44 protein-coding genes and 3 tRNA genes (1 of these 47 cut by a window edge) are annotated in these 51,555 nt (G+C 60.9%); 25 read left to right on the top strand and 22 right to left on the bottom strand.

Annotation, left to right across the window (positions count from 1 at the left end; genetic code table 11):
- Window positions 1-5,570 (top strand): non-ribosomal peptide synthetase (locus D3P04_RS06585; RefSeq protein WP_119747091.1); only part of this gene is annotated, 5,570 nt, incomplete at its 5' end.
- A 100-nt stretch (window positions 5,571-5,670) separates the two neighbouring features.
- A complete protein-coding gene (locus D3P04_RS06580; RefSeq protein ID WP_119747089.1) occupies window positions 5,671-5,889 on the top strand; it encodes an MbtH family protein in 219 nt (72 codons plus the stop codon).
- A 35-nt stretch (window positions 5,890-5,924) separates the two neighbouring features.
- Here D3P04_RS06580 and D3P04_RS06575 read toward each other — a convergent pair whose 3' ends face one another.
- A complete protein-coding gene (locus D3P04_RS06575) occupies window positions 5,925-6,680 on the bottom strand; it encodes a 4'-phosphopantetheinyl transferase family protein (protein WP_119747148.1) in 756 nt (251 codons plus the stop codon).
- Between D3P04_RS06575 and D3P04_RS23290 the strand changes: the two genes are divergently transcribed.
- On the top strand, window positions 6,679-7,458 hold the full coding sequence (locus D3P04_RS23290; protein WP_182912753.1) for a thioesterase II family protein: 780 nt from the start codon (window positions 6,679-6,681) through the stop codon (window positions 7,456-7,458). The genes D3P04_RS06575 and D3P04_RS23290 overlap by 2 nt on opposite strands.
- A 312-nt stretch (window positions 7,459-7,770) precedes the next feature.
- Here D3P04_RS23290 and D3P04_RS06565 read toward each other — a convergent pair.
- Window positions 7,771-7,846, bottom strand: a tRNA-Thr gene (locus tag D3P04_RS06565).
- Between the two features lie 18 nt (window positions 7,847-7,864).
- Entirely contained in the window at window positions 7,865-9,577 is a 1,713-nt protein-coding gene (locus tag D3P04_RS06560) for an ABC transporter permease (RefSeq protein ID WP_119747085.1), read from the bottom strand.
- A 118-nt stretch (window positions 9,578-9,695) separates the two neighbouring features.
- On the opposite strand from D3P04_RS06560, the gene D3P04_RS06555 reads away from it, so the two are divergent.
- Both D3P04_RS06555 and D3P04_RS06550 read left to right on the top strand, forming a co-directional pair.
- Window positions 9,696-10,571, top strand: coding sequence for a hypothetical protein (locus D3P04_RS06555; RefSeq protein ID WP_119747083.1), 876 nt, complete (start codon window positions 9,696-9,698; stop codon window positions 10,569-10,571).
- A gap of 387 nt (window positions 10,572-10,958) precedes the next feature.
- Window positions 10,959-11,345 (top strand): hypothetical protein, encoded by a 387-nt coding sequence (locus D3P04_RS06550; protein ID WP_182912752.1) that lies wholly within the window; start codon window positions 10,959-10,961, stop codon window positions 11,343-11,345.
- Between the two features lie 135 nt (window positions 11,346-11,480).
- Here D3P04_RS06550 and D3P04_RS06545 read toward each other — a convergent pair.
- Together D3P04_RS06545 and D3P04_RS06540 are read right to left on the bottom strand one after the other, a co-directional pair.
- Window positions 11,481-11,556: transfer RNA gene (locus D3P04_RS06545), tRNA-Ala, on the bottom strand.
- Between the two features lie 283 nt (window positions 11,557-11,839).
- Window positions 11,840-13,252, bottom strand: a complete 1,413-nt coding sequence (locus tag D3P04_RS06540) for a class II 3-deoxy-7-phosphoheptulonate synthase (RefSeq protein ID WP_119747081.1) — start codon at window positions 13,250-13,252, stop codon at window positions 11,840-11,842.
- A gap of 171 nt (window positions 13,253-13,423) precedes the next feature.
- On the opposite strand from D3P04_RS06540, the gene D3P04_RS06535 reads away from it, so the two are divergent.
- From D3P04_RS06535 to D3P04_RS06505, 6 genes are all read left to right on the top strand, one after another.
- Window positions 13,424-14,464, top strand: a complete 1,041-nt coding sequence (locus D3P04_RS06535) for a GlxA family transcriptional regulator (protein ID WP_119747079.1) — start codon at window positions 13,424-13,426, stop codon at window positions 14,462-14,464.
- Window positions 14,465-14,582: 118 nt separating this feature from the next.
- A complete protein-coding gene (gene lipA / locus D3P04_RS06530; RefSeq protein ID WP_119747077.1) occupies window positions 14,583-15,536 on the top strand; it encodes a lipoyl synthase in 954 nt (317 codons plus the stop codon).
- A 151-nt stretch (window positions 15,537-15,687) separates the two neighbouring features.
- A tRNA-Leu gene (locus D3P04_RS06525) sits at window positions 15,688-15,772 on the top strand.
- 260 nt (window positions 15,773-16,032) lie between these two features.
- A complete protein-coding gene (locus tag D3P04_RS06515; RefSeq protein WP_232844908.1) occupies window positions 16,033-17,796 on the top strand; it encodes an L-lactate permease in 1,764 nt (587 codons plus the stop codon).
- 148 nt (window positions 17,797-17,944) lie between these two features.
- Window positions 17,945-18,946, top strand: a complete 1,002-nt coding sequence (locus D3P04_RS06510; protein WP_119747073.1) for a TAXI family TRAP transporter solute-binding subunit — start codon at window positions 17,945-17,947, stop codon at window positions 18,944-18,946.
- A gap of 81 nt (window positions 18,947-19,027) precedes the next feature.
- Window positions 19,028-21,091: a TRAP transporter permease gene (locus D3P04_RS06505; protein WP_119747071.1), complete on the top strand. Its 2,064-nt coding sequence runs from the start codon at window positions 19,028-19,030 to the stop codon at window positions 21,089-21,091.
- A gap of 153 nt (window positions 21,092-21,244) precedes the next feature.
- Here D3P04_RS06505 and D3P04_RS06500 read toward each other — a convergent pair whose 3' ends face one another.
- The 7 genes from D3P04_RS06500 to D3P04_RS06470 all read right to left on the bottom strand — a co-directional run bounded on the left by D3P04_RS06500 (window position 21,245) and on the right by D3P04_RS06470 (window position 25,796).
- Window positions 21,245-22,219 (bottom strand): glutathione S-transferase family protein, encoded by a 975-nt coding sequence (locus tag D3P04_RS06500; RefSeq protein ID WP_119747069.1) that lies wholly within the window; start codon window positions 22,217-22,219, stop codon window positions 21,245-21,247.
- 41 nt (window positions 22,220-22,260) lie between these two features.
- Window positions 22,261-22,851 (bottom strand): NADPH-dependent FMN reductase, encoded by a 591-nt coding sequence (locus tag D3P04_RS06495; protein WP_119747067.1) that lies wholly within the window; start codon window positions 22,849-22,851, stop codon window positions 22,261-22,263.
- A gap of 160 nt (window positions 22,852-23,011) precedes the next feature.
- Entirely contained in the window at window positions 23,012-23,620 is a 609-nt protein-coding gene (locus tag D3P04_RS06490) for a TetR/AcrR family transcriptional regulator (protein ID WP_119747065.1), read from the bottom strand.
- Between the two features lie 11 nt (window positions 23,621-23,631).
- Window positions 23,632-23,910 (bottom strand): HPr family phosphocarrier protein, encoded by a 279-nt coding sequence (locus D3P04_RS06485; protein ID WP_119747063.1) that lies wholly within the window; start codon window positions 23,908-23,910, stop codon window positions 23,632-23,634.
- Complete coding sequence (locus D3P04_RS06480) at window positions 23,907-24,329, bottom strand: PTS sugar transporter subunit IIA (protein ID WP_119747062.1); 423 nt, start codon at window positions 24,327-24,329, stop codon at window positions 23,907-23,909. The genes D3P04_RS06485 and D3P04_RS06480 overlap by 4 nt, the downstream gene beginning before the upstream one ends.
- 28 nt (window positions 24,330-24,357) lie before the next feature.
- Window positions 24,358-25,347, bottom strand: a complete 990-nt coding sequence (gene rapZ / locus D3P04_RS06475) for an RNase adapter RapZ (protein WP_408634357.1) — start codon at window positions 25,345-25,347, stop codon at window positions 24,358-24,360.
- 20 nt (window positions 25,348-25,367) lie between these two features.
- Complete coding sequence (locus D3P04_RS06470; RefSeq protein WP_119747060.1) at window positions 25,368-25,796, bottom strand: HPr kinase/phosphorylase; 429 nt, start codon at window positions 25,794-25,796, stop codon at window positions 25,368-25,370.
- A 196-nt stretch (window positions 25,797-25,992) separates the two neighbouring features.
- On the opposite strand from D3P04_RS06470, the gene D3P04_RS06465 reads away from it, so the two are divergent.
- The gene (locus tag D3P04_RS06465; RefSeq protein WP_119747058.1) at window positions 25,993-27,588 is read left to right on the top strand and encodes a phosphoenolpyruvate carboxykinase; all 1,596 of its coding nucleotides are present in this window, start codon (window positions 25,993-25,995) and stop codon (window positions 27,586-27,588) included.
- A 95-nt stretch (window positions 27,589-27,683) separates the two neighbouring features.
- Here D3P04_RS06465 and paaZ read toward each other — a convergent pair whose 3' ends face one another.
- From paaZ to D3P04_RS06420, 9 genes are all read right to left on the bottom strand, one after another.
- On the bottom strand, window positions 27,684-29,747 hold the full coding sequence (gene paaZ, locus D3P04_RS06460; RefSeq protein WP_119747056.1) for a phenylacetic acid degradation bifunctional protein PaaZ: 2,064 nt from the start codon (window positions 29,745-29,747) through the stop codon (window positions 27,684-27,686).
- Window positions 29,748-29,760: 13 nt separating this feature from the next.
- Window positions 29,761-30,519, bottom strand: coding sequence for a Phenylacetic acid catabolic protein (locus tag D3P04_RS06455; protein WP_119747054.1), 759 nt, complete (start codon window positions 30,517-30,519; stop codon window positions 29,761-29,763).
- Window positions 30,509-31,585, bottom strand: a complete 1,077-nt coding sequence (gene paaE / locus D3P04_RS06450) for a 1,2-phenylacetyl-CoA epoxidase subunit PaaE (protein ID WP_119747052.1) — start codon at window positions 31,583-31,585, stop codon at window positions 30,509-30,511. The genes D3P04_RS06455 and paaE overlap by 11 nt, the downstream gene beginning before the upstream one ends.
- A gap of 122 nt (window positions 31,586-31,707) precedes the next feature.
- The gene (paaD, locus tag D3P04_RS06445) at window positions 31,708-32,241 is read right to left on the bottom strand and encodes a 1,2-phenylacetyl-CoA epoxidase subunit PaaD (protein WP_119747050.1); all 534 of its coding nucleotides are present in this window, start codon (window positions 32,239-32,241) and stop codon (window positions 31,708-31,710) included.
- A complete protein-coding gene (gene paaC / locus D3P04_RS06440) occupies window positions 32,235-33,047 on the bottom strand; it encodes a 1,2-phenylacetyl-CoA epoxidase subunit PaaC (RefSeq protein WP_119747048.1) in 813 nt (270 codons plus the stop codon). The genes paaD and paaC overlap by 7 nt, the downstream gene beginning before the upstream one ends.
- Complete coding sequence (gene paaB, locus D3P04_RS06435) at window positions 33,047-33,334, bottom strand: 1,2-phenylacetyl-CoA epoxidase subunit PaaB (protein WP_119747046.1); 288 nt, start codon at window positions 33,332-33,334, stop codon at window positions 33,047-33,049. Before paaB ends, paaC begins: the two co-directional genes overlap by 1 nt.
- A 14-nt stretch (window positions 33,335-33,348) precedes the next feature.
- Window positions 33,349-34,347, bottom strand: coding sequence for a 1,2-phenylacetyl-CoA epoxidase subunit PaaA (gene paaA / locus D3P04_RS06430; RefSeq protein ID WP_119747044.1), 999 nt, complete (start codon window positions 34,345-34,347; stop codon window positions 33,349-33,351).
- Between the two features lie 16 nt (window positions 34,348-34,363).
- Window positions 34,364-34,645 carry a hypothetical protein gene (locus tag D3P04_RS06425; protein ID WP_119747042.1) on the bottom strand — a complete coding sequence of 94 codons (282 nt, stop codon included), beginning with the start codon at window positions 34,643-34,645 and terminating at the stop codon, window positions 34,364-34,366.
- An 11-nt stretch (window positions 34,646-34,656) separates the two neighbouring features.
- Window positions 34,657-35,514 (bottom strand): PaaX family transcriptional regulator, encoded by an 858-nt coding sequence (locus D3P04_RS06420; RefSeq protein ID WP_119747040.1) that lies wholly within the window; start codon window positions 35,512-35,514, stop codon window positions 34,657-34,659.
- A gap of 242 nt (window positions 35,515-35,756) precedes the next feature.
- Here D3P04_RS06420 and D3P04_RS06415 point away from each other — a divergent pair, with 242 nt between their 5' ends.
- The 13 genes from D3P04_RS06415 to D3P04_RS06355 all read left to right on the top strand — a co-directional run bounded on the left by D3P04_RS06415 (window position 35,757) and on the right by D3P04_RS06355 (window position 51,385).
- On the top strand, window positions 35,757-36,560 hold the full coding sequence (locus D3P04_RS06415; RefSeq protein WP_119747038.1) for a CoA transferase subunit A: 804 nt from the start codon (window positions 35,757-35,759) through the stop codon (window positions 36,558-36,560).
- Window positions 36,557-37,324 carry a CoA transferase gene (locus tag D3P04_RS06410; RefSeq protein ID WP_119747036.1) on the top strand — a complete coding sequence of 256 codons (768 nt, stop codon included), beginning with the start codon at window positions 36,557-36,559 and terminating at the stop codon, window positions 37,322-37,324. Before D3P04_RS06415 ends, D3P04_RS06410 begins: the two co-directional genes overlap by 4 nt.
- Window positions 37,321-38,517 (top strand): CaiB/BaiF CoA transferase family protein, encoded by a 1,197-nt coding sequence (locus D3P04_RS06405; protein ID WP_119747034.1) that lies wholly within the window; start codon window positions 37,321-37,323, stop codon window positions 38,515-38,517. Before D3P04_RS06410 ends, D3P04_RS06405 begins: the two co-directional genes overlap by 4 nt.
- Before the next feature lie 81 nt (window positions 38,518-38,598).
- Window positions 38,599-39,183 (top strand): peroxidase-related enzyme, encoded by a 585-nt coding sequence (locus D3P04_RS06400; protein WP_119747142.1) that lies wholly within the window; start codon window positions 38,599-38,601, stop codon window positions 39,181-39,183.
- A gap of 2 nt (window positions 39,184-39,185) precedes the next feature.
- On the top strand, window positions 39,186-39,581 hold the full coding sequence (locus D3P04_RS06395) for a rhodanese-like domain-containing protein (protein WP_119747032.1): 396 nt from the start codon (window positions 39,186-39,188) through the stop codon (window positions 39,579-39,581).
- Between the two features lie 33 nt (window positions 39,582-39,614).
- On the top strand, window positions 39,615-41,270 hold the full coding sequence (locus D3P04_RS06390) for an acyl-CoA synthetase (protein ID WP_119747030.1): 1,656 nt from the start codon (window positions 39,615-39,617) through the stop codon (window positions 41,268-41,270).
- A gap of 155 nt (window positions 41,271-41,425) precedes the next feature.
- Entirely contained in the window at window positions 41,426-42,079 is a 654-nt protein-coding gene (gene mobA, locus D3P04_RS06385; protein ID WP_119747028.1) for a molybdenum cofactor guanylyltransferase MobA, read from the top strand.
- Between the two features lie 38 nt (window positions 42,080-42,117).
- On the top strand, window positions 42,118-42,858 hold the full coding sequence (gene cobA / locus D3P04_RS06380; RefSeq protein ID WP_119747026.1) for a uroporphyrinogen-III C-methyltransferase: 741 nt from the start codon (window positions 42,118-42,120) through the stop codon (window positions 42,856-42,858).
- A 143-nt stretch (window positions 42,859-43,001) separates the two neighbouring features.
- Window positions 43,002-45,869 (top strand): calcium-binding protein, encoded by a 2,868-nt coding sequence (locus D3P04_RS06375; RefSeq protein WP_119747024.1) that lies wholly within the window; start codon window positions 43,002-43,004, stop codon window positions 45,867-45,869.
- A gap of 195 nt (window positions 45,870-46,064) precedes the next feature.
- Entirely contained in the window at window positions 46,065-48,422 is a 2,358-nt protein-coding gene (locus D3P04_RS06370; protein ID WP_119747023.1) for a cache domain-containing protein, read from the top strand.
- A gap of 67 nt (window positions 48,423-48,489) precedes the next feature.
- Window positions 48,490-49,101 carry a response regulator transcription factor gene (locus D3P04_RS06365; RefSeq protein ID WP_119747021.1) on the top strand — a complete coding sequence of 204 codons (612 nt, stop codon included), beginning with the start codon at window positions 48,490-48,492 and terminating at the stop codon, window positions 49,099-49,101.
- 410 nt (window positions 49,102-49,511) lie between these two features.
- Window positions 49,512-50,432 (top strand): sugar kinase, encoded by a 921-nt coding sequence (locus D3P04_RS06360; protein ID WP_119747019.1) that lies wholly within the window; start codon window positions 49,512-49,514, stop codon window positions 50,430-50,432.
- Window positions 50,429-51,385, top strand: coding sequence for an L-threonylcarbamoyladenylate synthase (locus tag D3P04_RS06355; protein WP_119747017.1), 957 nt, complete (start codon window positions 50,429-50,431; stop codon window positions 51,383-51,385). The genes D3P04_RS06360 and D3P04_RS06355 overlap by 4 nt, the downstream gene beginning before the upstream one ends.
- 132 nt (window positions 51,386-51,517) lie before the next feature.
- Here the strand turns inward: D3P04_RS06355 and ileS are convergent, their stop codons facing one another.
- Window positions 51,518-51,555, bottom strand: partial view of an isoleucine--tRNA ligase gene (gene ileS / locus D3P04_RS06350; RefSeq protein ID WP_119747015.1) — the 3' portion only. 2,884 nt of this gene lie beyond the right edge of the window; 38 of the gene's 2,922 nt are visible here — the last part of the coding sequence; the start codon falls outside the window, past its right edge; it ends in the stop codon at window positions 51,518-51,520.

The raw sequence follows: 51,555 nt of genomic DNA, 5'->3' as shown, positions 1-51,555 counted from the left end.
CCGAGGCCAAACTCGCCGCGCTGTTCGCCGAGGTGCTTGGCATCGACAGCCCCGGCATCGATGACAGCTTCTTCGCGCTTGGCGGGGATTCCATCTCGTCGATCCAGCTTGTCGCCCGCGCCAGAAAGGCCGGAATCACAGTAACCCCGAGGCAGATCTTCCAGAACCCCTCGGTCGCCGCGCTGGCCCCGCTGGCCACAATCCCCGAAACCGGCAGCCACAGCCCGGCGGACCCCGTCGGCGACTTCCCCGCCACACCGATCATGCGCTGGCTGCAGGAGCAGCCCGGCAATCACGACAGCTTCCATCAGGCCATGCTGCTGCGCGTGCCCGCCCATGACCCGCAGGTCTTCGAGGATGCCATCGCCGATATGCTGGAACTGCATCACGTCCTGCGCCTGCGCCGGAACGGCGGGACCATGACCATCGACCCGCCGGGCAGCATCGCCGCCAAAGACTGCCTGACGGTGCTGGCGCAGGGCCAGGACCCCACCGCCGCCGCCGAACGCGCGCTGGCCGAACTGTCGCCCGACCGGGGCAATATCCTGCGCGCCGTGCTCGCCCCCGATCCCGAGCGCGAGGAGGCCCGCCTGCTCTGGCTGGCCATTCACCACCTGGCCATCGATGGCGTCTCATGGCGCATCCTGCTGCCCGATCTCTCCAAGGCAGCCGAGGCCCGCGCCAGCGGCCGGGCGCCGCAGCCCGATCCGGTGCCGACCTCGTGGCGCGACTGGGCCACGGCCCTGCCGCAAGCCGCCGGGAAACGGCTGGGAGAGATGCCGTTCTGGCAGGACATGGCCCCCGCGGCCGCATGGCCCGCCGGACCGCTCGACCCCGGACACGACACCACCGGCACCCGCGGCAACCTGATCCGCGAATTGCCCGCAGACATCACCCGCTGCCTGCTGACCCGCGCCCCGCAGCGCATCGGCGCCCGCGTCAATGATGTCCTGCTGGCCGGATTCGCCATCGCCCTGGCCGGCTGGCAGGGCGCGCGCGGCCTTGATCCCGACACCGCCGCCTTCGAACTCGAGGGGCATGGCCGCGAGCCGCTGCTTGACGGCGCCGATCTCAGCCGCACCCTCGGCTGGTTCACCAGCCAGTTCCCGCTGCGCCTGACCCTGCCGGAAGCCGGAACGGACAGCACCGCCGGAACCGACAGCGATCAGGACGCGCTGGACCGGCTGCTGAAATCGGTCAAGGACCAGTTGGCCCGCCTGCCCGGCAATGGCGAGGGCTACGGCCTGCTGCGCCATCTGACCCCCGAAGGCGCGGCGCTGGCCGATCAGCCCGCCGCATGGGCAGGCTTCAACTATCTGGGCCGCTTCGACGCCGCCGCCGGAGCCGGCGAGGATGGCTTCTGGCGCCCCGCCGAAGGCGTCATCCCGGCCCCGCGCGCGCCCCGGCCCCGGCCACTCGCCCGGCTGGTCGATCTCAATGCCGTCACCGAGGACCGCCCCGAAGGGCCGGTGCTGATCGCCGACTGGTCATGGGCCGCCCGCCATCTGGGCACCGGCGACATCGCCGATCTCGCGGCGCGCTGGTTCGAGGCCCTCAGCCGTATCGCCGCCCTCACCGACGCCCGGCCCGAACGCGTGCTGACCTGTTCCGACGTGGCCCTGACCGGGCTGGACCAGCCCGCCATCGACCGCCTCGCCGAACGGATGCCGCTGGCCGATATCCTGCCGCTGTCGCCGCTGCAACAGGGCTTCCTGTTCCATGCCAGCTATGACGACGAGGCCGACGACGCCTATATCGTGCAGATGGTCTTCGCGCTGGACGGGCCGCTGGACACCGGGCGCCTGCACCGCGCCATGCGCGCCATGCTGGCCCGCCATCCCAATCTCGCCGCCCGATTCGAGATGGCCGGCGCGCGCATGGTGCAGCTGATCCCGCGCCAGCCCGACCTGCCATGGCTGCTCCACAGCCCGGACGGAACCCCGGCCGAACGCCAGGCCGAACGTGACGCCATCCTCCATGCCGACCGGCATGCGCGCTTCAACCTCGGAAACGAACCCCCGATCCGCGCAACCCTCATCCGCGAACACAAAAACAAGCACTGCTGCGCAATAACAACTCATCATATCGCAATCGATGGATGGTCCAGCCCGATCATGCTGCAAGAACTGATGGCGCTCTATGATGATCCACAGATCTTCGACGGACGGCCCGCACCGCGATATCGCGACTATCTGGCCGCGATCGCCGAAAATGACGAAGAGACCAGCATGGCCGCATGGCGCGATCATCTGGCGGGTCTGGAGGCCCCGACGCGGATTGCGCCGGAAACCAGCGGTCCACCACAACCCGAACTGTGCGAGCGGATATTCGCGCCGGATGACTGGCAAAGCCTGGCCGGGGCGGCGCTGGCCGCAGGGGTGACTCCGAACACGCTGGCGCAACAGGCATGGGCGATGGTACTGTCGCATCTGACCGGCCAGACCGATGTCAGCTTCGGCGCGATCGTTTCGGGCCGCCCGCCCGAGGTCGCCGGCATCGAGGAGATGGTCGGTCTGTTCATCAACACAGTCCCGATGCGGGTATGTCTGAAGCCTCGGGAAAGGCTGGTAGAGCTGGCGCAAAGATTGCAGGAGGAACAGACCGCGCTGGGCAGCCATCATCATATCGCCCTGCCGCGCCTGACGCAGGACATGCGGATGGGCGAACTGTTCGACACGCTCCTGGTTTATGAAAACTATCCGGTCCGGGTTTCCGGCACGCCGGATGAAGCGCCGCAGGACGCTTTGCGCATCAGCGCCGCAGGCAGTCACGGTGCGGCAGTGACGCATTATCCGCTGGGCATGATGATCGTACCGCCGTCCCGACCGGGCGAGGCCGCAAAGCTGACACTGAGCTATCGCGCCGATCTGTTCAGCGAGGATTATGCCGGGAGAGTTCAGGCATTGTTTGCCCGCGCATTGATATTGCTGACCGAGCGGCCCGAACTGTCCTGCGCGGATATCAGTCTGGAGACCGAGTTGCAGAATGCGCCGGGCCGGGGGCGCAGCGATCCGCGCATGATCACGGACCTGTTCGCGGAACAGGTGGCACGCAGCCCCGATGCAGTCGCGCTTGGCTGGGAAGACGGGCAGATGAGCTATTCCCGCCTTGACACCGAGAGCGACCGGCTGGCCCGGCATCTGACGCAGTCGGGAGTGCAGGCAGGCGATATCGTCGGCATCTCGCTGCCGCGCGGCCCCGAAATCGCCGTCGCGATACTGGCCGTGTGGAAGGCCGGCGCAGCCTATCTGCCGCTGGACCCCACCTATCCTTCCGCCCGGCTGAAACACATGCTGGCCGATGCCCGGCCCCGGCTGATCGTGACTGACCCCCGGACGCGCCAGATCCTGCCCGCGGGCGACTGGAACGCAATGATGTTACAAGAGTTGCATCTGGTCGGCACCGATAGCGACACGCCGATCCCCCGGCGCAAATTGTTCGCGGAAAGCCCGGCATTCATCCTTTACACCTCCGGCTCGACCGGCGCGCCCAAGGGCGTCGTCGGCACCCATGGCACCGTCGCCGAAAGGCTGACCTGCCCGCTGCCGGAAGCGGCCGATGACGCGGGCGCGCGGGTCTATATCCACAAGACCACACTGAACTTCATCGACGCGATCTACGAGTTGTTCATGCCGCTGCTGCATGGCGACCGTGTCGAGATCGTTCCGCATGACGATCAAGGGGATGTGGACAGCATTGCCTCAATAATCGAAACGCGCGGCGTTACCCGGATCGTGCTGGTGCCGTCGCTGCTGCGCGCACTGCTGAATCTGCCCGATGCCGCACAAAGGCTGGCAAGTCTTTGTCTCTGCGCCTCCAGCGGCGAAGCCTTGCCCGGGGAACTGGCGGTGACGTTCCGCAAGACGCTGCCGCGCGCAAAACTGCTGAACATCTATGGCACATCCGAGATGTGGGACGCGAGCGCGGGCGAAGCCCGCCGCGATCAGGAGGCCGCAAACGGCGTTCCGATCGGAAAAGTTCTGGAGGGTGTGGGCACGGCCATTCTGGACAGCTTCCTGCGTCCGGTCGCGACAGGTGTCGCAGGCGAGCTTTACGTTTCGGGCCATGGTGTCGCACAGGGCTATCTGAACCGGCCTGACCTGACCGCTGCCCGTTTCGTCGCCTGCCCCTCTGGCAGCGGCCAGCGGATGTATCGCACCGGCGATCTGGTACGACGGCAACCCGATGGCGAACTGGATTACCTGGGGCGTGCCGACCAGCAGATCAAGATCCGCGGCTTCCGCATAGAGGTCGATGAAATCGTGGCCCTGTTGATGAAACAGCCGGACATCCGGCAAGCCATCGCGGCGGCGGTCCCGTCCCCGCGGGGCGGCAGCGACCTGATCGCCTATGTGGTCGCAACCGAGGGAGCCAGACCCGACCCGCGCGGATTACGGCAGACACTGGCCCAGCATCTTCCCCGCAACATGGTGCCCTTGGCGGTGATGGTGATCGACAGCCTGCCGCTGCTGCCCAATGGCAAAGTGGATCGCTCGGCCCTGCCCCGCCCCGAAATCCAGCCCTCGCGACCTGCACAGACCGATCTGCAGGCACGACTTTGCGCTGCCATGGCCGAGGTCCTGTGCTTGCCGGAAACCGGCATCGACGACGATTTCTTCGAGCTGGGCGGTCATTCGTTACTGGCGGCGCGGCTGGCGGCGCGGCTGCGTATGGTCACCGGTCGCACGGTCAGCGTTCGTACCATCTTCGAGGCTCCGACCGTCCAGCAGCTGGAACAACGGCTGAGTGAAAGCGAAGATCGCTTCAGCGACGATCCGGTCTTGAACTTCCCGCCGGTGGGTCCCTATGCCGGCCCCGCGCCCGAACCGCTGTTCTGTCTGCATCCCGCTGGCGGGATCGGCTGGTGGTATCGCAATCTGCCAGCGCAACTGGGCCGTGGCCGCACGATCCATGCCTTGCAGGGGCCGGAATTCTGCAGCACCGGCAACCCCGCCACGATGGAGGAGGCCGCCGCCGAGTATCTTGACCGGATCGAGACCATTCTCCCGGTCGGGCAGTTGCATCTGCTGGGCTGGTCCTATGGCGGTGCGCTGGCATTCGAAATTGCGCTGCAGGCGCAGGCTCGCGGTCGCAAGGTGACCACGCTGGCGTTGATGGATGCCTTCCTTCTGGCCGGGTTGCCGGGCTTCGATCCTGCCGCGAACGACAAGAGTCCGGGACAGGTGCTGGCCGATCTGCTGGCTGTGACAGGCCGCCTGACAGCGGATTTCGACGGTCTATCGCCCGATTACGAAGCGGCGGCCGAGGCGCTGCACGGCACGATCCTTGGCGGTCTGGATGCCGCGATGCTGGAACGCTTCGTGCAGGCCAGCCGCGCCGATGTCGCCCGGCTGGGCCATTACCGCCCCGCGGGCCATTTCGACGGCAGGCTGATCTATTTCGATGCCGTCGGAGACAAACAGGAACCCGATGGCAGCGGATCGGAGCTGTTCGCCCGCCACGCGTCCGGGCTTGCCCGTCATCCGGTCGCCTGCCGTCACGACGAAATGGGACATCCGCAGCACCTGGCCGTGATCGGCCGACTGCTGTCCACGGAGTACGGGCTGTGAGCGGAAGCGCCACATCCCGCACCGCAATCCGGTTACCGGATCGCGCATTACGCGCCGACGCACGGGTCGGTGCATATCTCAATCGCATGAGGAGAACATCATGAGCAATCCCTTCGACGATCAGGACGGAATCTTCCTCGTGCTGGTGAACGACGAAAACCAGCACTCGCTCTGGCCCGAATTCGCCGCTGTGCCCGAAGGCTGGCGCACTGTCTTCGGCCCGGACAAGCGACCGGCCTGCATCAGTTATGTCGAGGCCAACTGGACCGACATGCGCCCCGCAAGCCTTGTCGCGGCAGAGACCGAGGAGGCCGCCTGAACCCGCTGTCGGGGCGCGGGGCCGCACATGACGGCTCAGCGCCAGAGGATCGTCGCCACATGTCCGGCGGCGGTCCTCTGGATCGCCTCGAACACGGTTCCGGCAACGCAGCCGGCGCCCCAGTCCTCGGTCAGCGTCAGCATGACCCGGACCGGGGCGCCCGGCGCGTCCTTTTGCCAACAGATATGTGCTGCGGAAAAATCCCGAAACTGGCGCGTCAGGGGATACAGCGCCTTGTAGAGGGCCTCCTTGGCGGAAAAGGCCCGCGTGACCTCGTGCTCCAGCGGCAAGCCGGATCGTCCGGTTGGCTGTTCAGGCATGATCTCGGAGGCAATCTGCATCGCGGTCTCGGCGGTCACGATGCGTTCGAGATCCAGCCCCAGCAGCCGTGCGCAGCCGTCGGGCGCAACAAGGGCGGCCGCCGCATCATCGCTGTGGCTGATACTGCCCAGCCAGCCCGGTGGCCAGTCCGGCAGCCCGTCGCCACCGATGCCCGGCACGGTGACATCCTGGCATCCGGCCTTGCGCAGCGCCTCCAACGCCGCCATCCGCCCCGCCGCGAAGGTCGCCTGCCTGCGCGGAGCGCAACGGCGGATCGTTTCGGGCAAATCGACCCCGGCGGCGTCGCCGACCGGCGCGAAAACCAGTGCACCGCCCGATGGCAACGGCAGTTCGCGCACTGCATGCGCCAGCAGATCCGTCTGTGTCCGGGGCAAACCCTCGCCTTTCTTCATCACTGCCGGAATGGCCGACACCATCCCCCGCACCATTGCAAATCGGAGATATGACATGCAACTGTTCCTGTTCCCCTATGCCGGCGGTTCGTCGCGTTCCTTTCACGGCTGGCCCGAAGCCCTGTCCGGCTGCTGCGATGCCATCCCTTGCGATACGCCCTGTACCAGCCGGCCCTATATAGACCCGCCCGAGGCCCTGACGATCCAGGACATGGCCATACGGCAGGCAATGCGACTGGCCCGACATCCCGGTCCCTTCGCCATTTTCGGCCATTCGATGGGCGCGCTCGTCGCCTTCGAGACCGCCCGTCACCTGCGGCGCATGCGCGCGCGGACGCCCCGGCTGCTGATCCTGTCGGCGCATCGCGCACCGCATCTGCCGTCCGGGCACGATGACCTGCACAAGCTGCCCGACGCCGATTTTGACGCACGGCTTGCGACCTATGCCGGCACCCCGGGCGAGGTGATGCAGAACGCGGAGTTGATGGACCTTTTCCGTCCCGTGCTGCGGCGCGACTTCATGGCCTGCGAGACCTACCGCCTGACCAGCGAGCCGCCACTGGACATCCCCGCTCTCTGCCTTGGCGGCACCGAGGATCCCGATATCCCTCCCGAGGCTCTTTCAGCCTGGTCGCAACATTTCACCCATCTGCCAGGTCTGGGTCTGCTTCCGGGCGGCCATTTCTATTTCCGCGATGCGCTTCCCGCACAGGTGATGCATATCAAATGCGCGTTGTCGGGGCTGAACTCCGGCAGGCCTGATCGACAGAACTTTTCGCAACTCCTCAGGCGCAGTCCGCACCCGACCAATACAGACGCTGTTGATTTTCGCTGAAATCTGACCTGAAATCACCAATGACCAGAACCTTGAGGATGTGAAGGCAAGAGCGCATTATATTGGCGCACAGCGCCAATATAAGTTCCTGACGCCCCGGTGGATAGAGTTGGCAGTAGGGGCCAGATGCAACGCTTACGAACCCGGCGAGCTACGGATTGCTCTCCTCTACCATCACGTTTTTGTGACATCCGCCGATTTTGCGCTACGCTTTCCTCTGGATTGATTCCGATTTGATTCCGCAAGCTATTTTGTCAACTGAACAGATGAGACCGCAGGAAAGCATAATAATCTGTTTTTATTTTATTTTTCTGGTGCCGGTTGCAGGAATCGAACCCGCGACCTTCTGATTACAAATCAGCTGCTCTACCTGCTGAGCTAAACCGGCATGGCGGGCAGATTCCGCCTAGGCGCCCCGAATAGCGTGAGAGTCGGCAATACGCAAGCCGGGGTTGGCGCGTGCCAGTAAAAACACCGCCAGCAAACCCACGCACATGACCAGCAAGGCCGCCGGCGCGGCGTTACCCAGATCTTCGAGACTGGCCTTCTCGTGAACCCGTGTCGCGAGGGTTTCGTAATTGAATGGGCGCAGCAGCAATGTCGCTGGCAATTCCTTGCAGCAATCCACGAAAACCAGAAGCATCGCGGATCCGACCGAGCCGCGCATCAGCGGCACGAATATATCCTTCAGCACTGCCCGGTTGTTGCGTCCCAACGAACGGGCCGCCATGGGCAGCGAAGGGGAGATACGGGTAAATGCCGCGTCCACCGCGCCCTGCCCTATGGCGAAGAAGCGTACCATATAGGCGAAGACGATCGCGGCTCCGCTGCCCGTCAGGATCAGGCCGGGATCGGTCCCGGTCAGGCCTTCCACGAAATCGGCCACCCGGTGATCCAATGCGGCAAGGGGAATGAGAATACCGACCGCCAGCACTGCGCCCGGCGCGGCATAGCCGATCATCGTGACGGGCAGAAGCAGGCGCGGCAGGCTGCGTCCGGACAACCGGACCCCATAGACCATGACAAGGGCAAATCCTACCGTCAGAAGGGTCGCAATTCCGCCAAGGCTGATCGTATGCCACACGGCCAATCCCAGCCCGGGCGTGATCCACCCTTCGGGATAGGCCAGAGCGTATTTCAGAATCACGCCGACCGGCAGCACAAAACCCAGTCCAACCGGAATCGCACAAAGGATTGTCGCCGTGATCGCCGCAACCCCTTTCAGGTTTTGCCGGGTGACCGGGCGGGGCTGGCGCGGGCTTTGGTGATATCGGGCCTTGCGCCGGGCGGCGCGCTCCCACAAGGCAAGGATCACCACCACCAGAAGGATGACGCAGGCGATCTGGGCAGCGCCACCGGCGTTCCGCCGTTCGAGCCAGGTGGTGAAGATACCGGTATTCAGGGTCTGTACACCAAAATAACTGACCACCCCATAATCCGCGACCGTCTCCATCATGGCGATGGCAGAGCCCGCAACGATGGCGGGACGCGCCAGTGGCAGGCCGACGCGGCGGAACAGCCCCCACGGCCCCGCGCCAAGAGCTCGTGCGACCTCATAGGCACTGCCGGATTGCTCATGCAGGGCAGCCCGGGTCAAAAGATAGACATAGGGATAAAGCGCTGCCGACAGCACGAGAATTGCCGCCTCGATCGACCTGACCCGGGGAAACCAGTAATCCCGCGCATTCGACCAGCCGAACCATCCGCGCAATGCGGTCTGGACCGGACCCGAATAGTCAAGGAAATCCGCCAATGCATAAGCGCCGATATAGGCAGGCACGGCAAGGGGAATGAGCAAAAGCCATTGCAGCCATTCCCTGCCCGGAAAGTCATAAATGCTGATCAGCCAGGCTGTTCCCGCCCCCATGACCGCCGACAGAGAACCGGTCCCCAAAGCCAGAATGACCGTATTCGACAGATATCGCGGCAGCACGGAATTCATGAGATGCGGCCAGATATTTTCCGTCGGCTTCAGGGCCATCCAGACCACTGCCGCCACCGGCATCAGCACCAGACAGGCGATCAGCAACGCCGCCATCGACCACCATTGCCCATCATTCCGGCGAAGGGTGTCATGATCGGCATGGCGGCGCCGCTTGGGCGTATCAGAAGCGCTCATGACGCGCCGATAGAGCAAAGCGGTTTCACTGTCCACGATTGCCGGTTACTGTGCCTGTCGATCCGCATTTCACCGCCAGTGAAATGGCGGGGCAAGCCTGTTCGGGAGAGTAAGACGAATGAAGTTGGCATTTCATATTGGTGTACATGGTACGGATGGCGACAGACTGCTTAAAACACTAAGGGAAAACAATGATGAACTGTTGCGGCAGGGTACGGAAATCGTCCCTCCCGAACGGCATAGCGAATTTCTCGATCAGACATTGATGCAACTTCAGGGCGGAACCGCGACGAATGAGATAGAGGCGTTGCTTCTGGACAGCCTGCTCGTGACCGAGGACCCGCAACGGGCGATCTTCTCCAGCACCAGTTTTCTTGGAGCGGTTGGACGAATCGTCGGGCAACCGGGATTCTACTGGCAACTTGGCACCCGCGCAGCATCGCTCGTGAATCTGTTCCCAAATCAAGACGTCGAAATTTTCGCGGCCATCCGGAATCCCGCGACGCTGCTTGCGGATATGCTGCCTCAGTTCTGGGGAGGCGATTATGCAAAATTCATGCAGGGTCATCAGCCCGAAGCGCTTCGCTGGCGGGAACCGGCAAGGCAGTTGGTGCAGGCGGTTCAGGGACGGCGCGTCGTGCTTTGGTGTCACGAAGATGCGCCGCTTATCTGGCCGGAGATCACTCGCCTGATCGGCGATGTCGATCCTGACGTACCGATGAAAGCGACGATGCTTTACATGAAGGAATTGCTGGACGCGCAGGCATTCCAGAACCTGCGCGAGACATTGGGCACCCAGGATCGGCTATCCGTCGCCGGGCGCCGGGAAATATGTGCCCGCTTCCTGCGGGATCACGCGAAGACCGGCGCGCTTGAACAAGAAATCGATATGCCTGGCTGGACGCAGGATCTGATCGATCGGATAACGGAAAACTATTATCAGGACGTCGCGGAAATTACCGTGATTCCCGGAGTGGAATTTATCACGCCGTGATCTTGCGCCGTGTATCTGGTCACGGCGGAGACACTGCCAATCACGGGTGGATCCCGGCGATTTCGCCTTGCGGGACATAATTGAAGCGCGGCCAGACCAGCAACCGATTACAATATTCGATCAAATCCTCGGAAGCGGCGAATATGAAGCGGGTCTGCCGTCGTGACTGTTTTCGCCGGACCGCCAGCCGGGACGCGATCGATGATACCCCCCACGTGTACCCTACCCATCCGTGCAACTAAGCGCCTATAATGATTGAAAGGGTTGAGTTCCGCGGCGGAATCCCGCAGCATCCATGAACCGCCTGCTCGCAGTTATCCGGATTTTCGTTATCGGGCATGGCTCGCATAGTCACCGCGTCAGTCGCCTCATGGAAAGCAGTCCCAGATGTCGAAGAAATTAAAAACTGCAATTGTCGGAGCCGCTATCGCTCTGCTCGTCGGTTTCGCTGTCAGCTATGGTCTCATAAGCCCACAGACGGGCGATCAGATCAAAGCCAAGTCAGACGAGATTCTTTCCGAGGAAGAGGCCGCTCAACCGGCGCCAGACGCCTCTGCGGAGCCGACTTCGGAATCCACGTCGGAGCCTTCTGCAGAACCCGCTCCGGCCCCCTCGGACGAACCTGCACCGGCGCCCTCCACCGGGTCGGAAGAGCCCGAGCCGTCAACCGAACCTGCCGCCACGCCCCCCGCGGATCCCGCCCCCGAGACGTCGGACACGCCGCAGGAAGAAACGACGGCAGAGCCAGAACAGGACCAAACCCCGTCCGAGTGATCACCTTCGGACGCCGTGCACCCGAGCGCCGGATCACAGGACCCGGCGCTCGGGTGCGGCTTACCCGCAACGCATGAGCCTGCCCCATGCGCTATTGCGCCAATCCATATATATAAGCTGACTGCCTGATTTTATTGGTGGAGCCAAGGGGAGTCGAACCCCTGACCTCTTGAATGCCATTCAAGCGCTCTACCAACTGAGCTATGGCCCCACCGGAGGTCTCGCAAAGAGTTTTCCACGCTTTGCGTGGGGGGTCGTATAGGGTCCAGGACGGTGGGGTGCAAGCGGAAAATTCATTAAACCGGCGGAATTCCGAACCTCAGGATGTAGCGGTGATCCGAAGGCGCGACTCTAAGGATTTCGTCTGGCAAACTGGCATCGATTCCGGTCTGCCAACAGGTGTGACCAAGCATTCCTCGCCAGTCATCAACCCGGCGGACCGCCCCGCCATGCGGCGGGACGCGATATTCAAATGGGAACCGTCTTGTTGACGATCAGCCGGCTTTCATATCCGGAGCAGGAACGGTCACTGACTCGCGACGGGTCCGGAGTTCTTCGGCCACAAGGAAGGCAAGCTCAAGCGACTGGCTGGCATTCAGACGCGGATCACAGGCGGTGTGATAGCGGCTGGACAGATCCTCATCCGTGACCGCCCGCACGCCACCGGTGCATTCCGTCACGTCGCTTCCGGTCATCTCGAAATGGACGCCGCCGGGAACCGTGCCTTCGGCACCATGCACCTCGAAGAACTCGCGCACCTCGCGCAGCACCGAATCGAAGGGCCGGGTCTTGAAGCCCGAGGCCGACTTGATCGTGTTGCCATGCATCGGATCACAGTGCCAGACGACCTTGGCGCCCTCTTGCTGCACTGTCCGGATCAGGCGCGGCAGATTGTCTCCCACATTGCCCGCACCAAACCGCGCGATCAGGGTCAGCCTGCCTGCCTCGTTCTCCGGGTTCAGCGTTGACAGCAACCGCTTGAGATCGTCCTCGGTGATGGACGGACCGCATTTCAGGCCGATCGGGTTATCCACGCCGCGGCAGAATTCGACATGCGCGCCGTCGGGTTGCCGGGTTCGGTCACCGATCCAGATCATATGCCCCGATCCGGCAACCGTCAGCCCGGTTGTCGAATCGACCCGCGTCAAAGCCTCTTCATATTCCAGAAGCAGGGCTTCGTGGCTGGTGTAGAAATCCACCTTGCTCAACTGATGCGCGGTCTCCGAGTTCACGCCCGCCGCCTGCATGAAGGCCATGGCATCGCGGATGCGGTCGGCGATATCCCTGTATTTCGCGGCTTCCGGCCCACCGACGAAATCGGCGATCCATGACTGGACGCGGTGCATATCCGCGTAACCGCCGGTCGAATAAGCCCGAAGCAGGTTCAGAGACGAGGCTGCCTGAGTATAGGCTGACAGCATCCGCTGCGGATCCGGGCTGCGCGCCTCGGCGGTAAAATCGAAACCGTTGATGATATCGCCGCGATAGCTGGGCAGTTCCACGCCTCCCAGGGTTTCCGTGGGCGCGCTGCGCGGCTTGGCGAATTGCCCGGCCATGCGGCCGACCTTGACCACAGGGAATTGCGCGCCCCAGGTCAGGACAACCGCCATCTGCAGCATCACCTTCAGGGTGTCGCGGATATTGTCGGCACTGAACTCCGCAAAGCTCTCGGCGCAATCGCCGCCCTGCAACAGAAAGGCGCGGCCCTCGGCCACTTCGGCAAGCTCGGCCCGCAAGCGTTGGGCCTCGCCCGCGAAAACCAGCGGCGGATAACGGCGCAATTGCGTCTCTACCGCGCCAAGTGCCCCGGCATCGGTATATTCCGGCATCTGCACGCGCGGATAGGCGCGCCAGCCGGCCTTGTCCCAATTCCGGGCGGCGGCGGGTTTGCGGTTCTCCTGCGTCATGGCAAATGCTCCTTTGCGATATCTGGCCGATATAATCCGTTACTCCCGCGGGTGAAAGAGCGCATTGCAGCGCAAATTTGATCGAACGGGACGGAAATGGTCATTTCGGATCTTGCGCAAGTCTGAATTCCCTGTTGTGACTTGGCGGCTACATCTGCGCAGAGACAGCTCATGCCATCCGAAAAACCGCGCCGTTTCTCTTTCCTGCTTCTTGATCGTTTCACGATGCTGCCCTTTGCGGCCGCGATCGAACCGCTGCGGCTGGCCAACCGTTCCTCGGGGAAGGAACTGTATCGCTGGAGGCTGGTCGGCCCGGCAGGGGATTGGGCGAGTTGCTCCAATGGCGCGCAGGTCAGACTGGACGAGGGGCTGGACCACGATCCGCCCACCGACCGCGACGAGGTCGTGATCGTCTGCGGCGGAACCGACATCTCGCGCGAGGCGACAAAGCCGGTGCTGAACTGGCTGCGCCGCAAGGCGCGCGGAGGCGCAACCGTTGGCGCGGTTTGCACCGGGGCGTGGGTTCTTGCGGAAGCAGGGCTGCTTGACGGACGAAAGGCCACGATTCACTGGGAGAACCATGATGGCTTCGTCGAAGCCTTCCCGGAAGTTCAACTGTTTCGGTCGGTTTTCGTGCAGGACGGCAACCGGCTGACCGCCGCAGGAGGCACCTCCTCGATCGATCTGATGCTGCACCTGATTTCCGCGTCGCATGGCGACGAACTGGCGGCCGAGGTCGCCGATCAGATGCTGCATACCGGCATCCGTACGGATCAGGACCGGCAACGCCTTTCGATTCCGACCCGTATCGGGGTTCGGCACCCCAAGCTGGCGGCTGTGATCGCCCGGATGGAGGCTAATGTCGAAGACCCGATCAGCCCCGCCCGGCTTGCCGCCGATGCCGGCATGTCGACCCGGCAGCTTGAACGGCTGTTCCGCCGCTATCTGCATCGCAGCCCAAAGCGCTATTACATGGAAACCCGGCTTGCACGGGCCCGCAACCTGCTGATGCAGACCGAGATGTCGATCATCGAGATCGCCCTGGCGTCGGGATTTTCCAGCCCGTCGCATTTCTCGAAATGTTACCGGGCGCAATATGGCAGTACTCCCTATCGGGAACGTGGAACCGCTACAGCGAATCTGCGCGGTGCCTCGTCTTCGGTAATCGACCCGCCCTCGGCATTTGTCCCGCCCTCGGCGTTTGAAACATGAACCGGGGACCCCACTTGTGGCAGGACGCAGTGCAGCCTTGCATCTGCGGCATGGCCTGCGCCGTTGATCTGTCCACGATTTGCGACTAGTTAGAAGAAAATCCACCGAAAGGTCCAAGATGACCGAGATGACCCCGCCGCCGCGCCTCCGCCACCCGGAAAAAGCGCATCGTGCCGATCAGTCGCAACCCAGAAAGCCCGATTGGATTCGGGTCAAGGCACCGACATCCGAGGGTTACAAGAAAACCCGTGACATCCTGCGCGAAAATCGCCTGTCCACGGTCTGCGAGGAAGCCGGCTGCCCCAATGTCGGCGAATGCTGGTCTCAGGGGCACGCCACCATGATGATCATGGGTGAGATCTGCACGCGCGGCTGTTCTTTCTGCAATGTCATCACCGGCAAGCCCGATACGCTTGACGTGTTCGAACCGGGGCGGGTTGCCCATGCGGTTCAGAAGCTTGGCCTGAACCATGTCGTGATCACCAGCGTGGACCGTGACGATCTGGATGATGGCGGCGCGGAACATTTCGCGCAGACGATCCGCGCCATCCGTCACCGCTCGCCCGGTTCAACGATCGAGGTGCTGACGCCGGATTTCCTGAAATCCAGGCCCGGCTCCCTTGAGACTGTGGTCGAGGCGCGGCCGGATGTCTTCAACCACAATCTGGAAACCGTTCCCGGGCTGTACCCGTCGGTCCGGCCGGGCGCGCGTTATTTTCATTCGCTGCGGTTGCTGCAACGAGTCAAAGAGCTTGATCCGACCATGTTCACCAAATCCGGGATCATGGTGGGTCTGGGCGAGGATCGTCAGGGTGTTCTTCAGGTCATGGATGACATGCGCGCTGCGGATGTCGATTTCATGACCATCGGGCAATATCTGCAGCCTACGCCCAAGCATCACCGGCTGGATCGCTTCGTCACGCCCGAGGAATTCGCGGGCTACGAAAAATCGGCTTACGGCAAAGGGTTCCTCATGGTTTCGGCGACCCCGCTGACGCGTTCTTCTTACCATGCCGGCGATGATTTCGCCCGCCTGCAAGCGGCACGGCTGGCCAAACTGGGCCGCGCCTGAACCGTCTGCTCTGGAAACCGGGATCCGACCATTGACCCCCGCCATCGGGCCGGATATCTAGCCCCGCAGCAGCTTGCCCGGCGTGCATATGACGACATGCGCCACGGTCCGGCTTGTCAGGAGCAAGGCCCTGATCGGGCCGGTTCTCTGTGCGGGTGTGGCGAAATTGGTAGACGCACCAGATTTAGGTTCTGGCGCCGCAAGGCGTGGGGGTTCAAGTCCCTCCACCCGCACCATCTATTTGACTGATCTCTTCTCATCTCGGCACATCTTCTTTGCATTGCCCGCAAGGGCTTCGCATATCGAGGTGCAGGTATATTCCAGGCCGTTCCGAAATCTGCGACCGGCCAGTCCCGCATAATATCCCCGTTGCCCCAAATGAGGGAAGAAAGCATCCAAGCCGCGATATGCGCCCTGCAAAACTTGCCTCATGGACTCCTCCCTGCCATTCTGCGGCGATGAGATAACGGGAGAAAAGAAAATGCCGCAATCAGTGATGTTTATTGCAGCCTTGCTACCGGTGTTGACGGTGTTCGTGCTGTTGGTGGTGATGCGCAAATCCGCCAAGCTGGCAATGCTGGCGGCTTTTGTGGTGACGGTGGTACTGGCGCTGGCGATCTGGGGCACGCCCGTCGCACGGATCGCAGGAGCCAGCGTGAACGGTCTGGTGACGGCAATCACGCTGCTCTACATCGTCTTCGGAGCGATCCTGCTGCTCTATACGGTACAGGAATCGGGCGCCATCCGGGCAATCCGGCGCGGCTTCACGGATATCTCTCCCGACCGCCGGATACAGGCCATCATCATCGCCTGGATGTTCGGCTCGATGATCGAAGGCGCATCGGGTTTCGGCACGCCCGCGGCAGTGGCCGCGCCCCTGTTGCTGGCAATCGGTTTTCCAGCCATGGCGGCAGTGATGGTGTCACTGATCATCCAGTCAACGCCTGTATCCTTTGGAGCGGTCGGGACACCGATGCTGGTTGGGGTAAATACCGGCCTGTCGAACAGCGAAGAGGTTGCCGCAGCAATCGCACCGCAGACTCTGGATCAATATATTCCGGTCGTCGGCGCCAATGTTGCGATGGTTCACGCATTGATCGGCTTCCTGATTCCGCTGTTGATGGTGGGAATGCTGACGCGGTTTTTCGGTGCTGGCCGCAGCTTTGCCGAGGGTTTCCGGGCATGGAAATTCGCGCTGTTCGCAGGTGTCGCCTTCACCCTGCCCTACTGGTTGGTGGCAAGGTTCCTTGGGCCCGAATTCCCGTCTCTGGTGGGTGGCCTGATTGGCCTGATGATCGTCATCCCGGCGGCCCGGGCAGGACTGTTCATGCCCTCTGACCAATTCGAATTTCCGCCCCGCGACAAATGGGGCAGCGACTGGCAGGGCAGTGTCGAGCCCGAGCAGATCGATCAAGAGATGGCCGCAGAGGGTGCGCCGCGCAAGGATATCTCGTTGATGACGGCCTGGATGCCCTATGTGATCGTGGTAATCCTGCTGGTGCTGACCCGTACCGTCGTGCCACTGAAGGATTGGCTTACCGGTCCCTCTGCGACCATCGCCTTCAACGATGTGTTCGGATCGGGCATCAATTCCTCTGCCCAATTCCTTTATTCACCGGGCACGATTCTGATCCTCGCGTCGCTGATCTCGGTCGCGCTGTTTCGCATGCGCGGCTCGGATTACACGCGGGCCTGGGCGATTTCGGGCAGGACGATGATGTCGGCGGCACCGGCGCTGCTATTGGCGGTACCGATGGTGCAGGTTTTCATCAATTCGGGATCGGACGGGCTTGCATCGATGCCGATCACGCTTGCCGAAGGCATGGCGGCCGCCACAGGCAACGCATGGCCCATTTTCGCACCGCTGATCGGTGCGTTGGGAGCGTTCATCGCCGGCTCGAACACGGTTTCGAACATGATGTTCTCGTTGTTCCAGTTCTCGACAGCACAGGGAATCGGTCTCGATCTTCTGGGCGTGACGGTGGTGGTCACATTGCAGGCGGTTGGCGGTGCAGCAGGCAACATGATCTGTGTGCATAACGTTGTCGCCGCCTCGGCCACGGTCGGGCTGACCGACCGCGAAGGCGACCTGATCCGCAAGACTTTGATCCCCATGGCCTATTACGTCGTGCAGGCCGGTTTGATCGGCATGGGGCTGATCCATGGCGGATTATGGTGGGGCGCAGCGGTGGTATGGGCCGTGGTCGTGATTGCGGGCCTTGGCACCAACCGGGCCGCGCCCGGAACAGGTCAATCCTGAATCAAGCCGGTCGAGCCAAATTCATGCGGGGTCGAAAACACCGCCATGATTGGGCAATCAAAACACCCGGAGTCGTCATTGGTGGTTGTCCTGTGGCGACTCATTCGCGTAACGTATTGTTTATCATTGGGACCAAAAGGTGATGAAAATGGGTATCAGAACGTTTTTTGCGGCTTTGACGGTCGCCACGGCGGTTTGCGGCGGGGCTGTCGCGCAGGACATGGCATTCTTCCGCATCGGCACCGGCGGCACGGCGGGCACCTATTACCCGATCGGCGGCCTGATCGCGAACGCGATTTCCAGCCCGCCCGGATCGCGCGCCTGTGACGATGGCGGCTCCTGCGGTGTGCCGGGTCTGGTGGCAACGGCGGTGGCCTCGAACGGATCGGTCGGCAATGTGAACGCCATCAATGGCGGCGCGATGGAGGCAGGGTTCAGCCAGTCCGACGTAGCCTATTGGGCGCAAACCGGCACCGGCCTGTGGGAAGACCAGCCCCCGGTCGAGAAACTGCGGCTGATCGCGAATCTCTATCCTGAAAGCATCCATCTGGTTGCCAGCGCCAATTCCGGGATCGAAACGGTCGCCGATCTGGCGGGCAAACGGGTTTCGCTGGACGAACCCGGCTCGGGCACGCTGGTGGATGCCAAGATCATCCTCGAAGCCTTTGGCCTTTCGGAAGATGACGTTTCGGCCGAATATCTCAAGCCTGATCAGGCAGCGGACCGGATGCGCGACGGCGCAATGGACGCCTTCTTCTTTGTCGGCGGTTATCCGGCGGGGGCTATCGCCGAGTTGGCAAGCCAGCACGATGTCAAGCTGATCCCGATCACCGGCCCCGAGGTGGACAAACTTCTCGAGACCTATAATTTCTTCGGCACCGATAACTTCCCCGCCGGCACGTATGACGGGCAGGATGCCGATGTCGCAACGATCGCGGTTGGTGCGCAACTCGTCACCAGCGCGGATCAGCCTGAAGAGTTGATCTACGGCATCACTCAAGCGCTTTATAATGACAACACGCAGAAGCTTTTCGCGGCCGGTCATGCCAAGGGCAAGGAAATCACGCTGGACAGCGCAACAATCGGTGCGGGTATTCCGTTTCATCCGGGGGCCGAGCGTTTCTATAAAGAAGCCGGCAAGCTTCAGTAACTATTATCCTAACCAGTTTCAGGGACGCAGGCTGCAATGGCTCGCGTCCCTTTCCATCTCATACATTGCGGGAACCACGACATGACCGAAGCTGCACGTCAGTTATCCGAAGCTGAACTACGCGCACTGGAAGAAGAGTATGATCCCGAGTCGCGGTTTCGCACGATCCTGCCACCGATCGCCATTCTGACAAGCGTCATTCTGTTCCTGCTGTCGGTCTATCACTTCTATACGGCCGGTTTCGGCATACCGCGTGCAACGACGCATCGTGGTCTGCATATGGGCACGTCGCTTTTCGTCCTCTTCCTCAGTTTCGCCGCCTTCGACAAGACCCGGCACAAGACCGACGGCTTCGCCGTGTTGGGCATCCCCGTCACCGACTGGATCCTGGCTATCGCAGGGGCCGTCAGCGCCTTTTACGTACCATGGATTTATGACCAGTTGGCCTTCCGTGTCGGCAACCCACTGACCATCGACATCGTCATGGGCACAATATTGCTGCTGACCCTGATGGAGGCCGTGCGCCGGTCGATGGGCTGGCCGTTGCCGGTGATCGCCATTCTGTTCATCGCCTATGCCTATTTCGGAAAATCGATGCCGGGTATTCTTGTTCATCCCGGTGCGGACTGGACGAATATCATCAATCATCTGTATCTGACCTCGCAGGGGATCTATGGCACCGCGCTTGGCGTCATCGCGACCTATGTGTTTCATTTCGTCCTGTTCGGAGTGATGGCCCAGAAAATCGGGCTGGGGCAATTGTTCATCGACCTTGCAACCGCATTGACCGGGCGTTTCGCCGGCGGACCGGCGAAGGTGTCGGTGATTTCTTCTGCGATGCTGGGCACGATCTCGGGCTCGTCGATCGCCAATACGGTCACCACCGGCGCATTGACCATTCCCGCGATGATCAAGATCGGTTTCAAGCGCCACTTCGCCGCCGCTGTCGAGGCTGCGTCATCCACGGGCGGCCAGATCACCCCGCCGGTGATGGGCGCGGTGGCCTTTCTGATGGTCGAATATCTGGGCATCCCGCTGCGCACGATCCTGATCGCGGCAATTGTGCCCGCCTTCATGCATTTCTTCGGCGTGCTGGTGCAGGTGCATCTGGAAGCCAAACGCCTTGGCATTCGCGGCCTTACGAAAGAGGAATTGCCGAAAGCGGGCAAGGTCCTGCGCGAGGGCTGGTTGTCGGTCGCCCCGCTGCTCCTGCTGATCTGGATGCTGATGTCGGGGCGCACGCCCTTCCTGTCGGCTTTCTCGGCGATCACCGCCTGCATGGTGGTCTACCTGATCCAGAGCATCATGTCCTCGGGCGTGCTGGGCGGCATCAAGGAAACCGCAGCCGGCATCTACGAGGGTTTCGTGGCAGGCGCGCGGCAGTCGCTGTCCGTGACAGCTGCGGCGGCACTGGTCGGCGTGGTTATCGGTATCGTCACACTGACGGGCGTGGGCTTCAAGATCGCCTTCATGGTGACTTCGGTTGCGGCAAATTGGGCGACCGGTCTCCACGCCTTCCTGGGCTTTCTACCGGTCGAGTTGCTCACCGTGGAAACGCTGACCTTGCTGTTCACCCTGCTGATGACGGCGGTGGTTTGCATTCTGATGGGCTGCGGCGTACCGACGACGGCGAATTACATCATCATGGTCGCCGTGGCGGCGCCGGTATTGGGCATGATGAATGTGGAGCCGCTTGTCGCGCATTTCTTCGTCTTCTACTTCGGGGTGCTGGCGGACGTGACGCCGCCCGTGGCGCTGGCCGCCTATGCCGGCGCGGGAATCGCGGGGGCCAATGGCTTCAAGGCGGGCAACACCGCCTTCAGGCTTTCGATGGGCAAGGCGCTGGTACCATTCGTCTTCGTCTTCTCGCCCTCGCTGCTGATCGTGACGCAAGCCTTCACGCTGCCGGATTTCCTGCTGGCCTTCACGGGCGCAGTGCTGGGTATCGTGGCGCTGTCGGCTGCAATCACCAATTGGCTGATGGGACCGCTATGGACGATCGAGCGCATCGTATTGCCGATCGCAGCCCTGTTGCTGATCGCGCCAGAGCCGATCTCGACCGCCCTCGGCTTCGTCATCCTGGCCGCGGTGACAGCCCGGCAATATCTGGCAACGCACAAGGCCCCGGCCGCTCCGGCGTCCTGACCCGGCAAGAACATCATCACGCAGCTGGCGCAAACCCTTCAGGCGCTGGCTGCGGCCTTTCCTGCGCAATCCAGACCTGATGCTGCAAACCCCGAAAGGGCGATAAAGCAGAAATCACACACCCGAGGGGTGCGTTCAGCCATCGCCCATCGCTCAGCCCCGCCCGTGAGGTTCGAACCAGTCGATCCGTGGATTCGTCGGGATGATCCGATAGGGATTTATCGTGTCGTGGCTGTAATGATAATGTCGCACGATATGGTCGAAATTCACCGTGCCGGCAATGCCGGGGATCTGATAAAGTTCGCGCGTCCAACCCCAGAGGCTCGGATATTCGCGCAACCACGCGCGATTGCATTTGAAATGCGTGTGATAAACCGGATCAAAGCGAACCATCGTGGTGAAAAGACGCCAATCCGCCTCGGTCAGCCGGTCGCCGGTGAGATAGCGGTGATCGGCCAAAATACCTTCCAGCCAGTCGAGACTGTCGAATAGCGAGCCGATCGCTTCGTCATAGGCTTCCTGACTGGTGGCAAAGCCCGCCTTGTAGACGCCATTATTGACGGTATCGTAAATGCGTTCGTTCAAAGCATCGATCAGGGAATGCAGATCGTCGGGACGGTAATCGTCGGAATTTCCCGTCAGATTGTTGAAAGCCGAATTGAACATGCGAATGATCTCGGCACTCTCATTGCTGACGATCGTATCCCGCTGCCGATCCCACAGGACCGGCACCGTCACCCGCCCCGACGCCTTTGGATCGGCCCGAAGATAGATATCCTGCAGAAAGCGCGTGCCGAAGAGTTCGTCGCCGGTTGCGCCGGGGAAATCCGTGCGGAATTCCCAGCCTTCCGACAGCATGTCGGGATGAACGGCAGAGACCCCGATATGCGGTGACAGCCCTTTCAGTTCACGGAAGATCAGCGTTCGGTGCGCCCAGGGACAGGCATAGCTGACATAAAGATGATAACGTCCGCTTTCCGCCGCAAAGCCGCCCTCCCCGGATGGGCCCACGGCACCGTCCGGCGTAATCCAGTTGCGCCACGAGGTCGTGCTTCGCTGAAACCGGCCACCGGTGCTTTTGGTGTCATACCAGATGTCATGCCATTCGCCCTCGACAAGTTGTCCCATTGGGTGCCTCCGTTTCTCGCGGGGGCGCACCCCCGGTCATGTCATGCAGTGGTTTCGCGCGCGGTCTTTGTCGCAGCCGCCCACCATGCCAGTTCATCCAGCATCCCGGTCAGCGACGGTTGCAGCACCGCGTCAACCTCTGCCATGTCACCATTCTGCCCCAAAGGACTGACTTTCATGAACTCGCCCGCGCCAAGATGAACGGCATTCCGCAGCGGTACCATCTGCAATTCAACAGCGATATTGCGCAAATGCTCGATCGCGCGGGCTGCACCTACTCCGCCGTAACCCATTGCCGCAGCCGGTTTGCGGTTCCATTCCTTATAGGCCTGATCAAGCGCATTCTTCAGTGAGCCGGCGATCGAATGGTTATATTCTGCCGTCAGGAAAATATAGCCGTCGAACTCGCCGACCTTGTTCTGCCACGCGACAGCACGTGCGTCCTGCGACGGCATCCACAGATTCGAGGCGGCCTCGTCGAAGAAAGGCAGGTCATAATCCCGCAGATCGACCAGTTCGAATTCCATGTCATCGCGTTTCCGTGCGTTTTCAAGCAACCACGCGGCTGGCTTGTCCGCAAAACGCGCCTGACGGGTCGATCCGATGATGATCGCAATTTTCGGCTTGCTCATGTCCGTGATCCTCTTACTTGCTTCATGGGTCGTTCATGGGAAGGATGGCGGAACAATCCCTGACCTGCCTTCGATAAGCAAAAAATAAACGCGCCAAACCGTTCGGACCAGCCATACTCTGCCGAATGCAGTGTTCGCTCTGGCGGAACGATTGGTTCTTTCAGATCAACCCCAGCCCGCGCAGATAAATGATCGCTCCGCTCTCAAGCATCTCTGCCGGTTCAACCGGAGTCCGCCTGCCCGGCTTGCCGCGAGAGAACAATTCGACGACACCGTGACTCATGGCCCAGATATGATTGGCGACCATTCTGGCCGGAGGGCGACGGTCCGCAGGCAGCCGGCTGGCAAGCGCCTCGGCGGCTTGCAGCAGGACGCGCTGCGCCTTTTCGGACGCCTTCGACAAATCGGGATTTCCGGCGATAGAGATACCCGATTCGAACATGGCCATGTAATATCCCGGCCGTTCAGCCGCAAAGTCCAGATAGGCCTGCCCCATCCGCAGGAATGCCGTCAGAACCCGCGGCCTGCCATCGTCAAAGGCCGTCTCCAGCCGGTCCGCAAATTCCAGAAACCCTAGCCGCGCAACCTCTTCGATCAAATCCTCGCGGCCCTTGAAATGCCGGTAAGGCGCGGCCGGAGACACCCCTGCCCGGCGCGCCGCCTCGGCCATGGTGAAGGAGTGCGGCCCCAGTTCCTGAATCAGCGCAGCGGTCGCCGCGACCAGAGCGTGGCGAAGATTGCCGTGATGATAGTTCCTGCGATCCGCCAATGCATCGCGCCCTACATGCCTTCGCCGAAATAATCGGCAACCAGTTCCTGCAGCGCATCCGCCAATGCCATCGCATCGGGGCCGGTGGTCGTTACGGTGATCGAGCTGCCGCGCGGCGCGGTCAGCATCAGCAGACCCATGATCGAATCTCCGGTGACACTCATTCCATCTTTTTCAACCGTTGCCTGCGCGTCGAAGCGTTCGACCACATCCACGAATTTCGCACTTGCGCGAGCATGAAGCCCCTTGACGTTGACAATAGGCAATTCACGGATAATGGAACCGGTCATCGGGCATGCGTTCCCGTATCCAGAACCGCCTCGGCCGGGACATTGTAGGAATTGATATATTTCCGGCCCGCCTCTTTGGCTCCGGCAACCGCATCGGGCACGGTGAGATGCCGGGTCTTGGCAAGCTTGACCAGCATCGGAAGATTCGCGCCATACAGGATCGTGCGATTCCGCACCGCGCAGGCCGGCACGGACAGGTTCGAGGGAGAGCCTCCGAACAGATCAGTCACGACGACCACGCCATCGCCATGGTCGACGGCATTGGCCGCGGCCTGAATCTCGGCGGTTTTGGCGGCTCGGTCATGATCGTCCTCGATCGCGACGGCGGCAATACCGCTTTGTGGCCCTACGACATGCTCGACCGCGGACAGGTATTCCCGTGCAAGCCCACCATGTGCGACGATGACAATTCCAATCAACGCTTCCCACCAGTACTAATGCCATGCATCACGGCGTCCCGCCCTGTTCATCGGCTTTCGAGCCCGCTGCCCCAAGGGACGGGTTGTCGCCACTGACCAAGGCCGCCTTCATGCGGCGTTCAAGTTCCCTGTGCCTTATTGACACTGGCCAACCCGCATCTGCAAGCGCAACGGCCATTTTTTCCACTAAAGTAACCGAACGGTGTTGCCCTCCGGTACACCCGAAGCCGATTGCGAGATGCGTTTTGCCCTCTTCGACATGCGCAGGAAGCAAAAACAGTATCAGATCACGTATCCGCGAAAAAAATTCCTCATAGCGCGAATCAGCACAAACAAAGTCCTGAACTTCGGTCTGGGTTCCATTCTTTTCGCGCAAATCCTTGTCCCAATGCGGATTGGCGAGAAACCGGCAATCGAACATCAGGTCAAGCCCCCGTGGCACACCGCGCTTGTATGAAAAGGAATGAAGCGACACGCTCAGCCGTTTTTCGGGCCGGACGTCATACCAGCGCGAGAGCTCGGCTTTCAGTTCATGGGGTGACAATTCGGTGGTATCGACCAGCACATCGGCACGTCCCTGAATCGGCGCCAGAAGATCTATCTCGGCCAATACGCCCATCATCGGCGATCCGTCAGGCGCCAGCGGATGCCTTCGCCGTGTCTCGTTATAGCGACGCACCAGCGTATCGGGAGCGCAGTCCAGATACAGGATCTCGGGGGCATAATGCGGATTGCGAGTGAGCCGGTCGATCAGTTCGGTCAGGTTCGTCACCGAGAAATCCCGGTTGCGGGCATCCAGGCCAAGCGCCAACGGGCCGGGCCGCGACGGCCCGTCCAGCAGACGGGGAACCAGTGAAAGCGGCAGGTTGTCGATCGCTTCGAAGCCCAGATCCTCCAGCACGTTGATCGCCGTCGAGCGCCCCGCCCCGGATGGGCCGGTGACAAGCACGACACGCTGCGCCGCGGACGGATCGGCACTGTCCGAAGCGGTCTCGACTGCCATCCGGTCTTCGCCCATGCGGATCATCTCCTTTCCGGTCAAAGCTCATCCGCGCGCCCGGCAATCAGATACTGCCGCAGCGCAGCGTAAAGATGCGGGCGATAGGGTCCAAGCGCAAGGGGCAGCCGGAGGCCGAGCAACTCGTGATATCTATCGGGCGGAAGGCGCATTTCCTCGCTTTTCCCCAGATCGGCGACCAGTACCAGTCTGACCGGCCCGGCGGGATCGGCATTCAGGATCCCGATCCCCCTTGCCTCGATCCGTCCGTTCAGGCTGATGGGGGCCGAGGCGATGATACTGTCCTGATCGCGCCGCAAATCCGTTCTGTCATCGCTGACCAGCCGGGCACCGACGGCCAGAAGCTGCAATGCAAGGCTGGATTTTCCGGAACCGGACGGGCCCAGAAGCAAAAGGCCCCGTCCCTCCAGTGCCACTGTCGTTCCATGAATCTGCCCAACCCGAATCATCTGCCCTCCTGACCGTCTGAATCATGCCCGATTCAGCCGCATTGACCATGCTGGCACCCGACTGTTGGCGTTATCATTGAAAGTTTGCGCTAACTGTCATCCTCAGCTTCTTTTTTCGTGGGAACCCTATGCTATAGGCCAGACTTACTGCGTAACAGTTTAGTTGCAGGCAAACCCAAGTCAGGAGCAAGATCACATGACGACGCGCGTAAACCCGAATTGCCGGTTGGAGGATCAGGGAATCAACGGAGTCGGCCGGGTTTATTACAACCTGCTGGAACCTGCATTGATGACCGAAGCCGTTGCCCGCGGTGAAGGCCGGATCGGGCTTGGCGGCACCTTCCTTGCCACCACCGGCGTCCATACCGGACGCTCGCCCAAAGACAAATTCGTCGTCCGCACCCCATCTGTCGAAGATACGATCTGGTGGGAAAACAACGCACCGATGACGCCCGAGGCGTTCGACCAGCTGCATGCCGATATGCTGGAGCATATGAAAGGCCGCGATTATTTCGTGCAGGATCTGTTCGGAGGCGCCGATCCAGCAGAACGTCTGGATGTTCGCCTTGTGACCGAACTGGCTTGGCATAACCTGTTCATCCGCCATATGCTGCGCCGCCCGAAGGCAGAGGAACTGGCGACATTCACGCCGGAATTCACGATTATCAACTGCCCCAGCTTCAAGGCCGATCCCGAACGTCACGGCTGCCGCAGCGAGACGGTGATCGCACTGAATTTCGACAAGAAACTGATTCTGATCGGAAATACCGAATATGCGGGCGAGAACAAGAAATCGGTTTTCTCGCTGCTGAACTACATCCTTCCCAGCAAAGGCATCATGCCGATGCATTGCAGCGCCAATCACGCGCCCGGCGATCCCGACGACAGCGCCGTGTTCTTCGGACTGTCCGGCACCGGGAAAACCACGCTCTCCGCCGACCCCTCGCGCGTGCTGATCGGCGATGACGAACATGGCTGGTCGGATAATGGCATCTTCAATTTCGAAGGCGGCTGCTATGCGAAGACCATCAGCCTCTCGCCCAAGGCCGAGCCGGAAATCTATGCCACCACGTCCCGTTTCGGCACCGTGATCGAAAACATGGTTTTTGACGAGGACAGCCTCGAACTGGATTTCGAGGATAATTCGATCACCGACAATATGCGCTGCGCTTACCCGCTGGATGCGATCTCGAATGCGTCGGAAACCAGCCTTGGCGGGCATCCGAAGAATATCATCATGCTGACCTGCGATGCCTTCGGCGTTCTGCCTCCGATTTCGCGGCTGACGCCGGCGCAGGCCATGTATCACTTCCTGTCGGGCTTCACCTCCAAGACCCCCGGCACCGAGGTCGGTGTCGTGGAACCGATCCCGACTTTCTCGACTTGCTTCGGCGCGCCCTTCATGCCGCGCCGCCCCGAGGTCTATGGCAAGTTGCTGCAGGAAAAGATCGCACGGCATGGTGCGAATTGCTGGCTGGTCAATACCGGCTGGACCGGCGGCGCATTCGGCACCGGCTCGCGGATGCCGATTCAGGCCACCCGTGCGCTGCTGGCCGCAGCTCTGGATGGCAGCCTGAACGCCGCAGAATTCCGCCGCGACCCGAATTTCGGCTTCGAAGTTCCGGTCAGCGTCCCGAATGTTTCGGATGTTCTGCTTGACCCGCGTCAGACCTGGGAAGATCCGGCAGCCTATGACAAGCAGGCGCAGAAACTGGTGCAGATGTTCAGCGATAATTTCGCACAGTACCTGTCCGCCATCGACGACGAGGTTCGCGCAGCTGCCATCGGCTGATCGACCTGTTGCAACGGCCCGGGGGCGCTGCCCCCGGACCCCCGAGGTATTTGGACAAAGAAGAAAAAGGGCGCGATTTTCGGATCAGCGTCTTGCTATGCGGTGACTGGCCATGTCTTCGCGACCATGGTCAGCACATCATATTCCGCGACGAGTTCGCCCCTCTGGTTCGTAACCCGGCTATCCCAGCGCACTTCTCCGTAAACGGCATTTTCGCGCGGGTTGATCTGTTTGCAGGTCAGCCGGACCCGCAGACTGTCGCCGAAATAGACCGGTGTCAGGAAGCGCAGATTGTCCACACCGTAATTGGCCAGAACCGGGCCGGGATTCGGCTCGACGAACAGACCCGCCGCGAAAGAGGCGATCAGATAGCCATGCGCGACGCGATCCTCGAAGAACGGATTGGCTTTCGCCGCATCGCTGTCCATATGTGCGTAGAACGTATCGCCGGTGAATTCGGCGAAATGCTCGACATCCTCTTTGGTAACGGTGCGGGCCTCGGTCAGGATTTGATCCCCAAGACGCAGTTCGGCCAGCGATTTGCGGAACGGATGCCGGTCGGCACGGGTCGGTGCGCCGTCGATCCACTGCCCCGTCACCACCGACAGCAGGCGCGGGCTGCCCTGAACCGCCGTGCGTTGCATGAAATGCTTGACGCCGCGCATCCCCCCCATCTCTTCGCCTCCGCCCGCGCGGCCCGGACCGCCATGCACAAGCGGCGCGAGGGGTGCGCCATGGCCGGTGGAGCTTTTGGCGGAATCGCGATTGCCGATCATCACCCTTCCATGGAAGGAAGCGACGCCGATAACGGCCTCGACCGCGATATCCGGGTCATTGGTAAAGACCGAGGACACCAGCGAACCCTTGCCTTTTTTTGCCAGTTCAATCGCCTGGTCCATACCGTCATAGGCCATGATCGTGGCGACCGGCCCGAAAGCCTCGACCTCGTGCGGGATGGTCGCGCGCATCGGATCACTGCTGCGCAGCAGCACAGGCGAGATGAAGGCGCCATTGGCAGCATCGCCGGAAACCAGCGTGACCCGATCGGGATCGCCGAACACAATTTCGCCCTCGCCAAGGATTTCGGCAATCTTGCCGCGCAGGCTGTCACGATCCTCCAATGAGACAAGCGCGCCCATCCGGGCGGCGGCGTCATCCGGCAGGCCGATGACAATTTTCGACAGCCGCCCGGACAGGGCCTCGATCACCGCCTGTTCATGCTGCGCGGGCACCAGAACCCGGCGGATCGCGGTGCATTTCTGCCCCGCTTTCGAGATCATCTCTTGCTGAACCTCGCGTATGAACAGGTCGAATTCCGGGGTGCCCGGCCCGGCATCGGGGCCAAGGATAGCCGCATTCAGGCTATCGGCCTCCATGGTGAAGCGGGTCGAGTTGGCGACAATGGCCGGATGCGTCCGCAGCTTCCGCCCGGTATGGGCCGAGCCCGTGAAGGTCACCGCATCCTGGCCGGTCACATGATCCAGAAGATCGCCCGCACCTCCGCAGATCAGTTGCAGCGCACCTTCGGGCAGGATCTCCATTTCCAGCATCCGGCGCATGACCAGCTCGGTCAGATAAGCTGTCTGCGAGGCGGGTTTCACCAGACAGGGCATACCGGCGATCAGGGCGGGAGCGATCTTTTCCAGCATGCCCCAAACCGGGAAATTGAAGGCGTTGATATGTACCGCCACCCCGCGAAGAGGCGTCAGGATATGCTGGCCCGCAAAGCTGCCGTCGCGGGACAGGGGCTCGACCGCGCCTTCGGTCAGCACCCGCGCATTCGGCAATTCCCGTCGCGCTTTCGACGCGAATGTGAGCATGGTGCCGATGCCGCCCTCGATATCCGGCCACGCATCGCGAGGGGTCGCGCCGGTGGCAAGGCTTTCGGCATGAAATTCATCCTTCATTTCCATCAGCTTCTGGCCGATGGCCTTCAGCATCAGGGCGCGTTCGTGGATCGTATGACGGCGAAGCGCGGCCCCGCCGACCTTCCGCCCCCAATCAAGCGCGGCCCCGAAATCGATCCCCTCGGAAGAGATGAAGGCATGCGTCGCGCCCGTAGCGGCATTGGCAATCGGCCTGCCTTCGCCCCTGCCGGCATGCCAGCCGCCCTGCACATAGCTTTCCAGCCGCCGTGCGGTGCGTCCTGTATTCAGCATTCCCTGTCCTTCCCTACAGCAATTTCAACCGCGTCAGCACCGCTGCGACGTCGCGATGCCAGGCCTGACGCAATGTTTCGTTATCGCTTTGCCGCAAGCCCATCGCCTTCAGCCGTTCGAAACGATCCGATACGGCCGGGCCAAAAGTATCCGCGACAAGCGGCAACCAGTAATCCACCGAAGCGCGGGCTTGTTCGCGGTCCGGGGTGGTGATCCGCTCCAGCCCCTCGACACCCAGTTCCATATGGCGGCGTTCACGCGGAAGAATGTCGCGCAGCACCTCGGCCAGCGGCTGATAAGAGCAGCGCGCCAATTCACCCAAGGCATGCAACGTGGCCATGCCCATCAGAACATTCATCACCACCGCATCGGTCCAGCCGGTCAGGGGATAGTGAAACACCGACAGGCGCATGTCGCCACCCTGACGGCGCGGGCCGATCTGCTGATCGCGCGGACCGCGCGCCGCCCAGTCATGCGCCTGCTCATACCGCGCCTTGTCGGTGCCGAACCCTTCCATCAGGTCCAGCACCCGCCCGGCATGATCCGCCTTTTCCAGGGTGATCCGGCTTGCGGCGATCCGCTCCTTTATACCGGGAGCCCAGTTGATCGCATCTGCGAAACCCGCCGATCCGGCAAGCTCGCTATCCACGAAAGACGACATCAGCCGCAGCAATTCGCCCCGATAGCGCGGCGGCACGTTTTCCGGCGAGGTCAGCCTGCCGCCCTGCGCAAGATAATCCGCGACCGGCATGGGGTCCGCGTCACTCGTCATAGCTCAGTACCAGTTTATCGGATAAAGGGATACATTGGCAGGACAGGACGTAACCGGCCCTGACCTCATAATCCTCGAGCGCGTGGTTCACCTCCATCTCGAACTCGCCCTCCAGCACCTTGGCGCGGCAGGTCGAGCAGACCCCGGCTTTGCAGGAATAAGGCGCGTCCATGTTGTTCCCGATCGCGGCGTCCAGAACGGCGGTGCCGTCCTTGGGCATGCGGAAGGTCCGGGTTGCCCCGTCCAGCGTGACCGAGACTTCGCAGCTATTGGCCGAATTCGCGGCGTCGCGGGATATTACCCGCTTCTTCGCCCGGCCCGGCTGAGATGAGGCGAAGAGTTCGAACTTGATCTGCTCATCTGCCAGCCCATGCTGACGCAGGCTTTCGGCAATCGCCAGCATCATCGGTTCCGGCCCGCAAATGAAGGCGGTATCCACCGTTTCCGCGTCGATCCACATGCGGAACAGCATCTCCATCTTCTGTGCATCGATGCGGCCGGTGAACAGGTCGATCTCCTGCCCTTCGCTTTCAAGGATATGCACCACCGAGAAGCGCCCGAGATAGAGATTCTTCAGATCCTCGATCTCTTCGCGGAACATGATCGAACTGGTCTGGCGGTTGGCATAGACCAGCGTGAAGGTCGATTTCGGCTCCCGCGCCAGTACGGTCTTGACGATGGACAGGACCGGCGTGATCCCAGATCCACCAGCAAATCCCAGATAGAAGCGGGCCGATTGCGGATCAAGCGGCGTGAAAAAGCGTCCCTGCGGCGGCATGGCGTCCAGCAGATCACCGGCTTTCAGTCCCTCATTCGCCCATGTCGAGAAGGCCCCGCCATCCACGCGCTTGATGCCGACGCGCAGACAGCCCTCATCCAGCCCCGAGCAGATAGAGTAAGAGCGCCGTAATTCCTCGCCGTCGAAGTCCCGGCGGAAGGTCAGGTATTGGCCCTGCGTGAAAGCGAAGGCCCCGGCATCCTCGGCGCGCGGCTTCAGGGTGACGACCACGGCGTCGCGGGTGTCGCGGCGGATATCGGTGACTTCAAGCGGATGAAAGCGGGGCATTCAGGCCTCCTGACGGCTGGGGGCGGTTTTGGGATGCACCGGAAGCTTGCTGAAGAGCTGCCCGGCGGGCCTGTGCCCTTTGATTTCGGGCGGCGATATAGCGATAAAGGAGAGGATACGATCTAGTGACATTTGAAATAATCGAATGGTTCCAGACAATCCTTGCACCGATAAGCCGCCTTGCACGGGGTCGAGCCGAACTGGCTGACCCGTTCCGTATGCCCCGACCCGCAGCGGGGACATGCCACGATCAGATTCGAGCGCCCTGCCATGCGGGCGGCCCGTGCGGCCGTTCGCCCATCCGGGGCGGTGCCGTCAATCGGCGGGGCGATGCCGTATGCGCGCAGCTTCTCGCGCGCGTCCGGCGTGACCCAATCGGTCGTCCAGGGCGGCGAAAGGCGGCGCTCCAGCCGTAGCTTGCCGATCCCCTGCCCATGCAAATGGGCCTCGATCGACAGGTCTATCACCGAGGTTGCAGGACAGCCGGAATAGGTGGGCGTCACCGCGATGACCAGTGTATCCCCCTCCCACCGGATCTCGCGGATGATCCCCAGTTCCGTGACGGAAACGACAGGAATCTCGGGGTCGGGCACCTGATCCAGCCATTTCCAGACCTGATCCGTGGATGGCAGTGCGACAGCCACAGTATTCACCATTCCGCGCCGGGATAGGCGCGTTGAAGAAACTGCATTTCGGCAAGGATATAACCCAGATGTTCGGTGTGACGGCCCTGCTTGCCGCCCTGATGCACATCGAAGCGGATTTCGGGCAGGGTCAGAGTCGCCTCGCCCAGCACCTCACCCACCGTCTTGTCCCAGGCGGCACGCAGGGCGGCAAGCTCGGGCGCGATTCCGGCCGCAGCGGCTGCCTCATCCACCTTGTCCGCCGTGAACAGCTCACCCGCATAGGGCCACAGGCGATTCAGGGCATCTTGCATCCGCCGATGGCTTTCATCAGAGCCGTCCCCCAGCCGGACCACCAGATCCGAGCTGCGTTCAAGATGATAGCTGACCTCTTTCAAAGCCTTGGCCGCGATTTCGGCGACGCGGGGGCTGGCGGATTCGGTCAGCCCCGTCAGCATCTCGAAATGCCAGGCATCGAACAGAAATTCGCGCATCAAGGTCACGGCCATGTCGCCACTGGGCAATTCGACCAGTTTCGCATTCCGGAACTTCATTGCATCGCGCAGAAAGGCCAGATCGTCAGCCGAGCGTCCCTTGCCCTCGACCTCGGCGGCCAGTGCCAGCCACATCTGGGTGTGCCCGATCAGGTCAAGCGCCGTATTGGCAAGCGCGATATCCTCTTCCAGCGCAGGGCCATGGCCGCACCATTCCGAAAGACGGTGGCCAAGGATCAGGCAATTGTCACCCATCCGGCACAGCCAGTCGAACAAAGCGGGCTTCAACCCGTCATCTGCAAGAACCGGATCCGGCGCGGCGGTGATTTCTGCAATCGCCGCCATCACATATGCCCCACATCATCGGGAATATCGAAGAAGGTGGGGTGCCGGTAGACCTTGCTTTCCGCCGGATCGAACAGCGGGCCCTTCGCAGACGGGGCCGACGCGGTGATATCGGTGGATTTCACCACCCAGATCGAAACACCCTCCTTGCGGCGGGTATAGACGTCACGGGCATTGTTGACGGCCATCTCGGCATCCGGCGCATGCAGACTGCCCACATGCCGGTGATTCAGCCCGTGCTGACCCCGGATGAAGATTTCCCATAGCGGCCATTCCTTTTTGGACATCGGTTGCTACCCCTTTATTCGGCTGCGACAGAGGCGCCCGCCCGGCGCGCCGCAGCCTTTCCGGCATAGGCGGTCAGACCGTCACGGAACCATGCGCCTTCGTCCCAGGCGCGGCGACGGGCCTCCAGCCGTTCCTGATTGCAGGGGCCATTGCCCTTGATGACCTCGAAGAATTCCTGCCAGTCGGGTTCGGCGAAATCGTAATGGCCGCGCTCATCGTTCCATTTCAGCATCTCATCGGGGACGGTCAGTCCCAGATATTCGGCCTGCGGCACGGTTTCATCGACGAATTTCTGGCGCAACTCGTCATTGGTGTTCATCTTGATCTTCCACGCCATGGACTGCGCGGAATGGACCGAGTCCTTGTCGGAAGGCCCGAACATCATCAGCGCCGGGAACCAGAAGCGGTTCAGCGCGTCCTGCGCCATCTCGTGCTGCTCGGGTGTGCCCTGCGCCATCTTCATCATGATCGCATAGCCCTGACGCTGGTGAAAGCTTTCCTCTTTGCAGATGCGGATCATCGCCCGGCTGTAGGGGCCATAAGAGGTTCGTTGCAGTGGCACCTGATTCATGATCGCCGCGCCATCGACCAGCCAGCCGACCGCGCCCATATCCGCCCATGTCAGCGTCGGGTAGTTGAAGATGGAGCTGTATTTCATCGCGCCCGAATGCAGCTTTTCCAGCAGCTCGTCGCGGCTGACGCCAAGGGTTTCGGCAGCACTGTAAAGATACAGACCATGCCCCGCCTCGTCCTGAACCTTTGCCAGCAGGATCGCCTTGCGTTCCAGCGTTGGCGCGCGGGTGATCCAGTTGCCTTCGGGCAATTGGCCGACAATCTCGCTATGGGCGTGCTGGCCGATCTGGCGGATCAGCGTCTTGCGATAACCCTCCGGCATCCATTCCTTGGGCTCGATCTTTTCGCCCCGGTCGATGCGGTCCTGAAAGGCGCGGTCCTCGGGGGACATCTCCTCCGACGATTTCATGCCTTCCGATTTCACCATCTGAGCATACATGGCCGTGCCTCCGCTTTCAGATCCGCCCGGGCGCCGTGATCGCCTGCGCGGTAACGAGATGGTCCAATTCTAGCACATCCAGCCGATTCACGCTTCCGGAGAACAGGCCCGTTTCGCAGCGGGCCACAAACGCACCGATCATTACGTTTTCCATCCATTCTCCTCCGCCGGTCTGTCGGGGCATGCCATTCATCGACCGATCGGTCATCAATATACTTCCAAAAACATCACTGATAAAGTAAAATTTTTCTGTTTTCTGTGATGTTTTATGCCCAAAAAAATTATCCCGCGTTATCATCAGATTAATCCTTAATCGCGCAGCAGATCGGTAGAGCGCTTCATCGTTTCCTCCGTCATTTCCGGCAGAAGACCATCCGAAGCGGCAAAGCTGCGTCCGACGAATCGGTCTGCGGCGGGCGAGAGGGACAGGTAGATCTGCCGGAAGATGTCGCGGGCTTCTTGCGCCGGCCAATCTCCGGGCAGTGCCTCGACGGGCAAACGGGGATCGGCCAGGACGGCATGGCGATATTCGTCGACCAGACGCAACCGTAATGTCAAAGCGTTCTGCCCGGACAAAGCATCAAGCCGCGCGACGTCGCGAACCGGCGCAAAACGGGCGATGAACCCGCGATAATTTTTTGCCACTGCGTCCAGCGGCCAATATTGCGCCGCGAATTCCGGCAAATCCCGCACGGTCAGGCTTTGTACCCGCATGACCGTTCCGCACGGCATGCCCATTCCTTCGCGGTGCGGCGCAAGGATCGCCTGTGGTCCGATCCTGACCCAACCGGGGGGCGGTTCCTCTTTATTGGCGAACCCGACAAGCCATTCCTCGGGCGGCGCGGGCGGCGGGAACAGGATGCGCGATGCCTGCCGGAACTCGGCCTGCCCTGCCAACGACAGACGGTAGAAGCTTTTCCGCCCGACCCGTTCCCCGACAAGCCGGCCCGCACCGACCAGCCGGGAGACCGCCGTTCGAACAAGACTTTCGCTGATCCCATGCATCGCGCAGCATTCGATCAGCGTACCCATCCATAACGTCCCGCCACGCGGCTCGACCACATCGCCATATATCGTGACGATCAGCGAGGCCGCCTTGGGGGACGGGGCAGTGACGATGCCCTGGACTGCTTTGGGCACGGCATTCGCGGCGGTTTCGGTTGGCATTCGATGACATCACAAAAAGGGCATATATTCCGCTGACAGCGTAATGTCTGCCGCCGCCACTGTCACGCGGCATCGATATTGCTTCTTGCCGTTTCATTCCTCCTGCCGCTTCAGGATCGCACAGATGCGCGACCATTTCCCGGATGGCAGGGCATCCGTTTGACTTGCCGGTTTCGCTCTGCCTACATTAATTCGGAATTAAGCTCTGCGTCTCAGAACGTATTGAAAAGAAGGAGGGGGAGATGACAGCCAATCTTCAAGCTTTGGCACGTCGCGTCAAACCCGGGCAATGCGTTGCGCTACCGGTGGATTACGCGGGCGTTTCGATGGCGATGACCCGCCCGCTGATCGAACATGGTGCAGGCGATCTGCATCTGGTCTGTGTGCCGACCGGGGGATTGCAGGTCGATCAGCTTATCGGGTCGGGGCTTGTCCGTCGGGTGGAAACCAGCGCGATATCGCTGGGAGAGGCAGGCGGCGCGCCGCGTTTCAATCAGGCTGTCAGGGAGGGGCGGATAGAGCTGCGGGATGCGACCTGTCCGGCGATTCATGCCGGCCTTCTGGCGGCGCAGAAGGGCGTCCCCTTCATCCCCATGCGTGGCCTGATAGGCTCTGACCTGCTGGCCCGGCGGGATGACTGGAAGCTGACGGAAAATCCCTTTTCGGATCAGCCGGATCCCATCGTGCTGATCCCGGCGATCACGCCCGATATCGCGATCTTCCACGCGCCCATGGCCGATATGCAGGGCAATGTCTGGATCGGCAGACGGCGCGAACTCGCTGCGATGGCCTATGCCGCCACAGAAACGCTGGTGACGGTCGAACGAATTGTCGAACATAGTCTGCTGGCCGATGAAACCACCGCGGCAGGCACCCTGCCCGCGCTTTACGTGACCGATATCGCGGTCGCGCCGCGAGGGGCCTGGCCTTACGGTCTTTGGGGCAAATACGGCACCGATACATCGGAACTGATACGCTACGCCAAGGCGGCCCGCAGCGAGGACGGTTTTGCCGAATACATGAGCCGCGCCGAGGTTCCGGCATGAGCGTTGCCCTGCCCCGCGAAATCCTGATCTGCACGATTGCGCGGCTGTTGGACGGCGTGCGCAGCGTCGCTGTGGGGGCCTCGTCCCCCATTCCGGCGGCGGGGGCGATGCTGCGCCGCGCCATGGACGAAGGGCAAAGACGGGTTCGGCTGTCCATTCTTGGCTCCGTCGAACATAATTTCTTCACCAATGGCTCGGTCGAGCTGTTCGATAGCGCCGGTCAGGGACGGCTGGATGCTTTCTTTCTTGGCGGCGGGCAAATCGACGGGCAGGCCAATGTCAATCTGGTCGGCACCGGAGAATATCCGCAAAGCGATGTTCGCTGGCCCGGATCCTTCGGTTCGGCCTATCTCTATTTCACCGTTCCGCGGGTGATCCTGTTCCGCGAGGAACACAGCCCCCGCGTCTTTGTCGATAAGGTCGATTTCATCAGCGCCCCAGGAGTCAGTCCTCCCGGGGTCTATCGCCCCGGCGGTCCGGTTGCGTTGCTAACCGGCAAAGGGCTGTTCAGTTTCGACCGGACGCGACCGGGCTTCAGGCTGGAAAGCATCCATCCCGGTCACGATCTTGATGAGATCGAAGCCGCCACAGGCTTCGGTTTCGATCATACGGGTGCACCCCCGACCACAATCCCACCCGATGCTGCCGCGCTTTCCCTGCTTCGCGGACGGGTGCTGGATGAACTTGAAGAAACATATCCCGCCTTCGCCGCCGATTGGCGCCGCGATCTTGCGGGCGCAACCGCAAAGGAAGTCTCAGCATGACAGGGATCGGATCATTGAAAAATCTCAGGGTTCTCGATGCCAGCCGCGTGCTGGGCGGACCCTATGCCGGGCAAATTCTGGCTGATCACGGGGCCGATGTGATCAAGCTGGAACCCCCGGCGGGCGACGAGACACGCGGCTGGGGGCCGCCTTTTCTGGGCGATGCGGCCAGCTATTTCCTTGGCGTCAATCGCAACAAGCGCGGCATGGCGGTGGATTTGTCGCAAGAGATGGGACAAGAGCTTTTTCTGGCGATGCTGGAAAATACCGATGTGTTGATCGAGAATTTCAAGACCGGCACCCTGGAACGCTGGGGTCTGGGGCAGGACGACCTTTCACACCGCTTTCCCCGGCTGATCCATTGCCGCGTCTCGGGCTTCGGCGCAGACGGTCCGATGGGCGGTCTTCCGGGCTATGACGCGGCCGTTCAGGCGCTTTGCGGGATCATGAGTGTGAATGGCGAGCAAGGCGGCCAGCCGCTGCGGGTCGGCGTGCCGGTGGTGGACATCGCGACCGGGCTCAACGCGGTGATCGGAATCCTGATGGCCCTGAATGAACGGGCGGAAAGCGGCAAAGGCCAGTTCATCGATGTCAGCCTGTATGATTGCGGCATGTCGCTGCTGCATCCGCATCTTCCGAATTATTACCTGTCGGGCAAGGTGGCAGAACCTTCCGGCAATGCGCATCCGAATATCAGCCCCTATGATACATTTGCCACCGGCACCGACCCGATCTTTCTGGCTGTGGGCAACAACAGGCAATTTGCCACGCTTTGCCGAATGATCGACCGTCCCGATCTGCCCGTGGACGAGCGTTTTGTCAGCAATAGCCAGCGCAGTACCAACCGCGACGCCCTGAAGAGTCAGCTTGAAGCCGCGCTGGCGCATTTCGACTGCGCCGACCTGTCGGAACGTCTCATAAAGGCAGGCGTGCCCTGTGGCGCGGTGCGCAGCATCGATCAGGTGATCGCCGATCCGCATACGATCCACCGTGAAATGGTGGTGAATGTAGGTGAATATCGCGGCACCGGCAGCCCGATCAAGATGTCACGCACCCCTGCAAGCTATCGCCGCGCTCCTCCGGGATTCGCCCAGCACAGCGCCGAGGTGATGGAGGAATATGCATTGGACAGCGACCGCTACCGCGACGTGCTGCCGGGTCTCGATCCCGTAGAAAAGCCGGAATCCGTCTGAGCCGCGGACTCTTGCACAAGACGGAAGAACGGATCGTTATACGCGCATGGCAGGAAACCCGCCGACGTGAAGGATTGAATGATGACCGAACCCGACAAAGCAGACGCCCCCATCAGCCGCTTTCCCGTACCGCGGCTGGAAGACATGCCCGAGGATATCCGGACGCGCATCCTTGCGGTTCAGGAAAAATCCGGCTTCATCCCGAATGTCTTCCTGCCCCTTGCGCATCGCCCCGACGAGTTCCGGGCATTTTTCGCCTATCACGACGCATTGATGGACAAGCCCGGCAACCTGACCAAGGCCGAACGCGAGATGATCGTGGTCGCCACCTCGAATGCGAATGAGTGTCAGTATTGCGTGGTCGCGCATGGCGCGATCCTGCGCATCCGCGCCAAGGATCCGCTAATCGCCGATCAGGTCGCAATCAATTACCGCAAGGCCGATATCACGCCCCGGCAAAAGGCGATGCTGGATTTCGGCCTGAAGGTCTCTGCCCGCGCGCAAGAGGTGGCTGACAATGATTTCGACACCCTGAAAGCGCATGGCTTCACCGAAGACGACATATGGGATATTGCAGGAATTGCGGCCTTTTTCGGCCTGTCGAACCGGATGGCCAATGTGACAAACATGCGGCCGAATGCAGAATTCTACCAGATGGGACGCTAAACATGACCAAAGGTTACAAGGAAATGCTGGCCGAGGCCGATGCCGTCGTTCAATCCGTTTCGGTCGCGCAGGCCGCAGGAGCGCCTGACGATCCGCAGACCGTTCTTGTCGATATCCGCGACCCGCGCGAGCTGGAACGCGAAGGGATGATCCCCGGTGCGTTCAATGCCCCGCGCGGGATGCTTGAATTCTGGATCGACCCCGAAAGCCCCTATCACAAGCCCCGTTTCGCCGAGGACAAGACCTATATCTTTTACTGCGCGTCCGGCTGGCGCTCGCTTCTGGCCGCAAAGCTGGCGCAAGAGATGGGGCTTAAGGCGCAATCGCTGCGCGGCGGATTTGGCGAATGGAAAAAGGCCGGAAATGCTGTCGCCGAGAAAGGCTCTGCCAAGGGCTGACAGCGACCGGCTATGTGATATCGGGGGGAAGCGATGAGCAAATACGAAGACGGGCTGGAACGTTGCGAGGCCAATCACCAGCCGATGACACCAATTGCGTTTCTTGAACGCGCGGCACGGATCTATCCCGATCATACGGCGGTCATCCATGGCGGCCAGCGAAGCTCTTATGCCGAATTATGGAACAACTGCCGTCGTCTCGCATCCGCTCTGGCCGCGAAAGGCGTGGGGCGCGGCGATACGGTCTCGGTCATGCTGTCGAACACGCCGCCGATGATCCATGCCCATTACGGGGTGCCAATGGCGAATGGCGCGGTGCTGCATTCGCTGAACACCCGGCTGGATGCCGCGGCCATCGCGTTCCAGCTTGATCATGCCGAGGCCCGGGTGCTGATCGTCGATCGCGAATTTTCGCAGGTCATGTCCGAGGCGCTTGCCAGGGCAACGGTCAAACCGCTGGTGATCGATTTTGACGACAGCGAATATCCGGACGACGCTCCCCATCCGAAGGGAGCGCCGATCGGCAGCCTGGATTACGCCGATTTCCTTGCCTCGGGCGATCCGGATTTTTCCGGCACGCTTCCGCAGGATGAATGGGACGCGATCTCGCTGAATTATACTTCAGGCACCACCGGCAATCCCAAGGGCGTGGTCTATCACCATCGGGGCGCGGCACTGATGGCGCTGAACAATGTCATCCATGCCGAGATGCAGAAACATCCGGTCTATCTGTGGACCCTGCCGATGTTCCATTGCAACGGCTGGTGCTTTCCCTGGACCGTGCCGGTTCAGGCGGGGACGCATGTCTGCCTGCGCTGGGTGCGTGCCGCCGCGATTTACGACGCAATGGCGGATCATGGCGTCACGCATCTTTGCGGCGCGCCGATCGTCATGTCCACGCTGCTGAACGCGCCCAGGGAACAGAAGCGCGACTTCCCGCAATCGGTTATCTTCAACACCGCAGCCGCTCCGCCGCCTGAAACCGTGCTTCAGGCCATGGCCGATGCCGGCTTTCGGGTCACGCATCTCTACGGCCTGACCGAGACTTACGGCCCGACGGTCGTGAACGAATGGAACACGGCCTGGGATACGCTTTCCGCCGGTGAGCAGGCCGCCCGCAAGGCGCGTCAGGGCGTGCGCTATCTGTCGCTGGCCGATGTCGGGGTGCTGGATCCCGAAACCATGCAGCCGGTTCCCGCAGACGGCAAAACCATCGGCGAGGTGATGTTCCGCGGCAATATGGTGATGAAAGGCTATCTCAAGAACCCGGCCGCCACTGCCGAGGCGTTTACCGGGGGCTGGTTCCATTCGGGCGATCTGGGGGTCATGCATCCCGATGGCTATGTGCAGCTCAAGGATCGATCCAAGGATATCATCATCTCGGGCGGCGAGAATATCTCTTCGATCGAGGTGGAAGAAGAGCTTTACCGCCACCCGGCTGTCTCTCTTTGCGCGGTCGTCGCCATTCCCAGCGAGAAATGGGGCGAGACCCCCTGCGCATTCATCGAGACACGGAACGGCCAGCAGATCTCCGAGGAAGAGATCATCGCTCATTGTCGCACCGGGCTGGCGAATTTCAAATGCCCCTCGCGGGTTGTCTTTGAAGACCTGCCCAAGACCTCGACCGGGAAGGTTCAGAAATTCGTCCTGCGCGCCCGCGCGGCGGAACTGGTCCGCAAAGGCGATTGATGGAAATTCCCGCTCCGTCGCGCAAGGCGGGCGCGGCGAATTTGTTTTCACGCCGCAGCCATGAGCGCGAAGTTCAGTTTTACATCGGGATTCTGTGGACCTCTCATATAATTATCAGGGTTGCTGAAAAGCTCCCTGCGCGCAAAAGATAACCCATGAAACCGGAACCACTTCCCGCAGTCATCCTTGCCGGAGGCAATGCAAGCCGTATGGGCGGCGCGAAGGATGCGCGGTTGCTTGCCGGGAAAACCCTGCTTCGCCATGTTCTGGCCTGTATCACGCCGCAATGCGGCCCGATTGCGTTGAACGCAAACGAAGATCCCGACCGTTTCGCGCCCTATGGCCTACCCATCCTGCCCGATAGCATCCCCGAGCGCCCCGGCCCCCTCGCCGGAATACTTGCGGCAATGGACTGGGCCGCGGAACTGGGCTGTCCCCGCGTTCTCACGGTTCCCACCGATACCCCCTTCCTGCCGCCGGATCTGGTATCGCGGCTGCACGAGAATGCCGGTCCGGAACAGTTCTGCCTTGCCGCCAGCGCCCCGCCCGATGGCCAAACGCGCATTCACCCTACCTGCGGAATCTGGCCTACCCGGTTGCGCGGGGACCTGCGCAATACTCTGAAATCCGGTCAACGGAAGGTCATGGGTTTTGCCCGGACATATTCCCCCGCCAGCGCCGTCTGGACATATGCCGCGATGGATCCGTTCTTCAATATCAACTCACCCGCAGATCTCGTACGGGCAGAGGCCCTATTTTCGGCCAGCGCGAAAGCCGGCACGAAAGATTGTCACCACCGCAACCCATGATATAGCAGAGCTCTCCGCCGCAATCCGGAAACCATATCGTGACCGAGCAACCGCATCAGACTGGCTTCGTATCTCTCGTATCGGCCGGACCCGGAGATCCGGAACTGCTGACGCTGAAGGCCGCCCGGCGCCTGGCAGAGGCGGATGCAGTGCTGTACGACGCGCTCGCCTCCGGGCCGGTTCTGGATCATGCCGGGCCGAATGCCGAGCTGATTCCGGTCGGAAAGCGCGCCGGCCGGCCCTCGGCCCGGCAAGAGCATGTCAACGCCCTGTTGGTCGAGCATGCACGGCAGGGGCGCCGGGTCGTCAGGCTGAAATCCGGCGATGCGGGAATCTTCGGCAGGCTGGAAGAGGAACTGATCGCGCTTGTGGATGCGGCCATCCCGTTCGAGATCATTCCCGGCGTCACCTCGGCCAGCGCCGCCGCCGCCGCGGCGGATCTTCCCCTGACCCGCAGGCTGACGGCAAGGCGCCTGCAATTCCTGACCGGCGCGGATGTGACGGGCGGTCTGCCCGGCGATATCAACTGGGCAGCCATTGCCGATCCGCATGCCACCACCGTGGTTTTCATGGGACAGCGGAATTTTCCTGCGCTGGCTGCGGGCCTGCAAAAGCATGGGCTGGACGAGACGACCCCGGCCCTGTTCGCTGAATCGGTGGGCCATCCTCAGCAGCGCCTGATCCGCACCACCATTGGCGATCTGGCGAAGCTGCTGGAGGGAGCCAATGTGACTCAACCCGGCATCATTATCTTCGGTCCATTGGGGTTCGATCCGTAACCGGATCGCCTTCGCACCGTCAGGACCTGGCATATTAGGGATTTGCCTAAAATGCCCGGTTCTATTCTGGTGCATTCCGATAGCGATCCATGCCTTGATCAGCGGGCCGGAATCTTCGGCATCCGAACGATCAGGGGTCCGTAATGCTCGATTACCGGCATGTCACCACATTTCAGCGCGGCTGGGGTTACTGGCAGACTGCGCTTGCTGATCTGGAACTTGTGACCGTGAACGGACGACATCTGTTGGCCGCCGCATCGGAATTGATCGGCGGCGGCCTGTCGATCTACGCCGTCTCCGGGCCGGACCACCCGCTGGAACAACGCTCGGGATGGGGATTCCAGTCGGATTTCACCTATCAGCGTTCACCCGAACTCGCCGTTCTCCACTTTGGAACACAGACCTATCTGCATCAGTCCCATCTCGGCGGGGCAGAACATCTTGGAATGGGCGTTCGGGAAAACGGCAGCATGACGGGTTTCCGCACGATCTTTCCGCAGGACGTGATCGGTGACAGGCTGGCTTCGCTGGGGCAAATTCCCACATCGGACGATAGTCTCATCTACGCATCGCCTCAGGACAGCCTTTCGCTGAGCATTTTTCACACCGACAAGGGAAAGGGTCTCGTGCGCGTGCACGAATATTCGTTCTCTTCTCCGCATTTCTCGGCACAAAGCATTCTGGACCGGGTCATCGACACAATGGCGGGCGAAAATCGCTTTCTGGTCGCGATTTCGGGACTGGGGGAATTCATTTCGACTCATCAGATCACGGAAGCCGGTGAAATTCTGGATTCGAACCTGCATTACAGCCGTCTGGGAACGGGCTACTCGGTGCCTGCCGATCTTGGCGCAGTCGAACTCGCCGGAAGAACCTATATCATTCTTGCCTCGCCGGGCAGCTCCAGCCTGACGGTATTCCGGCTGCCCGCGAATGGCGTGCTCGTTCCCACGGATCATGTCATCGATGAGGGGTTTACCAATTTTCAATCGATCTCGGCATTCGACGTCGTGTCATTTCAGGGCCGATCCTTCATCTTCGCCGGCGGGACCGATGGTGGAATTACCGTTTTCACTCTGCAGCCCGACGGCAAGCTTTTGCATTTGCGCAGCATCTCGGACAGTTTCGAGATGGTTCTTTCGGATCTGGCCGATATCGAAACGGCGGTCATTGACGGCAGGATCGCACTGTTTGCCAGCTCTACATCCGAAACCGGAATCACGCAGCTTTCCTTTGATCCCGGAACGATCGGAATAACCGGAGCATGGCAGGCAATGCAGGTCACGGGCAGTTCCCATAACGATATGCTGCTGAGTCTGTCCACGAACCGGGTGATCCGGGGCGAGCAAGGCGACGATATCCTGATCGCCCGACATGCGGGAATCCGGCTATCGGGAGGCCCCGGCGAGGATATATTCGTTCCCCGCAATATCAATGGCCGCATCGTGATCAGCGATTTCGAATTTGGCCGGGATCAGCTTGATCTCAGCCAATTGGGTATGATCCGCAGCCTTTACCAGATCCGGTTCCATGAATTTGATGGCGGCATCAGCTTGCGATTTCACGACACACGCATCGATATCTTTACCCATAATGGCCGCAGGCTGACCGAATCCGACTTCACGAATGATCTGTTTCCGATCACCCATTACAACCCGCCGGCATTGGAATTGGACGAACTCATTCCCGCCCCTCCACCCTCGGACACAGGCGAACATATCATCGGCACCCCGGATTCGGACGTTCTGTCCGGGGGAACGGGCCCTGACATCTTCGGCGCAGGCCGGGGCGACGATACCGTGTCCGCCGGTGGCGGCAACGATACCATCTTCGGGCATGGCGGCGCGGATGAACTGACGGGTGAAACCGGGAACGATCTGATTTTCGGCAATATCGGCGACGATGTTCTGCGGGGCGGCGAAGGGCAGGATCGTATCTATGGCGGATATGGGCAGGACAGATTGTTTGCCGGCAGTGGTGCCGATCTGCTGCACGGCGAAGACATGAACGATATTCTTCACGGACTCCGCGGTCAGGATACCCTGAATGCGGGGATCGGCGACGACCGCGCATTTGGCGGTTCCGGTCCCGATCTGGTCCTTGGCGGCACCGGCCGGGATCATCTCGACGGAGGCGACGGCAATGATACGCTTAACGGCGGGGAAATGAGAGATACGATCATGGGTGGGCCGGGGCATGATGTTGTTGCTGGCGGCTCGGGTCCCGACAGTCTGCTTGGCGGCAGCGGCCGGGATTCATTGACGGGCGGGGAGGGAGACGATCGTCTTCTTGGCCTTCTGGGCGTGGATCTGCTTCAGGGTGGCGGTGGCAACGATTCCCTCTTTGGCGGCATCCGGGGGGACAGGCTTGAAGGAGCTGCAGGCCAAGATATGCTGTTCGGCAATCAGGGACCGGACCGCCTGAGCGGAGGCATGGGCAGCGATACGCTGTTTGGCGGCATCCATGACGACCTGCTGTTCGGTGGCGGCGGAAATAATGTTCTTGAAGGAGGCAAGGGCCACGATTCACTTTTCGGAGGTGTGATGAATGATACGCTTTCCGGGGGAATCGGCAGAGATATTCTTGATGGCGACAAAGGCCGCGATCATCTTCACGGACACGCGGGAAACGACCGGCTCAGCGGTCGCATAGGACAGGATATCATATCTGGCGGCTATGGCGAGGACACCCTGATCGGAGGGGTGGGATCAGACAACTTGACCGGTGGCGCCGGCAGCGATGTCTTTCGGTTCACATCCGCGGTCACCAGCCCCTTTCATGCACCTGACACCATCGAGGATTTCCTGCCGGGACAGGATTTCCTGGATATGTCCACCCTGAACCTGGCCTTTATCGGCCGCCGGGTCTTTCGCGGCGATGATCAGGTGAGATGGGGATACCATGCGCGCGAAACCCATGTCGCCGCGGATCTGGATGGTGATGGAAGGGCGGATCTGCGGATCATCCTGAACGGACGCATCGCCCTGACCGCAGATGACTTCCTGCTGTGAGTTTTGAGACCTTCCTCATTTCTTCGCCTGTCGGGTCAGAGCTCCTCCTCGGCGACTATCTGCATCCGATCCGGACCCGCCGCAACGGAAACTCCACCACATTCCGCACCGTTCTTGGCCCCGCCCTTACATTGCAGTAATGTGCGTCAGCTTAATTTCACGATTGTCATTTGCCTCGCAACCGGAAATCTGACCATGAAAATCTCGCTAGGAGCAGTGTTGGCGATCGGCCTGGCAGGTCTTCAGCTTGTCGCCGTACTTGCCGTCGTGTTCACCTCTTATGTCACGTCCGAAAGGGCGATGCTGAACCATGCAAGGCTGATCCTTGGCGATGTCGGCACCAACGCCACCGAACATTCCAAGGGTTTCCTGCACCCGGCCCGCAGCGCGGCGGAATTTGCGGCCGGCCTGTCCGAAATGCGGATCCTCGGCAGCGACAACCTCCAACTGCTCGAACGCTTCCTGTTTCAGCAACTCAAGGTCACACCCCAATTCTCGGCCCTTTATTTCGGGCTGGAGGATGGCTGCTTCGTCTTTGTCATGCGCGATTCCGGCCCGGCTCCCTACCGAACCAAGATCATCACCGTCAAGGACGGAAAACGCCATAGCGAACATTTCTGGCGAAACGACGATTTCTCACTGGTCACAAGCAAGGTCGACCCGACCGACACCTTCGATCCCAGGGATCGCAACTGGTATCAGCGTGCGGAAATGGCTCTGACCACGGTCTGGACCGATCCATATATCTTTTTCACCGCACAGCAGCCCGGCATCACCCTGGCCGCCCCCGTCCGGAATCCTGACGGGGGCGTTCGCGGGGTCGTCGGTGTCGATATTGAAATCAGCAGCATATCCGAATTTCTGGCACAATTGAGGATCGGCGAGACCGGTAAAGCCCTGATCATCAATCACAATGGCGACGTCATCGCCCACCCCAACAGCGAGCTTCTGAAAACCCAGGATCAGGATGGCACCGTACGGTTTCCCAATATCCGCGAATTCGATGACGGAATCGCGCGGGAAGCATTCTCGTGGCTGGGAAGCGGCATCGAAGCAGCCCAGGGCCGCGAGCGTTTTTCCAAATTCGAGTATGGTGGCGAAACCTATATTTCGACATTCACGCAGATCATCGATGACGATCTGCCCTGGACCGTTGCCGTCTATGCGCCTGAACTGGATTTTATCGGCGGGCTGAAGGATAACCGGACGACCAGCATCTGGATCGCCGTCATGGTCGCGATCCTGACTGGTGTGGCGGGACTGGCGCTTGCGAATTACATCCATCGGCCAGTGCGCGCATTCGCGATCCGCTCGGCATTGATCGCGCAGGGAGAGATCGACGCGACCGAACCGGCTCCGAAAACCTATAAGGAGCTGGCAAACGCCAATGAAACGCTGATGCAGGAGATCGTGGCCCGCAAGAAAACCGAAGCCGAATATGGCCAGACTTTCGATCTTTCATCACGGGCAATGGCCCAGACCGCCCCGAAAACCGGCGACCTGCTCAAGGTAAATGCGAAATTCTGTGAACTTACCGGTTATGATCTGCGGGACGTGAAAGCGATGCACTATACAGACCTGATCCATCCGGATGATCGCTCACATATCAGCCCGGATTTCTTCTCGACCAGTGACGGTTCGGCGACGCGCCATGATGTCCGCTTCATTCGCAAGGACGGGCAGACTATCGATATCGCGGTCAATGCCATTCTGATCCGCGATTATAACGGTGATCCACTGCACGCGGTGGTCACATTGGACGACATCACGGAAAGCAAGGCGCGGGAAAAGCAGATCGCGCGCTTGAATCGCGATCTTATTCATCTGTCGCGAGGGCATACTTTGGGACAAATGGCTGCGGGTCTGGCCCATGAACTGAACCAGCCATTGGCCGCCATCGCTCAAAATATGGACTCGGCGCTGCTGATCCTGGAATCGATGAAGGAAATACCTGTCGAGTTGCGGGAAATCCTGACGGAAGTCGAACAGCAATCCATTCGCGCAGGCGACATCATTCGGGCCTTGCGCGGTTTCATCATGAAGGATGCCTCAAACTTTACGAAATTCGATATCGCCGAACTGATCGAACAATCCAGACGTCTCGTCCAGCCCGAGGCAACCGAGGCAGGCGTAAGCATTCGGGTCCAAACCAACGGACTTCCTCCGGTCAGCGCCAATCGCATTCAGATTGCGCAGGTCATCGTGAATCTGCTGAGAAACGCGGTCGAGGCCATTGGCGAAAACAACCTTGCCAATCGAAGTGTAACGGTCACGGCACGCCAACAGGACGGGACACTGGCGGTTACCGTCGAGGATGACGGACCGGGGATCGATCCGGGCATCGAACTCTTCTCGGAATTCGAGACCACCAAACCGAACGGGATGGGGCTTGGCCTGTCAATTTGCCGTACGATGATCGAGGCAAATGGCGGCAAATTGTGGCAGGACGCAACTTATACGGATGGCGCGCGTTTCTGTTTTACATTGCCTGTTCCGCAGCGTGGGATCGGCGAATTAACGAATGAATGCGATAGGCTGGCACCAGATCTCTGAACCGTGTAATCGACAATATTGTAAATAGTGCCTCGCAGATCGGATCATTGCTGCAGGATGGGAAGAGATGACAGTTGATGCATCCCAGTTGATATATATCGTCGATGATGACGCCGACATCAGATCTTCACTGCTAAGAGCGATGCGTATCCGTGGTTATGAGGCCGAAGGCTTTGCTACCGCTGCCGAATTTCTTGAAAGCTACGACCGGGACCGGATTGCCTGCCTGATATTGGATCAGGGAATGCCCGATATGACCGGGCTGGAACTTCAGAAGCATCTGACTGCGAACGGTTATTCGACTCCGATCATTTTCATCACCGGGCATGGCGGCATTCCTGAATCTGTTCAGGCGATGAAAGGCGGCGCCATCGATTTTCTTGAAAAACCATTTCGCCAGTCGGAATTGATGGATTGTATACACAGCGCTCTTTCGATTGCCAAAAGCATGCATGCCGACAACCGGAAAACCCGCGCCCTGCAAGAACGTTTTTCGCGGCTGACCCCGCGCGAGCGTGAAATCGTCGATCACATGATCTCACGCCCGTCTGAGGTTTCAAGCAAGGAGATCGGGCGGCATCTGAATATCAGCCCGCGAACCGTGGACAACCACCGCGCGCGGATACTTGAAAAACTGGGTGTATGCTCGGTCGTTGAACTGATGGCATTGATCAGATAGCAGTCCGAAAAACCGCCGAGGTCAGTAATTTCTGTACCGAACCTCGGCGATATTTTAAAACAACTCTCTTCAATCTGCTCTGATATCGCGTGCTCACCCACTGCTCACACGATCAGGATTAACAATGGACTCGTTACAAAGTTACTCTTTAAACCGTCGCCCGACAGATAACATTCGGTACTCGACACTTACGCTTGGGCAACTGAACCGGTTATACAAAGGTATGAATCGGACGTATATTCGCAAAACTACTTAGGTAATTTTACCTATGCATCGCCAAGCAAATGGACGACCGCGCGGTTCCCGATACAGCAATCATGCCGCCACATAGATCAGGGCCCCCCGTAAGGCTTGTAAATCGCCATTCCAGACGCCATGCATTCCGGAAAACCCGAATACGGAGACCACTCATGTCCGAAGCCACGATCCTGTCCATTGGCGAAGCTATGGTCGAATTGTCGAAGATAGATTCTCAGGGGCATTGGAAGGTCGGCATTGCGGGCGATACGCTGAACACGGCATGGTATCTGCGCCGCCTTCTGCCATCCGATTGGCATGTCAGCTATTTCACCCGGGTCGGCACCGGCGAATTCTCGCAGATGATGGTTGATTTCCTGAATAGCGAGGGTGTCGGCACCGAGCATGTCGGCCGCGACGATCACCGCGAAATCGGACTTTATGCGATCTCGCTGCATGATGGTGAACGCAGTTTCAGCTATTGGCGCGAAAATTCCGCAGCAAGATTGCTGGCCGAGGATACTGCGGCGCTTACGAATGCCGTTTCAAGCGCAGAAATCGCCTATCTGTCGGGAATCACGGTCGCAATTCTGCCCGATGAAGGGCGGGCCACACTCATTCAGGCCATGCGTGAGGCACGGGCCAAAGGCACTCGGGTCATTTTTGATCCGAATCTGCGCCCCCGTCTCTGGCCCGATACCCGCATCATGTGTGACCGGATCGAGGCCGTCGCCGCCGAAGCGAACCTGATCCTGCCCAGCTTCGACGACGAAAGCGAATATTTCGGGGATACCGATCCCGATGCGACCATTGCGCGCTATCTGAAGCTGGGAACCGGGCAGGTCATCGTGAAAGCAGGAGGGGGCGCGATCCATTTCGGCGGCGATCAGGGCGCAGGGGTGATCGATGACCTGAAACGCATGAATCCGGTGGATACGACCTCGGCGGGCGACAGTTTCAACGCGGGCTTTTTGGCCGCCCAGATACAACAGGCGGATATCGAGACGGCGATTCGCGCCGGGCACCAGCTTAGCGGCAGGGTCATCATGCATCACGGCGCATTGGTTCCCGAAGCCGTCGAGGCGCTGCAATGATCATCGACAGCAGCTCTGAGGATGCGGTTTCACTGGCTGTCGCGACGCTGAAACGGCATGAGCTGGTGGCTCTGCCGACCGAAACAGTCTATGGGCTTGCGGGTCTGTCAACCTCGCCCGAAGCCATCGCGCGAATTTATGCGGCGAAGGGCAGGCCGTCCAGCAACCCGTTGATCTCCCATGTCACGGATCTGGCCATGGCCCAAGAATATGCGGATTTCGACCCCGTGTCGCGCAAACTGGCCGAAATCTTCTGGCCCGGCCCGCTGACGCTGATCCTGCCCTTGCGGCAAGGCGGCATCGACCGCAGTTCTACCGCAGGACAGGAACTGGCCGCGTTACGCGCGCCTGCGGGCTTTGCGCATGAGGTGATTGCCGAATTGGGGCTGCCGGTTGCCGCACCAAGCGCGAATACATCGGGACGTATCAGCCCCACGACCGCCCGGCATGTCGCCGAGGATCTGGGGGATCGGGTTTCCCTGATCGTGGATGGAGGCCCGACCAGATTGGGCGTCGAATCGACCGTGCTACGGGCAGGCGAAGCCGGGTTGGCGATCCTGCGTCAAGGGGCGCTGACCGCAGAAGACATTGCGGCGGCAACGGATATGCCCGTGATCGAGGCCAACAGCGATGATGTCAGGCTGTCGCCGGGCACATTGAGTTCTCATTACGCGCCAAAGGCCATGCTTCGATTGAATGTCCGAAAGGTCGAACCGGGCGAGGTACTGCTTGCCTTCGGCCCGGAGCCGATCACAGGCATGGGCGCTGCGGCGGCGGTCTTCAACCTCAGCCATGCCGGCGATCTGGCGGAGGCCGCGAGGAACCTGTTTGACCTGATGCACCGCGCGGATAAGACCGGCGCGGACCGCATCGCCGTCGCGCCAATCCCGCAGCAAGGTTTAGGGCTGGCCATAAGTGACCGTTTGCGCCGTGCCGCCGCGCCGCGCGGATAAACGGATCGCGTCACGCATCCAGACACGAACCTCACCGGCTTGTTGCGCAGCCGCAAATTTCTTCTTGCAGCCGATAGCGGTGCCACAAGGTTACAGCACGGCCAATCGGCGAAGCCCGTCAATCCTGCGGGATCAATCGTCGCCCAGAACCGCGTCGCAGCGCGCGCAGA

The sequence above is a fragment of the Paracoccus onubensis genome (genome assembly GCF_003591515.1).
Lineage (GTDB): Bacteria > Pseudomonadota > Alphaproteobacteria > Rhodobacterales > Rhodobacteraceae > Paracoccus > Paracoccus onubensis.
This window is presented reverse-complemented; position numbering and strand designations above follow the sequence as displayed.

What these genes read in the sequence shown, in the direction of transcription:
- D3P04_RS06420 (WP_119747040.1), bottom strand. Translation starts at nt 35,514, where the DNA reads ATGCCAACCGAAACCGCCGCGAATGCCGTGCCCAAAGCAGTCCAGGGC.
- paaZ (WP_119747056.1), bottom strand. Translation starts at nt 29,747, where the DNA reads ATGCTGAATACAGGACGCACCGCACGGCGGCTGGAAAGCTATGTGCAG.
- D3P04_RS06395 (WP_119747032.1), top strand. Translation starts at nt 39,186, where the DNA reads ATGACCAAAGGTTACAAGGAAATGCTGGCCGAGGCCGATGCCGTCGTT.
- mobA (WP_119747028.1), top strand. Translation starts at nt 41,426, where the DNA reads ATGAAACCGGAACCACTTCCCGCAGTCATCCTTGCCGGAGGCAATGCA.
- D3P04_RS06400 (WP_119747142.1), top strand. Translation starts at nt 38,599, where the DNA reads ATGACCGAACCCGACAAAGCAGACGCCCCCATCAGCCGCTTTCCCGTA.
- D3P04_RS06355 (WP_119747017.1), top strand. Translation starts at nt 50,429, where the DNA reads ATGATCATCGACAGCAGCTCTGAGGATGCGGTTTCACTGGCTGTCGCG.
- D3P04_RS06580 (WP_119747089.1), top strand. Translation starts at nt 5,671, where the DNA reads ATGAGCAATCCCTTCGACGATCAGGACGGAATCTTCCTCGTGCTGGTG.
- D3P04_RS06485 (WP_119747063.1), bottom strand. Translation starts at nt 23,910, where the DNA reads ATGACCGGTTCCATTATCCGTGAATTGCCTATTGTCAACGTCAAGGGG.
- D3P04_RS06390 (WP_119747030.1), top strand. Translation starts at nt 39,615, where the DNA reads ATGAGCAAATACGAAGACGGGCTGGAACGTTGCGAGGCCAATCACCAG.
- D3P04_RS06455 (WP_119747054.1), bottom strand. Translation starts at nt 30,519, where the DNA reads ATGACGAGTGACGCGGACCCCATGCCGGTCGCGGATTATCTTGCGCAG.
- rapZ (WP_408634357.1), bottom strand. Translation starts at nt 25,347, where the DNA reads ATGGGCGAAGACCGGATGGCAGTCGAGACCGCTTCGGACAGTGCCGAT.
- lipA (WP_119747077.1), top strand. Translation starts at nt 14,583, where the DNA reads ATGACCGAGATGACCCCGCCGCCGCGCCTCCGCCACCCGGAAAAAGCG.
- D3P04_RS06555 (WP_119747083.1), top strand. Translation starts at nt 9,696, where the DNA reads ATGAAGTTGGCATTTCATATTGGTGTACATGGTACGGATGGCGACAGA.
- D3P04_RS06540 (WP_119747081.1), bottom strand. Translation starts at nt 13,252, where the DNA reads ATGACGCAGGAGAACCGCAAACCCGCCGCCGCCCGGAATTGGGACAAG.
- paaE (WP_119747052.1), bottom strand. Translation starts at nt 31,585, where the DNA reads ATGCCCCGCTTTCATCCGCTTGAAGTCACCGATATCCGCCGCGACACC.
- D3P04_RS06375 (WP_119747024.1), top strand. Translation starts at nt 43,002, where the DNA reads ATGCTCGATTACCGGCATGTCACCACATTTCAGCGCGGCTGGGGTTAC.
- D3P04_RS23290 (WP_182912753.1), top strand. Translation starts at nt 6,679, where the DNA reads ATGCAACTGTTCCTGTTCCCCTATGCCGGCGGTTCGTCGCGTTCCTTT.
- paaB (WP_119747046.1), bottom strand. Translation starts at nt 33,334, where the DNA reads ATGTCCAAAAAGGAATGGCCGCTATGGGAAATCTTCATCCGGGGTCAG.
- D3P04_RS06550 (WP_182912752.1), top strand. Translation starts at nt 10,959, where the DNA reads ATGTCGAAGAAATTAAAAACTGCAATTGTCGGAGCCGCTATCGCTCTG.
- D3P04_RS06510 (WP_119747073.1), top strand. Translation starts at nt 17,945, where the DNA reads ATGGGTATCAGAACGTTTTTTGCGGCTTTGACGGTCGCCACGGCGGTT.
- D3P04_RS06370 (WP_119747023.1), top strand. Translation starts at nt 46,065, where the DNA reads ATGAAAATCTCGCTAGGAGCAGTGTTGGCGATCGGCCTGGCAGGTCTT.
- D3P04_RS06560 (WP_119747085.1), bottom strand. Translation starts at nt 9,577, where the DNA reads ATGAGCGCTTCTGATACGCCCAAGCGGCGCCGCCATGCCGATCATGAC.
- D3P04_RS06410 (WP_119747036.1), top strand. Translation starts at nt 36,557, where the DNA reads ATGAGCGTTGCCCTGCCCCGCGAAATCCTGATCTGCACGATTGCGCGG.
- paaC (WP_119747048.1), bottom strand. Translation starts at nt 33,047, where the DNA reads ATGGCGGCGATTGCAGAAATCACCGCCGCGCCGGATCCGGTTCTTGCA.
- D3P04_RS06405 (WP_119747034.1), top strand. Translation starts at nt 37,321, where the DNA reads ATGACAGGGATCGGATCATTGAAAAATCTCAGGGTTCTCGATGCCAGC.
- D3P04_RS06360 (WP_119747019.1), top strand. Translation starts at nt 49,512, where the DNA reads ATGTCCGAAGCCACGATCCTGTCCATTGGCGAAGCTATGGTCGAATTG.
- D3P04_RS06365 (WP_119747021.1), top strand. Translation starts at nt 48,490, where the DNA reads ATGACAGTTGATGCATCCCAGTTGATATATATCGTCGATGATGACGCC.
- D3P04_RS06425 (WP_119747042.1), bottom strand. Translation starts at nt 34,645, where the DNA reads ATGATAACGCGGGATAATTTTTTTGGGCATAAAACATCACAGAAAACA.
- D3P04_RS06465 (WP_119747058.1), top strand. Translation starts at nt 25,993, where the DNA reads ATGACGACGCGCGTAAACCCGAATTGCCGGTTGGAGGATCAGGGAATC.
- D3P04_RS06415 (WP_119747038.1), top strand. Translation starts at nt 35,757, where the DNA reads ATGACAGCCAATCTTCAAGCTTTGGCACGTCGCGTCAAACCCGGGCAA.
- D3P04_RS06515 (WP_232844908.1), top strand. Translation starts at nt 16,033, where the DNA reads ATGTTTATTGCAGCCTTGCTACCGGTGTTGACGGTGTTCGTGCTGTTG.
- paaD (WP_119747050.1), bottom strand. Translation starts at nt 32,241, where the DNA reads ATGGTGAATACTGTGGCTGTCGCACTGCCATCCACGGATCAGGTCTGG.
- D3P04_RS06470 (WP_119747060.1), bottom strand. Translation starts at nt 25,796, where the DNA reads ATGATTCGGGTTGGGCAGATTCATGGAACGACAGTGGCACTGGAGGGA.
- D3P04_RS06505 (WP_119747071.1), top strand. Translation starts at nt 19,028, where the DNA reads ATGACCGAAGCTGCACGTCAGTTATCCGAAGCTGAACTACGCGCACTG.
- D3P04_RS06495 (WP_119747067.1), bottom strand. Translation starts at nt 22,851, where the DNA reads ATGAGCAAGCCGAAAATTGCGATCATCATCGGATCGACCCGTCAGGCG.
- paaA (WP_119747044.1), bottom strand. Translation starts at nt 34,347, where the DNA reads ATGTATGCTCAGATGGTGAAATCGGAAGGCATGAAATCGTCGGAGGAG.
- D3P04_RS06575 (WP_119747148.1), bottom strand. Translation starts at nt 6,680, where the DNA reads ATGTCATATCTCCGATTTGCAATGGTGCGGGGGATGGTGTCGGCCATT.
- D3P04_RS06500 (WP_119747069.1), bottom strand. Translation starts at nt 22,219, where the DNA reads ATGGGACAACTTGTCGAGGGCGAATGGCATGACATCTGGTATGACACC.
- D3P04_RS06535 (WP_119747079.1), top strand. Translation starts at nt 13,424, where the DNA reads ATGCCATCCGAAAAACCGCGCCGTTTCTCTTTCCTGCTTCTTGATCGT.